The following is a 55,339-nucleotide window of genomic DNA, read 5'->3' as shown; positions in this document are numbered from 1 at the left end:
CCGTCCCGGCCGACGTCGCCCAGGAACTGTGCGACCGGCTGGTGGCGTCCGGCATCACCAGCATCCTCAGCTTCGCGCCGGTGGTGCTGCAGGCACCGCCGAACGTCCAGATCCGCAAGGTGGATATGGCTACGGAACTGCAGATCCTGGCCTACCACGCCCAGCGGGCCCAGGTATCGGAGATCGCATCCGACGCGCGGGCCCGTCTGGCACGCTAAACAGCGTCCGGGCGGGCCGGCTCTGTCCGGCCCGGAGATACGACGCCGGGCTCCGGGTTATCCATTCCGTGACCTGCGGTGTAGTCCTGCTGCGCGTCGACCTGTGCGGCGCTGCGGCGCGGGGAACGGAACCATGGAGCCGCGCCCTTGGTGAAGGTCAAGCCAGCCCCCAGGGCGGCGGCTGCTGCGGCGGCCGTCTGAACGCCTGTGCCCGCCGGGATGGCGTACGCCAGAGCTGCGACTGCCAGTACGGCCGCCGTCACCTGGGCCCAGCGGCGTTTTTCCCAAATGCAGACGGCAAGCAGGAGCGCGACGCCGAAGAACACCAGGGCGTAGGCCACTTCCACGATCGCCACGGCCCTGACGTACTGCGAACCGTTGACGCCGAACCGTTCGAGGATGGACAGCACCCCCGGCAGGGACTCCGGCACGGGAAGGCGGGAAACCGCTGAGAAGGTGTCACCGAGGTTGAGCGCGCCGGCACCGGCAACACAAGTACAGGAAATTGCGATGAAGGGCGCCGGGTTGCCCGTGGCAGAGGGGAGCTTTTTTCGCATCCACCGGGCCGCGGCCCGCGTCTGAGCAGCAGCGGTCCGGGCACCGGTCTGGACCTGGTGGGCGCCGGCGCGGGCTGTGTTGGTGGTGGCGTGGGCGCCGGCTTGGATGCGCAGGGATGCTGCGTGTGCGCCGGCGTGGATGTGGCGCGAGGTGGTTTGGGCGCTGACCTGGACTCGGTGTGCTCCGGCGCGGGCTGTGCGGGTGGTGGCGTGGGCGCCGGCTTGGATGCGCAGGGATGCTGCGTGTGCGCCGGCGTGGATGTGGCGTGAGGTAGTTTGGGCGCCGGATTGGACTCGGTGTGCTCCGGCGCGGGCGGTGCGGGTGGTGGCGTGGGCGCCGGCTTGGATGCGCAGGGATGCTGCGTGTGCGCCGGCGTGGATGTGGCGTGAGGTGGTTTGGGCACCGGATTGGACTCGGTGTGCTCCGGCGCGGGCTGTGTTGGTGGTGGCGTGGGCGCCGGCTTGGATGCGCAGGGATGCTGCGTGTGCCCCGGCGTGAATGTGGCGTGAGGTAGTTTGGGCGCCTGTCTGTACTCGGTGTGCTCCGGTGCGGGCGCCTGCTTGGGCCCGCTCGGCACCTGCGCGCAGCCGAAGCGCCGCTATGTGCAACCCGATGCGGAGCCACGCCTGGAGTCCCCGTGCTCCGGCGAGGAGCCACCGGCCCACCCCCCTGGCCCCGGCGGCCAGCCAAGCAGTAAGTCCCAGGACTCCTTTCCGGAACCACAAGGCCAATACTTCTTCCTCGTTCCGTGAGGGGCCTCCGGCTGCGGCAGCGCTGTCCAGAGCGTTGCTGTCCAGGGCATTGCTGTTATCCATACCCTTCGGCAGATTCTGCGACGGCGGATGCGGCGGGGGAGCCGGGAAGGTGAAATCATTCACCGGTTCTGTCAGTTGCCCCTGATGGTTTTGGCGTCGGCGGTTAGGAAGAAGTGAGGCCATGGTGATCCCCTTCGCGGCGGAAACGGCGTCTCCGGAGGCGACTGCGGGCAGCGCCGCGCTTCCGGGAGAATACCTAACGCTACGCGGGCACTGAAGCCGTGTGACCACCCCTGCACTGAACCCGCTGCGGGAAGGGAAAAGTCCCGCCGCAAACCGGCGGGACTATCCATATTGCAGTCCGGGGACTTCCGGGGGCCCTTCCTGGACTCGCCGGGTCAATACGGCGGGTACAGGGGTGTGGTGCGGAAATAAGGGTTGGAAGGGGCGAGATAGAGCATCACAATGCCCGCAATGCCCAGCAGGCTGGAGAGCAGTGAGAGCAGCCCCAGCGGTGAGGTGAAGTACGTGGCGGCCATGGTGATAATGCCGATCAGGGCGAAGGCAGCGAACACGGTCCCCAGGATCCGGGCCCAGTTTTTCCCCCTCCGGACAAAGACGGCTATCAGGATGTAGAAGCCGAAACCGATCAGGGCGACCACAATGCCAAAACTCACCAGGAAGGAATTCACGCTGGTGGGAGTCATGCCCGAGTCTGTGAGTGTCTGCTGCTCTTCGGGCGTGAGCAGCGAGGGCAGGCTGAAGGAAGTAATGATGTTGTTGATCAGGCTCAGGACGCCGGCAGCGAGGATGAGCCAGGATCCGATCACCACTTCCCGCGGAGCCGGTCCCTTGGGAGCACGTTTACCCATACCGCCGCCGGGATAGGCGTACCCGGAGGGCTGTGCCGCCTGGTATCCGTACGGCCCGGAGGCGTACTGGCCGTACTGGGGCTCGGGGCGCGTGCCGCCTCCCGGCTGCGGGGATCCGTAAGGGTTCGGAGTGCCGGGGGCACCGGCGGGTGGAGGGTTGTTTTCGCGACCTGGCTCGGGAGCGTTCTCAGGTGTAGTCATGTCCGCCTGCTAACTGGTTGGAGTCTTAGGCGGCTGGGCGGTTTGTTGCTCCGGCAGGGGCGGCCGGGGCGCCCCCCAGCCGAGCCTCCAGCCTATCGCGGCAGCGGCTGCGGGGTCAGGGGTCGCTGAAAGCCCGATGGTCGCCGGCAGGTAAACGGCACCGGGTACTAAACGGCACCGGGCGCTAAACAGCAGTCAGGCGCTAAACAGCAACCAGACAGCAAAAAGGCAGCCCCGGACCGACGTGGTCCGGGGCTGCCTGGCGGTATTGCCCTGCGCCGTATGGCTAACGCGGTGGTGCCGGGCGGTTACGCTGCGATGAAGGCAGCGTCCACGTTGATGGTGACCTTGTCTCCCACCAGCACGCCGCCGGTTTCCAGGGCGGCGTTCCAGGTCAGGCCGAAGTCCTTGCGGCTGATCACGGTGCTGGCGGAGAAGCCGGAGCGGGTGGCGCCGAAGGGATCCACTGCAACGCCGTTGAATTCGGTGTCCAGGACCACGGTGCGGGTGATGCCCTTGATGGTGAGGTCGCCGGTGACCTTGTAATCGGACCCGGAACCCTCGATGCCGGTGGCGGCGAAGGTCAGTTCCGGGAACTGCTCGGCATCGAAGAAGTCGGCGCTCTTGACGTGGCCGTCGCGGTTGGCGTCATTGGAGTTGAAGGAATCCGCTGCGATGACGGCGGTTACGGCGGTGTCCGCCAGGGTCTCGCCGATGGTCAGGGTAGCGTCCACCTTGTCGAAGTTTCCGCGGACCTTGCTGATGCCCGCGTGGCGGACGGTGAAGCCGACTTCGCTGTGTGAAGCATCAAAGTTCCAGGTTCCGGTGGTGAGGCCGCTGGGGATCATGGGAGAACTCCTTCTGTGACAGTGCCGCGGGAGGGCTCCCGGAGCATCTTCATGCATTTGCATTTAGTGTTGCACGGTTTGGTTAAACGTTCAAGTTAATTGGGTTCCTGATCTCCGATAATTTAGCGGCTGGCTCCAACTCTGCGAAACTGGGACACATGTCCCGCTCATCCATACATCTCGTACGCCACGGTGAAGTCTTTAATCCGGACAAGGTTCTCTACGGGCGCTTGCCGGAGTTCCACTTGTCCGATCTGGGCCGCCGGATGGCGGACCGTGTGGCGGAACACTTCAGCGACCAGCGCAGCCAAGGGGCCAACCTGGTCCACCTGGTTGCTTCCCCGCTGACCCGTGCCCAGGAAACCGCTGCCCCGATTGCGGCCGCCCTTGGACTGGAGATCGTCACGGAAGAGCGGATCCTTGAAGCCGAAAACCGCTTCGAGGGAATGTCGCGCATCCAGAGCAAGCTGCGCAACCCCCGCTATTGGCCGCTGCTGCGCAATCCCATGCGTCCGTCCTGGGGCGAACCGTATGCCAAGCAGGTGGCGCGCGTGATGGCCGCCGTCGACGACGCGCGGATGCGTGCGGTGGAAGTGGGCGGGGACAACGCGGAGGCGATCCTGGTCAGCCACCAGCTGCCCATCTGGGTGACCCGCCTCGCTGCGGAAGGCAAGAAGCTCTGGCATGACCCGCGCCAGCGTGAATGTACTCTCACTTCCGTCACCACCCTGGACTTCGACGGCGCGGTCCTGACGGGTGTGCGGTACGCCGAGCCCAGTGCCGACCTGCTGCCCGGTGCTGCAAACGTGCCCGGCGCATAATAGAATTACTACGCGTTGTAGAAGTGGCTTCTCCGTGCCGCGATGAAAGCTGGAAATCCTTGAAGAACCGTCAGAGCCCTGCGGGGGACCTAGGCCGCCGCTCGTTCCTGCGCCTCGGCGCCGGACTAGCCCTCAGCGTCCCCTTTGCCGCTGCCGTCGCCGGCTGCTCCACGGATGACCCCCTGGCCGAGCAGGCCAACGCCGGAGACAACAAGAACTACATTGCCGGAGACGGCTCAGTCACCGAGTACGCCCCCGGCGACCGCGGTGATGCCGTGGAGTTCAGTGCCACACTTTTTGACGGCACCGAAGTGAATTCCGCTGACTGGGCCGGCGACGTCGTGGTCCTCAACTTCTGGTACGCGGCCTGCGCCCCGTGCCGGAAGGAAGCCCCGGACCTGGTTGAGCTGCACAATACCTTTGAGCCCGAGGGTGCGCGTTTCTACGGCGTGAACATCCGGGACGAGGCGGCCACGGCCGAGGCCTTCGAACGGAACTTCAACATTCCCTACCCGAGCTTCATGGACAAGGACGGCGGCGTGCTGCTGGCCATGACCAGCTATGTCCCGCCGCAGGCCGTGCCCACCACCCTGGTGCTGGACCGGCAGGGCCGCGTGGCAGCCCGCATCCTCGGACTCGCTGAAAAGGGCACCCTGAAGGCCCTGATCAGCGACGCGCTGGCTGCGTAAGGGCCGTGTCCTTCCTTCCCGCCGCACTGGCTCCTGCCGCTGAGTCCACCGCCAACGCCTTTGCCGACACGGTGCTGAACGGGTCCGTGCTGCTGGCTATCCCCGTGGCTGCCCTGGCCGGCCTCGTCTCCTTCCTGTCCCCGTGTGTGCTTCCCCTCGTTCCGGGGTATCTCGGCTACGTCACCGGACTCACCGGTGTGGACCTGCAAAAGCAGCGCCGCGGCCGCATGTTCGCGGGTATCGGCCTGTTCGTGCTTGGTTTCTCCGCGGTCTTCGTTGCCCTGGGTGCCGGGATCGGCCAGCTCGGCGCCTGGTTGAAGGGCTCCGAACAGGGCTGGATCCCGCAGGTCCTGGGCGTGGTGGTAGTGCTGCTGGGCGTTGTCTTTATGGGCGGCATGAGCTGGTTCCAGCGTGACCGCAAGATCGAGGCAAAGCCCCCGGCCGGCCTGTGGGGTGCGCCCGTCCTGGGCATCACCTTCGGTCTGGGCTGGGCACCGTGCATCGGCCCGACCCTTTCAGCCGTGCAGTTGCTGTCCTTTTCCGGCAGCGACGCCAGCGCCGCCAAAGGTGCGCTGCTGACCTTCGTCTACTGCCTGGGCCTGGGGCTGCCGTTCCTGCTGATAGCCGTCGGATTCCGGCGGGGCATGGGCGCCCTGGGAATCTTCCGGCGGCACCGGCTCGCGCTGCAGCGTTTCGGCGGAGGCATGCTGATCATCCTGGGCGTGCTGATGATCAGCGGCGTCTGGAACATGTGGATCAACCAGCTCCAAGGTTGGTTGGGTAACGTGACCCTGCCGATCTGATGCACTCCAAGACAGACAGTGAGACCAGAGGAACCATGAGAACACCTAGACCCCGGAATCGGTTGACGTGAAAGCACTGAAGGACCGCCCGTCCAAGTCCCGCCCGCAGAAGGGCCGCAGGGACGACGTCGCGCTGCCCGCCCTGGGCGTGTGGGGGACGCTGCGGTGGGCCTGGGGCCAGCTGACCAGCATGAAGACGGCACTGTTCCTGCTGCTGCTGCTGGCAGTGGCCGCCGTTCCGGGATCCCTGTTCCCGCAGCGCCCGGCAAATCCGTCAGTGGTGACGCAGTACATCAAGGACAACCCCGGCACCGGGCCCTGGCTGGACCGCTTCCAGCTTTTCGACGTGTACTCCTCCGTCTGGTTCTCGGCAATCTACCTGCTGCTGTTCATCTCCCTGATCGGCTGCGTTATTCCGCGGGCCAAAGCGCACTACAAGGCACTGCGTTCCAAGCCGCCGCGCACCCCGAGCAGGCTTTCCCGGATGCCCGAATACGGCACCATGGCGATTCCCGCCGGTTCGCTCACCCCTGCCGAAGCGGTGCGGGACGCCGCGAAGATCCTGCGCCGGCGCGGCTACCGGGTGGATATCCGGGATGAAGACGGGGAACGGCCCTCGGTCAGTGCCGAGCGCGGCTTCGCGAAGGAACTGGGCAACCTGATGTTCCACACCTGCCTGATCGGGGTCCTCGCCTCGGTGGCCGTGGGCGGCTTGTTCGGTTACAGCGGCCAGAAAATCGTGGTGGAGGGTGAGTCCTTCGTGAACACCCTGGTCAGCTACGACACCTTCACCCCGGGCTCCAATTTCAGCGAAAACCAGCTGAGCCCTTACTCGCTGACCCTGGACAAGTTCGACGTCGAGTTCGACCGCGAATCCGAGACGCACTTCGGCCAGCCGCTGGACTTCACCGCCAGCATGACCGTGAAGGACGGCCCCGACGCCGAGGAGCAGAAGCAGGTCCTGAAGGTCAACTCACCCCTGACCCTGGGCGGCACCCGCGTGTACCTGGTGGGCAACGGCTATGCGCCCATGGTCACGGTGCGCGACGGCGAGGGCAACGTGGCGCTGGAGGGCCCGGTTGTCGCCGTGCCCACCGACGGCGTGTACACCTCGCTGGCCGTTATCAAGGCACCCGACGCCAAGCCGGACCAGTTGGGCTTTGTGGGCTTCTTCCTGCCCAGTGCAGCCATGGACGAGACCGGCGTGAGCTATTCCTATGATCCGGATCCGCTGGAACCGCAGCTGAACCTGAACTCCTACTACGGTGACCTGGGCCTGGACGAAGGTGTCCCGTCCAACGTCTACGTGCTGGAGACCGAGGACCTGACCCCGCTGAACAACCGCGACCTGCCTGCCGGCGGCATTGTGCTCGACGCCAACGAGACGTACGAGCTGCCGGACGGCAAGGGCTCCATCACCTTCGACGGGCTCAAGCGCTACGCCGCCCTGGATATCCACTACGATCCGGGAAAGACCGGGGCACTGGTGTTCTCGGTGCTGTCCCTTTCCGGCCTGGCCGCTTCGCTGTTCCTGGCGCGGCGACGGGTATGGGTTCGCGCGGGAGCACACCCGGACGGCCGTACCATGGTCGAGTACGGGTTGCTTGCCCGCGGCGAGGATCCCCGGCTGACCGGTGAAGCAGCTGCTATCCGTGGCCTGTTGGCCGAAAAGTGGCTGGTGCCGCAGGGCACTGAAGGACAAAATGTTGAGCGGGCCGACGTATCCGCAAACACGGCGGCGGAGTCCGGCCACGAGGCCGGGAACCCCGCACCCCCCGCATCGAATGATGAACCAGGTAAGGACCGGTAATGGACCCCATCGATTACGACCTCGCGCGCTACAGCGAGTTGTTTATGCTGCTTGCGGCCTTCACCTACACGGTCGCCTTCCTGGCCTTTGCGTGGGACCTGGCCAAGAGCAGCAAGATCATCCAGACGGTGGAGAACCGGGTGGAGCAGAAGAACGCAGTGCGTGAAACAGTTCCCGCCGGCAACGGCAACGCCCGGGACTGGGATGCCGAGGCAAGCCGGGGTTCGCAGACCGCAGACGCAGGCATGGGCTACGGCGGTCCGCGGCGCAACGCCGCACGGGTGGGCGTTGCCCTGACCGTGCTGGCTGCCGCCATCCACGCAGCCGCTGTCCTGTGCCGCGGCATGGCGGCCCACCGCGTGCCGTGGGGCAACATGTACGAGTTCTGCACCACCGGCGCCCTGGTGGTGGCCGTGGTCTTCCTGCTGGTGATCACCCGCCGAGACCTGCGCTTCCTGGGCACCTTCGTGCTGGGGCTGGTCCTGGTCATGATGATGGCCGCCACCATCGGTTTCCCCACCCCGGTGGCGCACCTGGTACCCGCCCTGCAGAGCTACTGGCTGATCATCCACGTGTCGGTGGCCGTGCTGGCTTCGTCGCTCTTCACCCTGACGTTCGCCATGTCCGTACTGCAGCTGCTGCAGGCGGACCGTGAATCCCGTATCCGCTCCGGCCGGCCCGCACGGATGGCGTTCATGCGCATTGTTCCGTCCGCGCAGAGCCTGGAGAACCTGTCCTACCGCATCAACGCCGTGGCCTTTGTGCTGTGGACCTTCACGCTGATGGCCGGGGCCATCTGGGCCGAGCAGGCCTGGGGCCGGTACTGGGGCTGGGACACCAAGGAAGTGTGGACCTTCGTGATCTGGGTGGTCTACGCCGGCTACCTGCACGCACGCGCCACCCGCGGCTGGACCGGAACCCGCGCTGCCTGGCTGTCGATCGTCGGCTACCTGTGCGTGATCTTCAACTTCGGAATCGTCAACGTGTTCTTCTCCGGCCTGCACAGCTACTCCGGCCTGTAAGGCACTGAAGCCCTAACGCACCAACGGTCAATAACGCACCAACGCGGAAGGCCCCGTCCCGGATCTCCGGGGCGGGGCCTTCTGCGTTACAGGGTTCCGGCATTGCCGGGGCGCTGCGGCTGAAAAGGGGCGTGCAGCCTAGGCGCCCGGCAGGCCGTCGTCGTTCTGCTTGCCGCTGTCATTCTGCTTGCCGCTGCCTTCCTCGCGTGCTTTCAGCTCCGCTTCGCGGCGCGCGGCCTCTTTCTGTGCCTGACGGCGGCGGCTCTCCAAGTTGCGCAGGAAGTCCGGGTCGTCGTCGGGGGCGGTAGGACGGCGCGGCTCCCTGGGCCCGGAACCCCCGCCGGTGGGACGGCCGAACAGGAACCACAGCAGGGCGCCGAGGACCGGGACCAGAACGATGGCGAACAGCCAGGAAACCTTGGAGATGCTGCGCACTTCGTTCGAGCGGGACATGATGCACTCGATGACGGCGTAGATGATCACGGCAGCGACAATAATGACGCCGAACAACACAAGACGGGGCATACCAACAGTGTAGAGGAGGGGCGCCTGCCCGGTCCTTTGGCGGCGAAAGGAACAGCAGGGGTACCCAGCGCCTAGAATGAAGGCGTGGCTTTCTGGAAATTTACTGCACTCCGCCTTGGTTTGGTGGCCGTTTTCTTTGCGATCAGCATGTGGCTGGGGCTGGGCATTGTGCCCTCGGCGCTGGCGGCCGCGGTTATCGCCTGGTGCGTGACCTATCTGTTTGCACGCAACATGCGCGACGAAGCCGCACGCACGGTACAGCGCCGGTTCACCCAGGAACGCGCACCCAAGCGCAACCGCGGCGAACTTGACGACGCCGCGGCGGAGGACGGCATGGTGGCGGACCGTCCCGGCGTCGAAACCGACGCGGACCGCCGCCGCGACGCCTAGCCCCGCAACGGCTTAGGCTGCACCGTCCTGACCCGGCCTAGGCCAGGATGCGGGTGATCACCAGTCCCGCGGCGTAAAGCACGCTGAAGCCCAGGTTGATCAAGCCCGTGTGTTTCAGCACAGGAACCAGGCTGCGGCCGGTCTTGCCGGTGAGCATCAGCCCGGCAGGCAGGATGCAGGCCGGCACCAGCAGCAGCACCAGCAGGAGCCAGGGGTAACTGCCGACAATAAACAGCGGCAGCAGCAGGGCCACCGCCAGCATCATGACGTAGCTGATCCGGGCCGGACCGTCGCCCAGCCGGACTGCCAGGGTGCGCTTGCCGGCCACCCGGTCCGTGGGAATGTCCCGGACGTTGTTGGCCATCAGCAGTGCCACGGCAATCAGTCCGGTGCCTACGGCGCCCAGCACGGCGGCAGCGTTGATTTCCAGTGCCTGGGTGTAGGTGGTGCCCAGCGTGGCCACCAGGCCGAAGAACACAAAGACGAACACGTCGCCCAGGCCCATGTAGCCGTAAGGGTTTTTGCCGCCGGTGTAGCCCCAGGCTGCCGCCACGCAGCCGATCCCGACCAGGATCAGGAACCACGTGGAGGAGAGCACCACCAGGCCCAGACCGGCGACCATTGCTGCGCCGAAGCACCCGAAGGCCGCGTACTTGACCTGCTTGGGGGTCGCCAGCCGGGAGCCGGTCAGGCGAAGCGGTCCCACCCGGTTGTCGTCGGTGCCGCGGATGCCGTCGGAATAGTCATTGGCGTAGTTGACGCCTATCTGCAGCAGGACGGCAACCAGTGCAGCCAGTACGGCACGCAGGGGCGAGAAGGCTCCGAGGTCATAGGCGGCGGCGGAGCCGATAATCACCGGCGCGACTGCCATCGGCAGCGTCCGGGGCCGGGCGCCTTCTATCCATTGGGCGGCTGTAGCCACAGTTGTAATCCTTAATTTTCTTCGGTTGTGGAGAGTTATACCCGGCGGTTCAGTGCCGTGCGGCGGCGAGCAACCGCAGCAGGGTCATCCGGTCCGCCTTGCCGTTGGGCAGCAGGGGCAGGGATTCCAGCAGCAGGACCACCTTCGGCACTGCCGCAGCGCCCAGCCGGGCGCGGACGGCCTCACGGACCAGTTCAGGGTCAACACTGCCAACGACGGCGGCGCCCACCCGGGCGCCCCACTCGGCGTCCTCGAGGCCCAGGACAAAGGCCTGTTCCACCCCGGCCACGGTTTCGACCGCTTCGGCCACCACCTGCGCGGAAACCTTGACGCCGCCGCTGACAATTACGTCATCCAGCCGGCCGGATACGCTGACCCGTCCCTCGCCGTCGACCGTCCCGGTGTCATCCGTGCGGAACCAGCGCCGGCCGGAGTTGAACCGGAAACGGTCCCGGGTAAGCTCCGGACGGCCCATGTACCCGTCGGCGAGCACGTCACCGGCTATCCACAGCCGGCCGTCTTCGCGGATCACGTCGACGCCGGGCAGCGGAAGCCCGTTGTAGACGCAGCCGCCGCAGGTTTCGCTCATGCCGTAGGTGGTGACCACGTTCAGCCCAAGGCTGCCGGCCTTTTCCAGCAGCGCAGCACCGGCCGGAGCTCCGCCGAGCAGGATCGCATTGAAACGCCGCAGCACGCGCAGCGTCTCCGGGGCAGGATCCTGCAGCAACCGGTGCAGCTGGGTGGGCACCAGCGAGGTGAAGCGGTTGCGGTCCGTCATGTCTTCGGCGGCGCGGGTGAAGACCTCCGCGGTGAACGGGACGGACAGGTCCATAAAGACCGGCTGAGTCCCGGCGTAGAGGGACCGCACCAGGACTTGGATGCCGGCAATGTAGTTCACCGGCAGGGCCGCCAGCCACTGGCCGTCCGCTTCCAGCGCCACCGCAGTGGCCATGGAGGAGGCGGCCAGGGCATCGCTGGTGAGCATGGTCTGCTTGGGGGTGCCGGTGGACCCGGAGGTGCTGATCACCAGGGCAATGTCATCATTGGGCAGCTCGCCCTCGAACGCCTGGCCCGGGTCGGTGTGCGGCGCGACGGCGGGGCCTTCCCCGGCCAGCGCGTCGGCCAGCGGGGCAAGCAGCATGCCGGCGTCGAAGCCGGGCCTGATGAGGACTGGGAGCAGTTCCAATGCGGTCCTAGAAGTAGTAGGGGAATGAGGACCAGTCCGGGTCGCGTTTGGCCAGGAATGCTTCCTTGCCCTCCACCGCCTCGTCCGTCATATAGGCCAACCGGGTGGCTTCGCCGGCGAAGACCTGCTGCCCGGCCAAGCCGTCGTCGGCCAGGTTAAAGGCGAACTTCAGCATCCGGATGGCCTGCGGGGACTGCCGGGCTATATCGGCAGCGTACTCCAACGCCGTTTTTTCGAGGTCCTCGTGGTCCACGGCTTCATTGACCGCACCCATGGCCACCATGTCCTCGGCGGAGTATTCACGGGCGAGGAAGAAGATTTCGCGGGCTTTTTTCTGGCCGATCTGCCGGGCGAGCAGGGCCGAGCCGTATCCGGCGTCGAAGCTGCCCACTGTGGCGTCGGTCTGCTTGAATTTTCCGTGCTGGCGGGAAGCGATGGTCAAATCGGCAACCACGTGGAGGCTGTGCCCGCCGCCGGCGGCCCAGCCGTTCACCACGGCAATAACCACCTTGGGCATGGTGCGGATGAGCCGCTGGACTTCCAGGATGTGCAGCCGCCCCGCGCGTGCCGGGTCAATGGTCTCCTTGGTTTCCCCTTCTGCATAGCGGTAGCCGTCACGGCCGCGGATCCGCTGGTCGCCGCCGGAGCAGAACGAGTGGCCGCCGTCCTTGGGGGAGGGGCCGTTGCCGGTGAGCAGGACGGTGGCGACGTCGGGGGTCATCCGGGCGTGGTCCATGGCCCGGTACAGTTCGTCCACGGTGCCGGGGCGGAAGGCATTGCGTACCTCGGGCCGGTTGAAGGCAATCCGCACGGCCGGCAGGTCGCGCAGGACGGCGCCGTCGGCGTCGCGCTCCACCTGCCGGTGGTAGGTCATGTCCTGCAGGTCTTCGAAGCCGGATACAAGACGCCACTGCTGCGGGTCGAAAATATCGGACACCTGTGCTGGAAGTTCTGTGCTCACAAACCGAGTTTATCGCCCGGCGCGGTTCGTTCCCGACAACCCGGGCAGTCCGGAACGCACCGCAACCCTCCCGTGCCCCGGGCTGTGTTGCCGGCCGCAGCCGCTTAATCCGCCGCACCCCTGTTCTCTGCAGGGCATCCTGCTCCAAGGTAGTAGCTATGGCTGGCTCCGTTCCGGGGATAGATGGCCCCGCATCAGATGCAATGCTCAAGTTTGGCCGGTTCTTCACCCGATGGGATGAAACCGATGACGGCCGGGCGGTTTTCCGCGAGGGCGGCCGGGAGGGGGACGCCTTCTACCGCAACCGTTGGAGCCACGACAAGGTGGTGCGGTCCACCCACGGGGTGAACTGCACGGGCTCCTGCTCCTGGAAGGTCTACGTCAAGGACGGGATCATCACCTGGGAAGCGCAGGAGACCGACTACCCCTCGGTGGGCCCGGACCGCCCCGAATACGAACCCCGCGGCTGTCCGCGCGGTGCGGCCTTCTCCTGGTACACGTATTCCCCCACCCGGGTCCGGTTCCCGTACATCCGCGGAGTGCTGCTGGAAATGTACCGGGACGCCAAGGCCCGCACAAAGGATCCGGTGCTGGCGTGGGAAGAGATCATCAACGACCCCGAGCGCCGCCGAACCTACCAGCAGGCCCGCGGCAAGGGCGGGCTGGTGCGCTCCAGTTGGGCCGAGGCCCTGGAGATGACTGCCGCCGCGCACGTCTCCACCATCAAGAATTACGGGCCGGACCGCTGCACCGGGTTCTCACCCATCCCTGCCATGTCCATGGTCTCGCACGCCGCCGGGGCCCGGTTCATCAACCTGATCGGCGGGGTGATGAACAGCTTCTACGACTGGTACGCGGACCTGCCGGTGGCCAGCCCGCAGGTTTTCGGCGACCAGACGGACGTCCCGGAATCCGGCGACTGGTGGGATGCCACCTACCTGATGATGTGGGGCTCGAACATCCCGGTGACCCGTACCCCGGACGCGCACTGGATGGTGGAGGGCCGGTACCGGGGCACCAAGGTGGTTTCCGTCAGCCCGGATTACGCGGACAACACCAAGTTCGCCGATGAATGGCTGCCGGCCGCCGCCGGTTCCGACGCGGCGCTCGCCATGGCGATGGGGCATGTGATCCTCAAGGAAAACTTCGTGGACCGGAGGGTTCCGTTCTTCGAGGACTACGTGGTGCAGTACACGGACCTGCCGTTCCTGGTTCACCTGGAGGAACGGGATGACGGGACGGTGGTGCCGGGAAAGTTCCTGACCGCGGCGGATCTGGGCCGCAGCCAGAAGAAGGTCTCGGACGCCGCTTTCAAGACCGTGCTGCTGGACCGTGATGCCGGCACCCCGGTGGTGCCCAACGGCTCCGTGGGTTTCCGCTACAACGAGGCCGACGCCGGCAAGTGGAACCTCGACCTGCAGGGCGTGGTGCCGGCCCTGTCGGTGGTGGATGCCTCCTCCTACGGCCAGCAGGTTAGCCGCGTGGACCTGCCCGCCTTCACCGATCCGTCCGGCGTCGGATCGGTGGTGCAGCGCGGAGTGCCCGTGCTGGAAGTGGCCGGCCGGACCGTCACCACCGTTTTCGATCTGATGCTGGCGCAGTACGGGGTAGGCAGGGACGGGCTGCCCGGCCAGTGGGCCGCCGGCTACCAGGACGCCGCCACTGCGTACACCCCGGCCTGGCAGCAGGAAATCACCAATGTGGGTGCCGAAGCCGTCATCCGCACTGCCCGGGACTTCGCGGCCAACGCGGAGAAATCCAATGGCCGGTCCATGATCATCCTCGGCGCGGGCATCTGCCAGTGGTACCACGGCGACGTCACCTACCGTGCCATCCTGGCCATGCTGATGCTGTGCGGATGCCAGGGCCGGAACGGCGGCGGCTGGGCCCACTATGTGGGACAGGAGAAGTGCCGGCCCATCACGGGGTGGGCGGCCATGGCCTCTGCGGGGGACTGGAACCGGCCGCCACGGTTCATGGTCGGCACCGCGTTCTGGTACATGCATACGGACCAGTTCCGTTCCGACGGGTATTCGTCGGACGCCATGCAGTCCCCGCTGGCCTCCGGGCACCTGCGCGGAATGCACACCGCCGACGTCATTGCGAAGTCCACCCGGATGGGCTGGATGCCGTTCTTCCCGCAGTTCGATGCCCGGAACTCCCTGGACGTTGCCGACGACGCCGCCGCCGCCGTTGCGCGCGGTGAAGCGGATACCGAAGCGGGGTGGGTTGCGCGGCAGCTGAAGGAGGAAAAACTGCGGTTTGCTGTGGAGGATGTGGACGCCCCGGGGAACTGGCCGCGCACCCTGATCCTGTGGCGTTCGAACCTCCTGGGCTCCTCGGCCAAGGGCGAGGAATACTTCCAGAAGCACCTGCTGGGCACGCTGAACAACGTCATGGGCAAGGACCACGCCGACGCCCGGCCCAAAGACGTGGTGTGGCGCCAGGACGCCCCGCAGGGGAAGTTGGACCTGCTGGTGTCCGCGGACTTCCGGATGACCAGCTCCACGCTGCTTTCCGACGTCGTGTTCCCCGCCGCCACCTGGTACGAAAAGTACGATCTGTCCTCCACCGACATGCACCCGTACGTCCACGCCTTCACCCCGGCCATCGCCCCGCCCTGGGAAGCGAAAACGGACTACGACCTGTTCCGGTTGCTCGCCGAGGAATTCTCCCGCCAGGCGGCCACGCACCTGGGGGTGCGCAAGGACATGGTAGCCACGGCACTCACCCATGACACCCCCGGGGAAATCGCCCAGCCCGGCGGGCACGCGCCGGATTGGAAAGGCACGGACATCCCGGCGGTCCCGGGGCAGAATCTGCCCTCGCTCGCGGTGGTTGAACGGGACTACACCGCCATCGGGGAGAAGTTCACCGCTGTCGGCCCGCTGGCTGAGAAGCTGGGCTTCACCACCAAGTACGTCAAATACGATGTCTCCCGGCCGCTGGTCCAGCTGGCCCGTAAGCACGGCGTCTTTGACCGGGGAGCGGCAGCGGGCAGGCCGGCCGTGGATACCGATGCCCGGATGGCCGAAGCGATCCTGCTGCTTTCCGGCACCACCAACGGGGAACTGGCGGTGCAGGGCTTCCGGACCCTCGAAAAACGGACCGGGATTCCCCTGGCGGACCTGGCCGAAGGCGCGGAGGACCGGCAGATCACCTTCCGGGACACGCAGGACCGGCCCACACCGGTCATTACCTCCCCGGAGTGGTCCGGTTCGGAGACCGGCGGCCGGAGATACGCCCCGTTCACCATCAACATCGAACGGCTCAAGCCTTTCCACACACTGACCGGACGGATGCACTTCTTCCTGGACCACGACTGGATCCAAGACATGGGTGAGGCGCTGCCTGTGTACCGGCCGCCGCTGGACATGCACCGGCTGTTCGGCGAGCCCGCCCTGGGTACCCGCGGCGAGTTATCCGTGGCCGTACGGTACCTGACGCCGCACAACAAGTGGTCAATTCACTCCGAGTACCAGGACAACCTGCTGATGCTCTCCCTTTCCCGCGGCGGCACCTCGGTGTGGATGAGCGAGGAGGACGCCGCCCTTATCGAGGTCTCCGACAACGACTGGGTGGAATGTGTAAACACCAACGGTGTCCTGGTGGGCCGGGCCATCGTGAGCAGCCGAATGCCCGCGGGGGTCTTGTACGTCTACCACGCACAGGAACGGATCATTGACGTGCCCAAGTCCGAAGCCACCGGCAGGCGCGGCGGCATCCACAATTCGGTGACCAGGATCCTGGTTAAACCCACACACATGATCGGCGGCTACGCGCAGCTGTCCTGGGCCTTCAACTATCTCGGCCCCACGGGCAACCAGCGCGACATCGTCTCCGTTGTCCGCAAGCGTTCCCAGGAGGTGGCCTACTGATGCGCATCATGGCCCAGACCGCAATGGTGATGGCACTGGATAAGTGCATTGGCTGCCATACGTGTTCGGTGACCTGCAAGCAGGCGTGGACCAACCGCGCCGGCACCGAATACGTGTGGTTCAACAACGTGGAAACCCGTCCCGGGCAGGGGTATCCCCGCCGGTACGAGGACCAGGAACGGTGGAAAGGCGGCTGGGAACTGAACAGCCGCGGGAAGCTGAAGCTGAAGGCCGGCGGACGGCTGGCCAAACTCTTCGGCATCTTCGCCAGCCCGGTCCAGCCGGAGCTGAATGACTACTACGAGCCCTGGACCTACGACTACGAGAACCTGATCAACGCCCCGGCCGGCAAGGACTTCCCGGTGGCCCGGCCCAAGTCCCTGATCACCGGCGAGAACATGAATATCCGCTGGTCCGCCAACTGGGATGACGACCTGGGCGGTTCGGAGCGCACCAACCGGCAGGACCCGGTGCTGCAGAAGCTGCGCAGCGAGGCCGAGGAGAAGGTCAAGGCGGACTTCGACAACACGTTTATGTTCTACCTGCCGCGGATCTGCGAGCACTGCCTGAACCCCTCCTGCATGGCCTCCTGCCCGTCCGGAGCCATTTACAAGCGCGAAGAGGACGGCATTGTGCTGGTGGACCAGGACCGCTGCCGCGGCTGGCGGCAGTGCGTCACCGGCTGCCCGTACAAAAAGATGTATTTCAACCACCGCTCCGGCAAGGCCGAGAAGTGCACCTTCTGCTATCCGCGCATCGAGGTTGGTATCCCCACGGTCTGCGCGGAAACCTGTGTGGGCCGGCTGCGGTACATCGGGATTTTCCTGTATGACGCCGACAAGGTTACTGAGGCCGCCTCCACCCCCAACGTTCAAGACCTGTACGAGGCACAGTTGGACCTGATGATGGACCCCAATGATCCGGAAGTGGTTGCCGGCGCCCGGGCAGAGGGGATCCCGGAGGACTGGATTGATGTGGCCCGGCGCTCGCCGGTCTACGCCATGGCCAAGACGTTCCGGGTGGCGCTGCCGCTGCATCCGGAATACCGGACCATGCCCATGGTCTGGTACGTGCCGCCGCTGTCCCCGATCGTGGATGTGCTCAACGAGCAGGGGCACGACGGCGAGAGCGCGGACAATCTTTTCGGCGCCATCGAGGCGCTGCGGATCCCGGTGGAATACCTGGCCGAACTGTTCACCGCCGGGGACACCGACCTGGTGACCGGGGTGCTGCGCAAGCTCGCTGCCATGCGCGCCTACATGCGCGACATCACCCTCGGTGACGCTCCCGACGAGCGGATTGCGGCCGACGTCGGGATGACAGGTGAGCAGATTGTGGCTATGTACCGGCTGATGGCCGTGGCCAAGTACGAGGAGCGGTACGTCATCCCCACTGCGCACCTGGAGGACGCCCACAACCTCGAGGAAATCGGCTGCTCCCTGGATGTGGAGGGCGGGCCGGGCATGGGACAGACCGGGGTGTTCGGTGAAGCCTCAGGCCGGCCGACGCCGGTGGCGGTGGAAAACTTCGACGCGCTGCAGGCGCGGCAGCGCGGGGAGGACCCCACCGGAAACGGCAACCTGGGCGGCCGGGTGAACCTGCTCAACTGGGACGGGCGGGGAACACCGCGCGGACTGTTCCCCGCCAACAACAACCGCGGGGCAGCGGATGCAGACGCCGCCGAGGGCAAAGGCGCGGGGTACGACCAAGCCGAAGGCGACGGACCGGCGTCGGACTCCGGCGGGCGGAACGGTCCCGAGCCACCCTCCTCCGGACCGGGGGTCCGCCCGTGAGCCTGCTGGAGAAGCTGCTGGGCAAACCGGGCAAGGGCACGCTGGCCCCCGAGCCGTACGCCGACCAGCACCCCGCGCGCAGCCGGGCCATTCGGCAGGCAGCTGCCCTGCTGCTGGAGTATCCGGACCGGCAGCTGCTGGACCTGGTGCCGGCCATCCGCTCGGCCCTGGCCGAAGCCGGCGCCGGCAGCAGCGAGCTGGACCCGCTGTTTGGCTGGTTCGCCGACACGCCCCTGCGGGACGTGCAGTCGGCCTACGTGCAGGAATTCGACCTCTCCAAGCGGCACAGCCTGCACCTGACCTACTGGACCGACGGCGACACCCGGCGCCGCGGCGAAGCGCTCGCAGCCTTCAAGGAGATCTACCGCTCGCACGGAGTCCTGCCCGAGGGCACCGAGCTCCCGGACTACCTGCCGCTGGTGCTCGAGTTCGCCGCCAAAGTCTCACCGCAGGACGGCTACGAGCTGCTGCAGCGCTACCGGCCGTCCGTGGAACTGCTGCGCCTGGCCCTCCGCGATGACGGGCTGCCCCATGAGGGTGTGCTGACCCTGCTGTGCACCACGCTGCCCGGTGTCTCTCCCGAGGATGCCGCTGCGGTGATGCGTACCGCGGGCTACGGGCCGCCCACCGAAACCGTGGGCCTGGAACCCTACAGTTCGCGGCTGCTGCCGGTGAGTGAAAGGAACAGCCCATGATCGCAGTGGATCTACGGGCGGAAATGCCGGAAGCAACCGTGCCGGAAGCAATTGTGCCGGAAGCAACCGTGCCGCTGGACGTGCCGCCGCCGGGGAATGTGCAGGTGGGCCTGGACGACGTGATGCTCTGGGGAGTGCTGCCCTATCTGGTGCTCGCCGTCCTGATCCTGGGCTCCATCTGGCGCTACCGGTATGACAAGTTCGGCTGGACCACCCGGTCCTCCCAGCTGTATGAATCCCGGCTGCTGCGCATTGCCTCGCCGCTGTTCCACTTCGGCATCCTCGCGGTGATTGTGGGTCACTTTGTGGGACTGGTGATTCCCAAGACCTGGATGGACGCCATCGGGTTGAACGAGGACACCTACCATTTCTTCGCCCTCAGCGTCGGGACCCTGGCCGGCATCGCCACCCTGGTGGGAATCGTGCTGCTGATCTACCGGCGCCGCACCACCGGTCCGGTGTTTATGGCCACCACCCGCAACGACAAGCTGATGTACATCTTCCTGCTCGCCGCAATCCTCACCGGGCTGGCCACCACCGTCTTCTCCGTCTTCGACACGAACATCGTGAATTACCGGGACACTGTGTCGCCCTGGTTCCGGTCGATCTTCATCCTTCAGCCGGACATCCTGGGCATGACCGCGGCCTCGGTGTCCTTCAAGATCCACACCCTGTTCGGCCTGGTGCTGTTTTCCCTCTGGCCGTTCACCCGGCTGGTGCACGCGTTCACCGCGCCGCTGCAGTACCTGTTCCGGCCCTACATTGTCTACCGCTCCCGGGGGAAGCGGCCTCTTCCCGGGGCTGCGCCTCCGCCCCGCGGCTGGGCGCCGGTGGGCACCCCGGACCGCGACCGCCGCGGCGTTCCGCGGAACTGAGTTCTCCCTCCTGAAGGCAGGCACCCATGTCTACAGCATCTACCTCGCCGGCCGCAGGGGCGGACCTGAAATCCGGCCAGCTGCGGAACCTGATAGTCGCGACCATTGCCTCCACAGTCGGCTTCTGGGCCTGGACCATCATCGGGCCGCTCTCCAGCCGTTACGCCGCCGACATGGACCTGGGCGCAGGCCAGACCTCCGTCCTGGTGGCCATGCCCATCCTCGTCGGTTCGGTGGCCCGCATCCCGGTGGGTGCCCTGACGGACCGGTACGGCGGGCGGATCATGTTCACCGTCATCCTGGGTGTCACCGCGCCCCTGGTGCTGCTGACCGGAATAGTGGGACGGCTGGGCAACTTCCCGTTCCTGGTGGTCATCGCCTTCTTCCTGGGCATTGCCGGGACGGTGTTCGCCATCGGTATCCCGTTCTGCTCGGCCTGGTATGACCGCAGCCGGAAGGGTTTCGCCACCGGTGTTTTCGGCGCCGGGATGGTGGGCACCGCCGTGTCCGCCTTCTTCACCCCAAGGCTGGTCGACGCCGTCGGCTACATGGGCGCGCACATCACCATCGCCGTCGTGGTGGCCGTCATGGCCGTGATCAGCTGGCTGGTCCTGCGCGAGTCCCCGGCCTGGTCCGCCCCCACGGAACCGGTGCTGCCCAAGATCACCCACGCCTTCACGCTGCGGGTCACCTGGCAGCTGTGCTTCCTGTACGGGGTGGTGTTCGGGGCTTTCGTGGCGTTCTCGAACTATCTGCCCACGTATCTGGGCAACGTGTACGACTATGACGCAACCGCGGCCGGGACCCGGACCGCCGGGTTTGCGGTGGCCGCCGTCATTGCCCGGCCCATTGGCGGGACTATTGCGGACAAGGTGGGGCCGAAGCTGGTCACCCTGGCCTCCCTCGCCGGAACGGTGGTGCTGGCCGTGATCGTGGCACTGCGGCCGGAGGAGGAACGGGTGTACGGTACCGCGTTCATCCTGATGGCGCTTTTCCTGGGGCTGGGCACCGGCGGCGTATTTGCGTGGGTAGGGCGTGCCGCCCCGGCGCAGGACGTCGGCACCATTGGCGGGATCATTGCCGCCGCCGGCGGGCTTGGCGGATACTTCCCGCCACTGGTTATGGGGGCCACCTATGATCCGGAAAGCCGCAGTTACTTTGTGGGGCTGCTGCTGCTGGCCGCTTTTGCCGCCGTCGCGTTCCTGCTGACCTTTACGGTGCGCAACGGCGGGCGGGTGGATGAGCGGACGCGTACCTGAAAACCGGCGTCCGGCCGGCGGCGGGCGTACAGTCGGGTGCATGGGTGCAACCGAACTGATCCTGATCCGCCACGGCGAGAGCGCGGGCAACGTAGCCGCCACCCGCGCCGGACGTGTTGGTGCCGAACGTATTGACATTGCCTGGCGGGACCCGGACGTCCCGCTCAGTCCCGACGGCGAGGAGCAGGCCGCGGCGCTGGGCCGCTGGTTCGCTGAGCTGCCCGCCGGGGACCTGCCGGATTCGGTGTGGTGCTCGCCGTACCTGCGCGCACAGCAGACCGCAGAACTGGCCGGACTGCCTGGACTCGCCGGGCCGATGCGCCTCGATGAACGCCTCCGCGACCGTGAACTGGGCGTGTTGGACCTGCTGACCAGCGCCGGCGTCGCCGCCCGCTACCCGGAGGAAGCAGAGCGGCGGGCCTGGCTGGGGAAATTCGTGTACCGGCCGCCGGGCGGGGAGTCCTGGGCCGACGTCGCCCTGCGGTTGCGTTCCGTCTTCCGCGACCTCGACGACGAGGAGGACGGCAAGCGGGTGGCAGTGGTCTGCCACGACGCAGTGATTATGCTGATCCGCTACATCTGCGAACGGCTGAGCGAGCAGGAACTGCTGGATCTCGCTGCGGCCAACAGCGTTCGCAACGGCTCGGTCACCCGCCTGGTGCGGCCGTCCGGAACCGGACCGTGGAAAGCGCACACCTTCAACAGTGTGCTCCACCTGCAGGACAGCGGAGCACCCGTTACCGAACATTCTGGAGATGAGCATGACGTCCACCCCCGCTAAACTCGTTACCCCCGCACTGCTGCGCGACTGGCAGCTCTCCACCGACACTGCCGGGAAGGAGGAGCGCGGCACCGTAGTGGTGATCGGCGGGGAACGCCGCACCCCCGGAGCCGTGATGCTGACCGGCCTTGCGGGCCTGCGCGTGGGCGCCGGCCGGCTGACCATGGGCGTGGCGGACTCCGTTGCCGTGGCCGTAGCCGTTGCCATTCCCGAATCCGGTGTGGTGGGACTCGCGGAAGCCGACGGCGGCATAGACGGCGGTGCCGCAGGCGGGCTTCTCGCGGCGGACCTGGAGTCTGCAGCTGCGGTGGTGATTGGCCCGGGAATGGCCGACGCCGAACAGACTGCGGCCCTGCTGCAGTCCGTGGTGCCGCTGTTGGGGGAGAAGACCCGGGTGGTGCTGGATGCCTACGCGCTGGGTGTGCTGCCCGGCCAGCCGAAGCTCGCAGAGGCACTGGCCGGACGGCTGGTCCTGACCCCTAACCGCACAGAGATCCTGCACCTGCTGGGGGATGAAGACGCGGACGAGGAGTCCCTTGACCTGGCCGAAGCCTCGGCCGAGGTGGCCCGCAAGTATTCGGCCGTAGTCACCGCGCAGAACCTCATCACGGCGCCGGACGGTTCCAGCTGGGAAGTGCCCGCCGGGAATCCAGGCCTGGGTACGTCCGGTTCGGGTGATGTCCTGGCCGGTGCGGTGGGCGGTTTCCTGGCCCGCGGTGCCACGCCGGAGCAGGCCGCATGCTGGGGCACCTACCTGCATGCCGTGTCGGGGGACCGGCTCTCGGCGTCGCGCGGCCCGCTCAGTTTCCTGGCGCGCGAGCTGCTGGAAGCCATGCCCCCGGTGATCGCGGAGCTGAACTAGGGGAGCAGGCTGCCCGGGGCCGCTTCGGGCTCCTATCCTTAACTGATGACAGCTAACGAATACCGGGCCCCGTCCGGCCGCCCGCCGGCGCAAATCCCCTGGCTGGCGTACCGCTTCACCCGCAGTGATGCCGTGGCGGCGGGCTACTACGTCCTGTTCCTGCTGTTGCTCAGCTTTGTGCCGATCGACATTCCGGGCCTGTCCGCGCTGATCCCGGATCCGCTGGTGGCCGCATATGTGATCAACCTGGCCTTCTACGCGGTGGGCGGCGTCCTGGCCCTCATCGCAGCCCGGGCCTATGCGGCACGGGAAGCAAGGATCCTCGCTACCCGGCCGGTCCTTTCAGCGGCGCTGATTCCGATCGGCGTGATCCTGACCATCATCGCCTCCATGGTGGGCCTGATCATCACCGGCGAGGCGGAGACCGCCGTGAACCAGGAGGCCGTGCAGGGCCTGGTTACGCAGATGTCGCCCTGGCTTGTGGTGCCCCTGGTGGTGGTGCTGGCGCCCTTCGTCGAGGAGTACATTTTCCGCCACCTGCTGATCGGCAAGCTCAGCCGCTATTGGAACACCTGGGCCTGCTGCATCCTGTCGGTCCTGTTGTTCGCCTCCATCCACATTGTGGGCAAGGAGTCGCTGTCCCTGCCGGTACTGATGCCCTATCTGGCCACCGGCGCCGTGCTGGTGGGCATGTACGTCTGGGCCGGGAACAACTTCATGCTGTCCTACGGGGTGCATGCCGCGAAGAACCTGCTTAGCGTCCTGATCATCTACGCCGTGCCGCCGGAGCTGCTGCAGCAGTAGGGTCTCACGGCCGTTTTGGGGGTTCCGCGGACGCCTTCTGTACAGCTGATGCGGGTATTGGCCCTTCCACGCCGCATCAGCTGTACAGAAGCTGGAAGAGCAGGTGCGCGTCAGCTGATGCAGAATTCGTTGCCCTCGGGATCGGCCATCGTGTACCAGGAGTGCGGGCCCTGACTGGCCTCGTACAGGAAGGATGCACCTCGACCTTCCAATGCGGCCCGGGCTTCGTCCTTGTCCCTGCCCTCCAGCCGCACATCCAGGTGGATTCGATCCTTGACGGTCTTGGGCTCGGGGACGGGCTGGAACAGGATGCGCAGCCGGTCCTCCTGTCCCACCTGATCGGCAGGGCAGATAGCTGCGCCGTCACGCCAGACCCGGACACCGTTGTGCTCAATCACGTCCTCGGGTTTTGCGAAGCCCTGGTCCAGCAAGGACGAGATGAAGCCCTGGTCCGTGGGCTCCAACGTCCAGCCCAAGGTTTCCGCCCACCAATCGGCCTGAGCGTGGGCATCGGTGCAGTCTACGCAGATCTGTATGTTCGTCATGGCCCAGAGCCTAGGACCGCCGAATCACCCGCAGCTCCGAATTGCGGCCAGCTACCGTCCGCAAGCTAGGAGCCGGGCTTCTCGAGCCGCTCATTTTCGGGTGCCCGGACCGGAGCGCCGTTGCATGGCAGTACCCGCTCCGGCCGGGCCAAGTAGAAAAAAGAGCTCCGGGCTTCGGAGCCAAACCCGCCGGGCACCATCAGCGTGGAATACCGCTGGCACCACTGAGGCGTGTCGACGGCGGCTTCCAATGCGGTTGCGACCGCACCGACATTGTGGAACCACATCAACTGCTGCTGCCCGTCGATAACCAGGTAGATGAGGTCCAGCTGCGGATCCGCGGTGACGGCGACGTCGGCCCAGTGCTCCCAGCCCTGAAGCCGGCGGCCGTGAATCCAATGGATGTTGTGGCCCGGAGCGAAACCGGTGCAGTTGCTCGGGGAGGAACTGCTGAAGTCGGGGTTGTTGAAGCCGGAGTTACTGACACTGGAAATGCTCACAGTGGGTTCCTTTTCAGGTTGTCCTTGCCTGCAGCGGATGAAGCAGGCCGCTTCGTCATCCGAACCACCCGCCGAACAGTGGGGTTGGTGTGGGGCCAGTCGGAGCTTTTATGCCCGGCGAACCGGGCGAAGGCCACATCTCGTGAAGCTGAAAACTACTGTAGCGGAGGGCGCCGACATTTCGACAGGGGCTCTTGTTCTCGGGTCCCGGGCCGGGTCCCGGCGGGGCGCCGGGCGGGCCGGAACGGCGGCAACGAAAACTTCCGCTCGCAGAGCTCGCGAAAGTTAATAAAGCCGCCTAACCCGGCCCGTCCGGTGCCCTGGTGCCGCACCGCGCCTAACCCGGCCCGTCCGGTGCCCTGGTGCCGCACCGCCCAACCCGGCCCGTCCGGCCCTGGTGCCGCACCGCCTGTCCGGTGCCCCAGTCCCCGGCCCGTCCGGTGCCCCGCCCCGAAAGGCGTCGGAGAGAGCTTTACGGGGCGGAATCCACCACGGAGGTTCTAACCGAAGTCCATGCCTGAACGGTGCCGGCAGGAGCGTTGGGGAAGTCCTGCAGCAGTACGTCCTGTTCGCCGATGACCAGGCCTGAGTCAGGATCGATGATGATGTCGGTCCGCGACGTTCCTCCTGGGTGGGGGATTCCGATGGCGATGCCTGTCCTACCGTCCACTGTTGCCTGCTTGTCGCTCATGACCACGCCGGGGATCAGTGCAGCGGCCCGATACATGGTTGCGCGCAGGTCGGCGGGGACGGCCCCGGTGCGCAAACCGTCAGCGATGGTTACAAAGGCCTCGGTTTCCGGCGTTTTGCCGGCTCCCTCGGTGCGCTCGTAAATGAGGTCCAGCAGTTCCCGGGGATCCCGGGGCAGGCTTCCGGCTTCGTCGAGGGAGGTGCCGATGATGACCATCGGCGCCTGCCCGTAGAAAGCTCCGCCCGGGCCGCGCTGGATTCCGACCGTCGGGTTCGGCACCCCACCCTTCGGCGGCAGCTGGGCGATCTCGGCGGCCGCCTTCTTGGCGGCGTCGGACGAGGACTCGAGGGGAATCCGCTCTCCGCGGTCCCAGACCCATTCACCGTTCCTGTCTGCCGGTATGTAGAGCTGATCGCTGACGGTTTCCTGCCAGGAAAGGTCGCTGCCGTCAGCCATCTGCTTGCCGCCCCAGGTCAGCTCGGTTGTGTCGATTTTCAGGTACTGGCCGGGGCCCACCACGGGATCGGAGGTGCGGATAGTAGCGTCGGCTGCGGCGTTCAGGACTTCTGCCGCCTCAGCGGTGGCGCCGGGACTGCCGGGCCGGACGACGTCGGCCACCACTATGCCTCCCACCAGCAGAGCTGCAGCGGCGGATGCAAGCAAGAGACGGCGTCGGGCGCGGGGCGGCGTGGTCCTCGGGCCTCCGGCGCGGCGGGCGTTCAGCGGAGGAACGGGGTGCAGGCGGGAGGGTGAAGTGCTTTGTGCCGCCTGCGGAGCGTCCATCACGGCGAGCGACCTGGCGCGGCTGCCGGCCAGTTCGTTTTCGTGAACGGAGCGTGCGGGGTCAGCGGAAGCAAGTGCGCGGTCCAGGCCGACGGGCAGATTGGCATTGTTCATCATTTCGCTCCTTCTGAAAGTGATTCCGTGTCCAGCAGGCGGCCGAGCGCCTTGCGTGCCCGGTGCAAACGCATCCTGACGGCGGTGGCGCTGGTGTTGAGCAGGTCCGAGACCTCGCTGGAACTGAAACCGTCCCAGTACGTCAGGAGGAGGACCTCCCGCTCATCGGGCCCGAGCCGGGCGAGCGCCTCATGGATGCGGGAGTCGTCGTCGTTCCGCTCGTGGTCCCGTTCCAGCTGGAGGGCTCCGAGGAGGCTCGCGGACCGGGAAGCGGACCGGTCATGGTTGCGGAGGACGTTTTTCGCGATCCCGAACAGCACCATGACCGAAAGGCTTTCCTCCTGCCCGGTCTTTTCCCAGGCGATCCGAAAGACCTCGGCGCACAGGTCCTCGGCGGTGGCGGCGTTTTCGGTTCGACGCCGGAAGTAGCGGTAGATGCGGTCATGTCCGGCGGCGTGGGCGGCCAGGAAACACTTCTCCCTGTCCACGTCCCGTTGTTCCTTCCGGAAGCTTTGTACACTCATGCCCTGTTAATGTCCGGCAGCCTCAAAAGTGTAACCAGGCGGTGCACGCAACTTTCCCCGACACGTGCGCTGCCCCGCTCTGCGCATAGGCAACGGACATGCGAAGGGGCCTGGCGGAGGCGGCTTTAATACTTCCCGCGAGTTCTGCGAGCGGGGAGTTTCGTTGCCGCCGGAGCCAGGCCCCGTAGGTGCCCACGTTCCCAGCGAGGCCGGTCAAAGCCAGCGAAAGAGTTACCGCCAGCCGGCCCCCGGCGCCACCAGCTTCACGACGCTTTCCAGCAGCTGCGCGTTGTAGTCCACGCCCAGCTGGTTCGGCACGGTAATCAGCACGGTATCGGCTTCCTGCACGGCGGCGTCGGCGGCCAGTTCAGCAGCGATGACATCCGGTTCGCCGATGTAGCTCTTGCCGAACCGCGCCAAACCGCCGTCGAGATGGCCCACCTGGTCCCGTCCCTCGGCCTGCGCACGGAGCCCGAAATAATGCCGGTCCTCCCCGGTGACCAACGGGATGATGCTGCGGCTGACGGAGACCCGCGGGGTGCCCTGGTGGCCGGCGTCGGCCCAGGCCTGCCGGTACACGGCAATCTGCTCGGCCTGCAGCTGGTCGAACGGGACACCGGTGTCCTCGGTCAGCAGGGTGGAGCTCATCAGGTTCATGCCCTGCTCGCCCGTCCACTTGGCTGTGGCCCGGGTGCCGGATCCCCACCAGATGCGCTCGGGCAGGCCGGGGGACAGCGGATCGATGGGCATGGCTCCGGTGCTGCCGGTCATGGCCGGATCCGCCTGGGCGACGCCGGCACCGGCAATCGCGGCCCGGAACACTTCGGTGTGCTGCCGGGCCATGTCGGCGTCGGTGGATTCCGGCCCCGGCACGTAACCGAAGGACTCATATCCGCGCAGGGCCGGCTCGGGGGATCCCCGGCTGATGCCCAGCTGCAGCCTGCCTCCGCTGATCAGGTCCGTGGCCGCGGCATCCTCGGCCATTGAAAGAGGATTCATATAGCGCATGTCGATCACGCCGGTGCCCAGCTCAATCCTGCTGGTCCGCGCGGCCATGGCTGCGAGCAGCGGGAAGGGGGCGGAGAACTGCGGGGCGAAGTGGTGCACCCGCAGGTACGCGCCGTCGACGCCGATTTCCTCGGCTGCGACGGCCAGCTCCACCTGCTGCAGCAATGCGTCACGTGCGCTGGGGGTCCGTGAGCCGAGCGCATTCCGGTAATGTCCGAAGGACAGGAACCCTATTCGTTTCATATCAGCCTCAGCGCCGTAAGGTTCGGCCGTATTCCCGTCCTCCCCGGACTTCCGGGCCGGGCACGTGGAAACGCAGCGGAAGGAAGCAGGAACAGTGCACATCACCTTGGTCCCGGGCTATCAGGGCTCACCGCCGGAGCAGTGGCAGAGCCGGTGGGAAGCCGACCTGCCGGACGTCACCCGCATCGCGCCGTCGTCGTGGGACGAGCCGGAGCTGGAGGACTGGATGTCCGCGCTGGACAAAGCCGCCGGGGCACAGCACGGGAACACCGTGCTCGTGGCCCACAGCCTGGGCTGCCTGGCCGCGGCGGAATGGCTGCTGCGCAACCCCGACGGCGCCCGCGGGGTCTTCCTGGTCAGCCCGCCGGATCCCGTAGCCGCCTCCTTCCCGCAGCCGGCCGGGACGTTCCGGAACCCGCGCTTGCAGGAACTGCCTGTTCCGGGCCTGCTGATCGCCAGTGAGAGCGACCCGTACTGCGCGCTGCCGGCGGCAGAGGTCATTGCAGCGGCCTGGAAACTGCCGTTCATCAATGCCGGCGAGCTGGCGCACATCAACGAAAAGAGCGGCGTGGGCTACTGGGAACAGGGCCGCGACCTGCTCACCGCGTTCACCGCGGGGCTGGGGGAACGGGCCGCAATCGGATAAGAATGGGCACATGCAACTTCCGGTGATGCCTCCCATTGCGCCCATGCTGGCCAAAGCCGCCAGCTCCCTGCCTGAAGGCGAGTACCTCTACGAGCCCAAATGGGACGGGTTCCGGTCCATCATTTTCCGGGACGGCGACGACGTCGAGATCGGCTCCCGCAACGAGAAGCCGATGACGCGCTACTTCCCCGAACTGGTGGCGGCACTCAAGGCCAACCTGCCCGAGCGGTGCGTGGTGGACGGGGAAATTGTGATGGTGGCGCCCGACGGTAAACGGTTGGACTTCGAGCTGCTGCAGCAGCGTATCCACCCGGCCGCCAGCCGCGTGAAACTGCTTGCGGAGCAGACCCCGGTCCGGTTCGTGGCCTTCGACCTGCTGGCCCTGGGAGACACGGATTACACGGACAAACCGTTCGCCGAACGCCGCGAGGCCCTGGTCCAGGCGCTGAAAACGGCGCAGGCACCGGTGTCCGTCACCGCCGCCACGGATGATCCGGAGCAGGCGCGGGACTGGTTTGACCGGTTCGAAGGTGCCGGGCTGGACGGAGTGGTTGCCAAGCCGCTGGATGCTGCGTATGCCCCGAACAAGCGCACCATGGCCAAGCTCAAGCATGAGCGCACCGCTGACTGCGTGCTGGCCGGCTACCGGGTGCACAAGTCCGGCCCGGACCTCATCGGTTCGCTGCTGCTGGGCATTTACAACGACGACGGCGAGCTCACCAACGTGGGCGTTGCCGGAGCCTTCTCCATGGACCGGCGCCGGGAGCTGTTCCAGGAGCTCCAGCCGCTGGTGGCGGGCGAAGAAGGGCACCCCTGGGCGTCGGAGGAGCAGGAGGCCGGCACCCGCACGCCCCGCAACTCGGAAGGCAGCCGCTGGAGCGGCAAGAAGGATCTCTCCTTTGTGCCGCTGCGTCCGGAGCGGGTGGTGGAGGTGAAGTACGACCACATGGAAGGGAATCGGTTCCGGCATGTGGCGAGCTTCGTGCGCTGGCGGCCTGACCGCTCGCCGGAGTCCTGCACCTACGCCCAGCTGGAGGAACCCGTGAAGTTCGACCTGGCGGACGTGCTGGGCAGCTAGCTGCGAAGACTAGCCGCGGCCCCGGCACCCGGTCCGGAATTCGCTGCCGGCATCCGCCAGGATGGCCGCGGTGTAGCCGTCCCGGTAACCGGTCTCGGTGGGATGCAGGTCGAACGGGCCGCCTTCGAAGCGAATCCAGGAATCGGCGGATCCCACTCCGTGTCCGGCGAATTCGTCCACCACGTCCACAAAAACGCCGTCCTCGGGAACCTGTCCGGCGATGACCGCATTCAGGGCGTCGGTTCCGGCGTTGAACAGGGCCTGCGCCTCCGCGCTGAGCGGGCCCGGCGCACCGGTTTCGAACAGGTGCGGGTATCCGGTGACCACCAGGGTGGCGCGCGGGGCTGCCTCGGCTATCCGGGCGAATTCCGCCGCCAGCTGGGGAGCCAGGACCGTCGAGGCGTAGGTGCTGGCCTGCTCGATGGCCGGTGCGCAGGTGGCCGGAAGCTGGGTCCCGGCGCAGGCGGCCACCACGGTGCCGAACCGGACGTCGTTGCCGCCGATGGTCACGGTCACGACGTCGGTCCGGTCGTTGAGCGTGCCGCTGGCCGCCGCGTTGCTGATCTGTTCGGGCAGGTCCACCGGTGCGTCAGCCGGGGTGGTCAGGGCGGTGGCGCCGGCGCAGGTGGCATCGGCTTCCAGATCCACGCGCCGCCGGGCGTCCAGCAGCGCGGGATAGCCCTGTTCCGTGCGGCCGCAGGCATCCAGCACGGGACCGCCGCCGTAGCCGGCGGCATAGGAGTCTCCGAAGGCCACATAGTCGACGTCGCGGCCCCAGCCGTGCCCGCCGCCGTGCCCGCCGCCGTGGCCCCGGCCGTGCCCGTGGCCGTCTCCGCCCCGGTGCTGCACGGAGTCCCCGCCGAAGTTGCCCGGGGAGCCGCCTGCCGGACCGTCTGCCGCGGCGGACGACGCACCGCCGGCCAGGAGCGCCGCCGCAGCCAGGGCCAGGACACCGAGCCTCCCGCCGCGGAATGAACGGCGGAACGGGAGGCGGAACGGACTGCGGAAAGGGACACCGGGTGAACGGCGGTAAAGACCTGGGCGAGGGCTCATCTTTGCACTCCTTCGGGCAGCGGAATCAACGGCTCCAAGGCGGACAGTCTTTCCCAGCGCAGGGCATGCGGCAATCGCCAATCCCGTATCCGGTTCCCTGGCGGCAGGTTTTCCATCGATAACCCGGGCAGCATGAGCGGCCGGAATGCTGCCCGGAGGGGTGTGGCGCAATGCACCTCTGCGCTACGCTGGCGATATACCGACCGTATGGTCAGTAATCGCTGGCTTCTTGCAGGCCCGTCGGTACATTCCAGCAGTCCCGGGCAACGGTGCCCGGCAGGACGCGTCCCGTGCGAAAGGTTTTCCCATGACGGCAACAGCCCTCGACGTTGACTACGTACCCAGCTACGTCCGGGACGCCTGGTGGTCTCCCCGTGACGGCGGGCCCGGAACCGAGGTGCGGGACGCCAGCACCGGGGAGCTGCTGGCCCGGGTCAGTACGGACGGGCTGGACACGGCCGCCGCCGTCGAACATGCCCGCAGCACCGGCCAGACCGAACTGGGGAAGTACACCTTCCACCAGCGGGCCCTGCTGCTCAAGGAACTGGCCGGTTTCCTCAACGCCCGCCGGGAGGAACTGTACGAGGTGTCCGCCCGCTCCGGGGCCACCCGCAAGGACTCCCTGGTGGACATTGACGGCGGCATCGGAGTGCTCTTCGCCTACGGGTCCAAGGGGCGCCGCGAGCTGCCCAACGCCACGGTCATCACCGACGGCGCGGTGGAACGGCTGTCCCGGGACGGGTCTTTCCTTGGCGAACACATCTACACCCGCCTGCCCGGCACCGCCGTGCAGATCAACGCCTTCAACTTCCCGGTATGGGGCCTGCTGGAAAAACTGGCGCCGGCCTTCCTCGCGGGGGTGCCGAGCATCGTCAAACCCGCCACGCCCACCGGCTACCTGGCCGCCGCAGCCGTGCGGCTGATCGTGGCGTCCGGGATCCTGCCTCCCGGGTCGCTGCAGCTGATCTCCGGCCCGGCGCGGGACCTGCTGGACCACCTGGACTACCGGGACCTGGTCTCCTTCACCGGCTCGGCGTCCACCGCCGAAAAGCTGCGTGCGCATCCCAATGTGGCGGTGGGAGGCGTTCGTTTCACGGCCGAAACGGATTCACTCAACGCCGCCATCCTGGGACCCGACGCCGTGCCCGGCACCCCTGAGTTCGAGGCCTACATCGAATCGCTGGTCACCGAGGTGACGGTCAAGGCCGGCCAGAAATGCACCAGCATCCGCCGGGCCCTGGTGCCGCGGGAACTGGTGGACGACGTCGTAGCCGCCGCCGCGGACCGCATCCGGGAGCGGGTGGTGCTGGGCGATCCACGGGCCGCGCAGGTGACCATGGGGCCGCTGGCGTCCACCGAGCAGCTCGACGGTGTCCGCGGTGCCGTCCGTGAACTGCTCGCCGCCGGCGGGACGCTGGCGCTCGGCTCGCTGGAGGCACCCGACGTCGTACTTGCCGACGGCAGTACCGGCCCGGCGCCGTCGGGCGCCTTTATGGAACCGGTGCTGCTGACCTGGGACAACAAGGACGCGGACGCACTGCACAGTGTGGAGGCCTTCGGACCCGTTGCGTCGGTGGTCGGCTATGACAGTGTGGCCGACGCCGTCCGGCTGGCTGCCCGCGGGGGCGGGTCGCTCGTGGCCACCGTCTGCACCAATGATCCGCAGGTGGCCGCCGAAGTGCTCGCCGGCATTGCCGGGCACCATGGGCGGGTGCTGATCCTGAACCGGGAGGATGCGGCGAGTTCCACCGGCCACGGCTCCCCGGTGCCGCACCTGGTCCACGGCGGTCCCGGGCGGGCGGGCGGGGGAGAGGAGCTGGGCGGCATCCGCGCGGTGCTGCATTACATGCAGCGCACCGCCGTGCAGGGCTCGCCGAACATGCTCACCGCCCTCACCGGCATTTGGCACACGGGTGCGGACCAGCGGTTCGACGCCGGCCATCCCTTCCGCAAGCCGCTGAGCGAGCTGCGGGTGGGCGACGCCGTGCGCTCCGGGCTGCGCACGGTGACCCGGGCGGACATCAGTGCCTTCGCCGAGACCACCGGCGACACGTTCTACGCCCACACCGACCAGGCCGCGGCCGAGGCCAATCCGTTTTTCCCGGGCATTGTGGCGCACGGCTACCTGCTGCTGTCCTGGGGTGCGGGCCTGTTCGTGGACCCGGCGCCCGGTCCGGTACTGGCGAACTACGGGCTGGAGAACCTGCGCTTCATCACTCCTGTGGCTGCGGGCGACGCCATCCGGGTCACGCTGACCGCCAAGAAAATCACGCCGCGGGAGACCGACGACTACGGCGAAGTGGCGTGGGACGCGGTGCTCACCAACCAGGACGATGAGCTGGTAGCCACCTACGACGTGCTGACCCTGGTGGCCAAATAGCTGCCGGGGGACGCTGGGTTACGGGCAGCTGCTGCGGCGTACTGCCCAGTCGCAGACGGTGTCCTGGCTGAGGACGTCGCTGACCACCACCACGCCGTAAGCGGCCAGGACGAGCCCTGCAACTGCCAGGGCCGCCCACAGCAGCCGGCGCTTCCCCATCAGGCCGAGCCTGGATCCAGGCGGGTATGCAGCCCGTCGAAAACCATGGTGATGATGTTGTCCGCGAGCTTCTGCGCGGGCAGTGGACCGCCCGGCCGATACCACTCAACAATCGAGTTGATGGTGCCGAAAAGCAGCCGGGTGGTGGTCCGCGGATCAATGTCGCTGCGCACCGAGCCTTCACGCCGCGCCGCGTCCACCAGGTCCGCCACCCGGTGGTCGAACTCGCGGCGGCGGGCCAGCGCGGTGCGCTCAATCTCGGTGTTGCCGCGCAGGCGCAGCAGCAGGGTCACAAACGGCAGCCGCTCGGTCAGCACCTCAATGGTGCCGCGCAGCACGAATTCGAGCCGGACGTCGGCCGCACCGTCGGAGGCCCGCGGGTCATCCAGCACCGCCTCCAGCCCGTCCAGGGCATGGTCGAGGGCCAGGCGGAGCAGCTCGCCCTTGGAGGGGACGTGGTGGTAAATGGCTGACTTGGTGATGCCCAGGTTCTCGGCGAGGATGCCCATGGACGTGGCTTCGTACCCGTGCCGGTTGAACACGTCCACGGCCACGTTCAGCACACTCTGCTGGTCATAGCCGGGGCGGCCGCGGCGGCCGGGAACAGCAGCAGCAGGTGCATCGGGGGCAGCAGCGGGATCGGGGGCAGCAGCGGGATCGGGGGCGGCATCAGGCATGGCGCCATTTTCCCACGCCGGGGCGCACCGGCGTCGGGCCGTTCATCACGACGGCGCGGCGCCGGGCTGCCGGCGCAGATCGTAGATCCGGCGCAGCTTGCCGCTGGAGCGTGCCAGCGTGCCCGGTTCCACCACCTCCACAGTGCAGGAGGAGCCGACATGGACCTTGATCTGCGCCGCCAACTCGACGGCGGCGGTGGCGGCCTCCGGTGCGGAGGTCTCTTCCCGCCGCTCGATCCGCACGGTGAGTTCATCCATCCGCTCCGGCCGCGTGATTTCCAGTTGGAAGTGCGGGCTGAGGGCCGGCAGGCGCAGCGCGATTTCCTCGACCTGGGTGGGGAAGAGATTCACGCCGCGCAAGATGACCATGTCGTCGCTCCGGCCGGTGATCCTGCCCATCCGGCGCATGGACGGCCGCGCCGTGCCGGGCAGCAGGCGGGTCAGGTCATGGGTCCGGTAGCGGATGATCGGCAGCGCTTCCTTGGTCAGGGAGGTGAAGACCAGTTCCCCGGGCTCGCCGTCGTTGAGCACCCGGGTGTCATCAAAGGGATCGATGATCTCGGGGCGGAAGTGGTCCTCCCAGATGTGTGCACCGTCCTTGCTCTCCACGCACTCGCCGGCCACGCCCGGGCCCATCACCTCGGAGAGGCCGTAAATGTCGCAGGCATCCAGGTCCATCAGGGTTTCGAGTTCATGCCGCATTTCCTCTGTCCATGGTTCGGCACCCAGCACCGCGGTTCGAAGCGACGTGGACCGGGGATCAATGCCGGCGGCCGCCATCGCGTCGGCGATCGCCAGCAGATAGGTGGGGGTGCAGAGGATGGTGTCCGGCTCGAAGTCCAGAATCAGCTGGATCTGGCGTTCGGTCTGCCCGCCGGAGATCGGTATGACGGTGCAGCCCAGTTTCTCCGCTCCGAAGTGTGCGCCCAGCCCGCCGGTAAACAGCCCGTAGCCGTACGCATTGTGCACCTTGTCGCCCGGCCGCACCCCGGACGCACGCAGCGAACGTGCCACCAGGGCGGCCCAGCGGTCCAGGTCTCCGGAGGTGTAGCCGACCACCGTGGGCCGCCCCGTGGTTCCCGAGGACGCGTGGATGCGCGAGACCTGGTGCTGCGGTACCGCGAACATGCCGAAGGGGTACGTTGAACGCAGGTCCTCCTTGGTGGTGTACGGGAAAAGCCGCAGGTCGCCCAGCTCGCGCAAATCCGAGGGGTGCACGCCGGCGTCGTCGAACTTGGTCCGGTAGAGCGGAACCCGCTCGTAGGCGTAGGCCAGCGTCTGCTGCAGGCGCCGCAGCTGCAGGTCCTCCAGTTCGTCCCGGCTCATCCGCTCCTCGGGATCCAGGGAAGCAGGATCCAGGGCGGCGGGATTCGCGGCGGCGGATTTGGCGGGGGAAGTCTTCATGCGCTGTTTCCTGTCGGGAACGGGGCCGGCTCCCGGCCGGCGTCGGGACGGGAGGGCGGGTCCGGGAGCGGGCCGCGGATGGTGCGTGAGCGTCCGCGGAAAAGGGCGACGACGTCGGATGTGCCGTCGGGGCGGTCGGCCCGCACCTCAATGTCATAAACACCGCTGCGGCCGCTGCCCGCCCGGTGCTCGGCGTGGGCGGTGAGGATGTCACCCGCGTGCGCCGACGCCAGGAAGGTGATGTCTGCCCCCGCAGCCACGGTAACCTCGGTCCGCTGCGGGGCCGGTCCGCCGGCTTCCGGGTTGCAGGCCAGCGCAAAGGCGGTGTCGGCGAAGGCAAAAACCATGCCGCCGTGCGCAATGCCGAAACCGTTGAGCATTTCCGGGCGCAGCAACATGGAAATGCGCGCTGCGCCGTCCCGGAGCTCCAGGACTTCGATGCCCAGCCACTGCGAGGCGGCATCGAAAACCAGAAGGGGATGGGCGGGGGATTTGCCCGGGGTGACGCCGGTGTCAGCCATGGGACCCTCCTTTTTATCTACCGAATGTTCATTAGGTAATCCCGGCAGGAGGATGGCTGTCAAGGACCCGGGCACCCGCGGGCCTGCCGGTGTCCCCAGAGGGTGCAGCAGGTCATGGCGTACCCTAGGGAGGTGACTCTTACCGCGGCCGCTGCCGTTTCCGGGCCCGTAAGGCCTCCCACATCTGCCCTTTTGCCCGAGTGGCTGGACCCTCAGGTATTCCTGGCCAATCCTGCCCTGGGACCTTGGGTTGTCCTGCTCGTCTGCGGCATTGTTTTTGCCGAGACCGGGCTGCTCATCGGGTTCTTCCTGCCCGGTGACTCCCTGCTTTTCACCGCGGGCCTGCTGGTGGCCACGGGCACCATCCACATCAATGTGTGGCTGCTGGGCCTGCTGGTCTTTGTCAGCGCGTTCGTAGGCGACCAGACCGGTTATTACATCGGCAAAAAGACCGGCCCGGCTATCTTCAAACGGGAGAACAGCCGGCTGTTTAAACAGGAAAACGTGCACCGGGCCGAAGTGTTCTTCGAGCGCCACGGCGGCAAGGCCGTGATCCTGGCACGGTTTGTTCCGGTGGTGCGGACCTTCACGCCCGTGGTGGCTGGCGTCGCAAAGATGAACTACAAAACCTTCGTCACTTTCAACGTCATCGGCGCCTTCTTCTGGGGCGTGGGCGTTACCCTGCTGGGTTATGTGCTCGGCGACCGCGTGCCGTTTGTCCGGGAAAACCTGGACCTGATCTTCGTGGGCGTAGTAGTGCTTTCGGTGATTCCGATCGTTATCGAGGTATTGCGCCAGTCCCGTAAGGTCAGCACCAAGCACGACGACGGCGGCCCTGCCGGAGACGCCGAGGAATCCGGCCCAGGTGCATTCGACCCAGCTGCATCAGGCCAAGCCGCTGCTGCCTCCGCACAAGCCCCCGCTGCCCGTCCGGCCGCCGGCGATGCTGCCCGGGCCCGGCAGGCGGAAGAGTCCGCTGCCCGTCCGGCCGCCGGCGATGCTCCCCTGGCCCGGCAGGCGCAAGAGTCGGCTGGCCGTCCGGCCCGGCATGCCGCAGCCGACGGCGGACGCTTCTCCGCACCGAAAGCGGATGCCGAAGGCAGCGGCTCCTAACCGCGCTGCCCGCAGGCTGGGATAGCAGTCCCGCCCGCAGAGTTTCGCAGAAGGCCCGGACCCCAGGTCCGGGCCTTCTGTGCGTCCGGGGCAGCTGAGCTAAACGGCCGCCATGGTGCCGGCGTTGTGCCCGTGCGTCCCGGCAGTTCCGGGCCGCCACGGCGTCAGGGCCGGGGAAATGGGCGCGCTGGTAGGGACCCCGCGGTCGGGAGGGATGTGCGGCCAAACGGGCCCACCGGCCCCCGGCCGCGCAGAACTTCCCACGCACCGGGACTGGAGGGCGCCTGATACCCCAACAGGGAACATCCGTACCACTACGTGGGATCTTCGCGGGAAGCTCGATCAAGACGGGGGTGCGGGCGGAGGGCCAACTTCCGGGCATGGCAGGAGCGGGGATCCAGATAACAATCCGGTAACCTGAGCCTGTCTTACCTGCCCCTGACCTCTGGTTATACCCGGTTGCCGCGAGTTTTCGTGAAACGTGGGAGCGCTCCCACTTGACATGTGATGCACCACACATCAGCATTTAGGCATCGCTTGTGGGAGCGCTCCCACACCGCCGGCACAACCGCCGGAGCAGGCACCCGGGCGCATCCGTTAGGCAACCGCACGGCAGGCGCGTAAACACCCGCCACGCACTCGTGCACTCGTAATCCGACAAAGGAGTCAGCAATGAGTACCAAACCCACATCGGCAGGCCGCGCACGCCGCCGGGGTCCCGCGGTTGCCGCATCGGTCGCAGCCGCAGCCCTTCTGCTCACCGCCTGCGGAGGCGGCGACGACGGAGCATCAGGAGATGACGGAAAGGTGACGCTCAGCGTCAGCACGTTCAACGAGTTCGGCTACGAGGATCTCTTCAAGGAGTACGAGGCCGCCAACCCGAACGTGAAGATCGTGCACGACAAGAAGGCTACCTCCGACAACGCGCATGACAACCTGAACACCAAGCTGGCAGCCGGGTCGGGCCTGTCGGACATTGAAGGCATCGAAGTTGACTGGCTGCCGGAGCTGAAGCAGTATTCGGACCAGTTCGCGGATCTTGCCAGCCCGGAAGTCGAAGGGCGCTGGCTGGACTGGAAAGAAGAAGACGCCACAGTTGACGGCAAGCTGATCGGCTACGGCACCGACGTCGGTCCGGAAGGCGTCTGCTACCGGGCGGACCTCTTCGCCGCTGCCGGCCTGCCGACCGACCGCGAGGAAGTTGCCAAGCTGCTCGAGGGCGACTGGGACCACTACTTCGAGGTTGGCGAGCAGTTCACCGCCAAGTCCGACGCCGCGTGGTACGACTCGGCCATGGCCGTCTACCAGGGCCAGATCAACCAGGTGAAGAACGCCTACGAGGAAAATGACGGCAAAGTCATTGCCACCGAGAACCCGGAAGTGAAGGAGATCTACACCAAGGTCCTCGAGAACTCCGTGGATAAGGACCTCTCCGCCCACCTGGAACAGTGGTCCGATGACTATGAGGCGGGCTTCCAGAGCGGCGCCTTTGCCACCACCCTCTGCCCGGGCTGGATGCTGGGCAGCATCGAAGGCAACGCGGCCGGCGTTGAAGGCTGGGACATTGCCAACGTATTCCCGGGCGGCGGCGGAAACTGGGGCGGTTCCTACCTGACCGTTCCCACCCAGGGCAAGAACCAGGAAGAGGCCATCAAGCTGGCCCAGTGGCTCACCGCCCCTGAACAGCAGATCAAGGCCTTCGAAGCCAAGGGCACCTTCCCCAGCCAGACTGAGGCCTACGAGTCCGACACCCTGCTGAATTCCACAAACGAATTCTTCAATGACGCACCGGTCGGCAAGATCCTGGTGGACCGGGCCAACGCGGTCACCATGACTCCGTTCAAGGGTCCGAACTACTTCACCATCAACACCAACATGGCCCAGGCACTGAACCGGGTGGATGTCCTCAAGACCGATGACGCCAACTCCTCCTGGGAGAAGTTCGTCGCCAGCGTCGACGCCCTGCAGTAGCCCCTAACCTCCGGTGCCTGCGGCTGCCACTGTGTGTAGTCCGCAGGAGGGCGCTGCAGGCACCGGACCCAACTTCTTCCCCCCTTGAACGTTAGGAAGTCAGCCATGGCTGTCACCGTCAAGCCGCCGGCAGCGCGGACGCCGGTACGGCGGTTAGGGTTCAGCAGCCGGCTGGCCCGCTGGGACGTCAAAGTCTCCCCGTACCTTTACGTTTCGCCGTTTTTCATCATCTTCGCCATCGTCGGGCTGTTCCCGCTGATCTACACCGGATGGGTTTCCCTGCACAACTGGAACCTGATCGGCGGCAACCAGGGCTTCACCGGCGTCGAGAACTTCACCTTTGTGCTCTCCCAGCCGTATTTCTGGAATGCGGTGGGCAACACCTTCAGCATCTTCCTGATCTCCGCAGTGCCCCAGATCATTCTGGCCATTGCCATTGCTGCTGTCCTGGATGCCAACCTCCGCGCCAAGACCTTCTGGCGCATGGGTGTGCTCGTGCCCTACATCGTTGCCCCCGTAGCTGTGGGCCTGATTTTCGGCAACCTCTTCGCTGACCAGTCGGGTGCCATCAACGGTGCGCTGACCTCCATCGGACTCCCGGCCATTCCCTGGCATGCCAACTCCCTGGCCAGCCACGTCGCGATTGCGACCATGGTGGACTTCCGCTGGACCGGCTACAACGCGCTGATCTTCCTGGCCGCCATGCAGGCGATCCCGCGGGACATGTACGAGGCCGCGATTATCGACGGCGCCAGCCGCTGGCGGCAGTTCATCTCCATTACCGTGCCCATGCTGCGCCCGACCGTCATTTTCGTTGTCATCACCGCCACCATCGGCGGACTGCAGATCTTCGACGAGGCCCGCGTCTTCGACACGTACGGGCTCGGCGGTGCAGACCGCCAATGGCAGACCCTGACGATCTACATCTGGGAACTGGGTTGGGGTCAGCGCAACCTGGGACGTGCTTCTGCAGTGGCCTGGCTGCTGTTCGTCATCATCGTGGTCATCGCCGCACTGAACTTCTTCATCACCCGACGCATCGCCACCCAGGGAGGACGGAAATGACTTCCGTACCCATGGTCGAACAGACCGCCGGCCGCAAGGCCGCCGAAGCAGCCAAGCGACGCCGTGACCGCGGCGGGCAGGACCAGCGTCCGGGACGGGTCAATGTCCGGGCGGCGAAGACGGGCGGGTACAACAAGCGGCCCGGCTTCCTCACCTACGGGCTGCTCGGAGCAGTGATCCTGGGCTCAGCCCTGCCGATCCTCTGGTCCGTCCTGGCCGCCAGCCACGACAGCACCGCAATTGCCAAGGGGGTGCCGCTGATCCCCGGCGGTAACTTCTTTGCCAATGCCGCAACAGTGCTCGACACCATCCCGTTCTGGCGGGCCCTGGGCAACAGCGTCCTTGTCTCCACAGTGACGGCGGCCTCCGTGGTGATCTTCTCCTCCCTGGCCGGCTTCGCCTTCGCCAAGCTGCGCTTCAAGGGTTCGAAGGTGCTGCTGGTCTTCGTGGTGGCCACCATGGCCGTTCCCACGCAGCTCGGCGTCATTCCGCTGTTCATCGTGATGTCCAAACTCGGCTGGACCGGCACCATGGGCGCCGTCATCATTCCCGGGCTCGTCACCGCGTTCGGCGTGTTCTGGATGACCCAGTACCTCCAGGACGCCCTGCCGGACGAATTGATTGAAGCCGTCCGGATGGACGGCGCGAACATGTGGCAGTCGTTCTGGCACGTGGCCCTGCCGGCCGCCCGACCGGCTGCCGCCATGCTGGCACTGTTCACCTTCGTTGCCACATGGACCAACTTCTTCTGGCCCCTGATTGTGCTCAACGCGCAGAATCCGACGCTGCCGGTGGCCTTGGCGCAACTGCAGTCGGCTCGTTTCGTGGACTACTCGGTGGTCCTTGCCGGAGTGGTGCTCTCCACCATTCCGCTGTTTATTGTTTTCGCCGTCGCAGGACGGCACCTGGTTGCAGGAATTATGCAGGGAGCGGTTAAGGGATGACGCAGCACACCAACGGAAACTTCCCCACGGGATTCCTGTGGGGGGCGGCCACCGCCGCCTACCAGATCGAGGGTGGCGCGTGGGAAGACGGCCGCAAGGCCTCCATCTGGGACACCTTCAGCCGGGTCCCGGGCGCAGTGGTCAACGCCGAGAACGGAGACGTCGCCTGCGACCACTACCATCGCTTTGATGAAGACGTGGCCCTGATGAAGTCGCTGAACCTGGCTTCCTACCGCTTCTCCACCTCCTGGGCGCGGATCCGGCCCGACGGCGGCGCAGTGAACCCGGCCGGCCTGGACTTCTACAGCCGGCTCACTGACAAACTGCTCGACGCCGGAATAAAGCCCTGGCTGACCCTTTACCACTGGGACCTGCCGCAGGCGCTGCAGGACGCCGGGGGCTGGGCCAACCGCGACACTGCCTACCGCTTTGCCGAGTACGCCCTGAGCGTCCATGACGCCCTGGGGGACCGGGTGAAGGCATGGACCACATTGAACGAGCCCTGGTGCTCCGCCTATCTCGGCTACGCAAGCGGCGAGCACGCACCCGGACTGCAGGACCGGTCCCTGGCCGTGGCCGCGAACCACCACCTGCTGCTCGGCCACGGACTTGCCGCGCAGGAGCTGAAGGCCCGCGATGCGTCCCTGGACGTGGGCCTGACCCTGAACTTCACCGTCGCGGATCCGCTGGATCCTGAGAACCCCGACGACGTGGACGCCGCCCGCCGGATCGACGGGCAGTTCAACCGGGTGTTCGCAGACCCGGTTTTCCGCGGCAGTTATCCCGAGGACGTCCTCGCTGATCTGGCCCCATACGGTTTGGTACAGCACATCGGCGAAGGGGATATGGCGGTCATCAGCACACCGGTCGATTTCCTGGGCGTGAACTATTACCACGGCGAGGCCGTCACCAAGACGCGTCCGGCCACACTGCGGAGCACCGAGGCACCCGTTTCGCGGCCGTCGGCCAGCCCGTATCCCGCCGCGGACGGGGTCTACTCCGTGCCCCGCGGACTGCCGGTGACGAACATGGGGTGGGAAATCCAGCCCGAGGGCCTGCACCGCCTCCTGCTCCGGCTGCAGCGCGACTACACCGGGCCCGCCGGGGTGCCGCTGTACATCACGGAAAACGGCGCCGCGTTCGACGACGACGTTGTGGTTGACGGCGTGGTCCAGGACGAGGACCGGCTGGGGTTCATCGAAGCGCACCTGCAGGCTGTCCGCGATGCGGCAGCCGACGGTGTCGACGTCCGCGGTTACTTTGCCTGGTCGCTCATGGACAACTTTGAGTGGGCCTGGGGCTACGCGAAGCGGTTCGGCATTGTCCATGTGGACTACCAGACCCAGGTCCGCACCCCGAAGGCCAGCGCCCGGTGGTTCGCCGAAACCGCACGTACCAATGCCTTGCCGGAAAGGTCCTCCGCGGCCGCACCGGATGTCGTATCGTCGATTCAGTGAGCTCCCTCAACCAGGGCACCCGCGGAACGCAGGTCAAGCCCCGCCGCAGCAGTCCCACACTGGAAGATGTGGCGGCGCTTTCCGGCGTCTCCCGCTCCACCGTGTCGCGGGCGATCAACGGCGGGGCCCGGGTCAGTGCCCGGACGCAGGCGGCCATTGACGCCGCTATCGGAGAGCTGGGCTTCACCCCCAACCGGGCAGCCCGGTCGCTGGCCACCAGCCGTGCCGACTCGATTGCCCTGGTGATTCCCGAACCGGACGGCCGGGTCCTGGTGGATCCCTTCTTCGCCATGACCCTCAATGGGATCACCGAGTCGCTGGCTGATACCGAAGTGCAGCTGGTGCTGCTGATTGCCCGGCAGGGGGAGAAAGCGGGCCAGATCATCCGGTACCTGCGCAGCGGCCACGTGGACGGGGCCATTGTTGTTTCGCACCACAAGGCGGACGCCCTGGAAATCGAACTGGCGGACGCGCCGCTGCCGGCCGTGTTCATCGGCCGGCCGTGGCATGGCCGCCAGGGACTGGTGTTCGTGGATACGGACAACTACACCGGCGGACTGCTCGCGGCGCGGCACCTTGCCGGCCGCGGTTACCGCCGGATCGCCACGGTGACCGGACCGGCGGACATGACCGCTGCGCAGGACCGCACGGAGGGCTGGCGTGCCGGACTCGCTGAGGCAGGGCTGGTCTCTGCCGGCGCGGAGTCCGGGCACTTCACCACCGAAGGCGGCGCAGCGGCAGCGGCCCGGCTGCTGGACGCCGATCCGGGGATTGACGCCATCTTCGCGGCGTCGGACCTCATGGCCCTGGGTGTGCTGACCGTCCTGCGCGAGCGGGGCTTGTCGGTTCCCGGGGACGTGGCGCTGGTGGGGTATGACAACCACCAGCTGGCCGCCTCGAGCAAGCCCGGGCTGACCACGGTGGTGAACCCGATGGTCGAGATGGCACGGCGCGCCTCCGAAATGCTGCTGCGCGAAATCGAGGAGCCCGGTTCGCGCCTGGAACCGGCTATCTACCCGCCGGAACTGGTCATCCGGCAGTCCGCCTAGGCGGCGTTCTCCCGTTTGGCCGCCGGCAGCAGGTCCCGGGCGCCCAGGGCGGCCAGGATGAATGCGTAGTCCCAGGCGCGGTCCTTCCAGGCCTCGTACCGCCCGGAAGCCCCGCCGTGGCCGCCGTCCATTTCGATCTTGAGCACAATAGGCTCGCTGCCGGTGGTGGTTTCGCGCAGCTGGGCCACCCACTTGGCCGGTTCCACGTACAGCACACGGGTGTCATTGAAGCTGGTGACGGCGGCGATTTTGGGATAGTCCACGGCCCGGATGTTCTCGTAGGGCGTGTATTCCTTCATGTACCGGTAAACCTCGGGGTCGGTGATGGGATTGCCCCATTCCTCCCATTCCAGGGCCGAGAGCGGCAGATCAGGGTCAAGGATGCTGGTCAGCGCGTCCACAAACGGCACCTGCGCCACGATGGCGCGGTACTTCTGCGGCGCCAGGTTCGCGACGGCGCCCATCAGCAGGCCGCCGGCCGAGCCGCCCATGGCCGCGATCCGGTCCGGATCCGCCCACCCGGACGCCGCCACCGCGTCCGTGGCATCCACGAAGTCGGTGAAGGTGTTCTTCTTGTGCAGCTTCTTGCCGTTGTCATACCAGGAGCGGCCCATTTCTCCGCCACCGCGCACATGCGCCACCACGTACAGCACTCCGCGGTCCAGGAGCGAGAGCCGGGCTACGTTGAACCCCGGGTCCATGCTCATTTCGTAGCTGCCGTAGGCGTAGACCAGGGCCGGGTTGCTGCCGTCCCGCTGCAGGTCCGCCCGCCGGATGACGGAGAGCGGAATGCGGGTGCCGTCCGCCGCCGTCGCCCAATCACGTTCGGCTACGTAGTCCTCGGACCGGTAGCCGCCCTTCACCGGGGTTTCCTTACGCAGCTCCAATTCGCCGGTGGCCAGCACGTAGTCGTAGACCCGCGGCGGGGTAAGGAAGGAGGTGTAGCTGAGCCGCATGATCGGGGAGTCGAACTCTGCGTTGGCCAGGTTGGCGGTGTAGAGCTCCTCGTCGAAGGCCGGTTCCACCGGGGAACCCTGCGCGCCGGTGCCCAGGCCGTCAACCGGGAGGATCTGCACCCGCTCGGTGGTGTCCTTCCGCACCGAGACGAGCACATGCGTGGCGGTGACGGCTGCGCCGTTGACCCGCACGGTGTCGTCGTGGGCGATCACGGTGCGCCACTGCTGCTCGTCCAGGGGCTTGTCGAATTCGGCCTCGTCCACCAGCGAAAGCATGGAGTTCAGCGCCCCGCGGTTGTGCGTGAGGAGGTACTGGCGGCGGCCGTCAAGGGTCAGCGGCTCGGCCTCGTAAAGGATGTGTGCGCTGCGGGGAATCAGGGTGCGGACCGTGTCCGTGGGATCGGCGAAGTCCAGCACGCGGTATTCGCTGTATTCGGAGCTGCTAATGCCGATCAGCAGCTGCCTGCGGTCTGCGGAGAGGTCGAAGCCGGTCCACATGGCAATGTCGTCTTCCTGGTAGATCACGACGTCGTCCTCCACCGGGGTGCCCAGGGTATGCGCCTTGATCTGGTACGGCCGCCAGGAATCATCCACCACGGTGTAGAAGACGCGGGTGCCGTCCGGGGCGAAGGCCAGCGAATAGAAAACGTTGGCAATGGTGTCCGGGAGCAGCTCCCCGGTGCGCAGGTCCTTGATCCGCAGGGTGAAACGCTCGTCGCCGGCGTTGTCCTCGGAGTAGGCGAGCAGGTTGCCGTCCTCGGTCACGGCCAGTCCGCCCAGGGAGAAGAACGGCTTGCCTTCGGCTTCCACGTTCCCGTCCACGAGGATCTGTTCGCCTTCCACCGGGACGCCCGGCAGGACGGCGGGCGGCGTCCAGTCGGCGTCGAGGTCCCCGGTGTCTTGGGCGGCGGTGCGGCAGTGAATGGCGTACTGCTTGCCCTCTTCGGTGCGGGTGTAATACCACCAGCCCTTCTTGCGGGCCGGAACGGAGAGGTCCGTCTCCTCAGTGCGGTTCTTGATCTCGTTGAAGATCTCCTCGCGCAGCGGCTCCTGATCGGCCGTGATCTCGGTGGCGTACGCATTCTCCGCGGTCAGGTGGGCAACCACCTCGGGGTTTTCCTTCTCCCGCAGCCACTCATAGTTGTCGATGAAGGTGTCACCGTGGTGGGTGCGTTCAGTCGGGACTTTCTTGGCAACCGGGGGCTGGGGAGTAGTCATGCTTCGAATATATCCATCCGGGCCGCGGCGTCGAAGGACCGCGCTGGCGTTATGCTCGCGGCTTAGCCCGCGGACCCCCGGCGTCAGCGGGCGGGGATGTAAAGCACGCTTTACATCTCCGGAGTCGGCATGGCATGCTCCAGGCCATGACTTCCGAGACGAAGGGCGGCCGCACCCGCCTCCTGACGATTGGTGCGGCTGCAGCAAGTGGTGCGGCCGCCGGTGCGCTCCTTGGCTGGGCCGCGGCGCTGCGGACCGGTGGGGACCCGGCGCTGTATGTGCCGGTCTTCGCCGCGGCGGTGGGCCCGGTGGCGGCGGCGGCGTTCTGGATGCTGGTGCTGAACGCCGGGGAAACCCGCCGGCTGGACACGGACTCAGCCGCCGACGTCGAACGCTCCTGGACGCGGGATGCCGCAGCTGCGGCATTCACGGACCTGATAGTGCTGCTGGCCGCCGGAGTGGTGGTGCAGGCAGTGGCAGGTTGGGCCGCGCCGCTGCCGCTGTACTGTGCGGCCGGGCTGGGGGCCTGGACACTGCGTTATGCCGTTGCCCGGCACCGGAATTCTTAGGCATGGAGAACCGCGTGGCCCAGGAGCGGCTGCGCCTGGGACTATCACAGGTGCAGTTGGCCGAACGCCTGGGGGTCTCCCGGCAGACGGTGATTTCCATCGAGAAGGGCAAATTTGATCCGTCCCTGCCGCTGGCCTTTAGCCTGGCCCGCGTGTTGGGCCGGCATATTGAAGACCTGTTCCTGCCCGGGGGCTAGTCGCCCAGCAGCAACCAAGCGCACAGCGCTCCCACGCTGAGGAAAAGCAGCCAGTTCACCGCCACGACCAGGAGGGTCGAGGTGAAGGGCCGCGGCGGCATCTCGCGGCGGGGGAGCAGTGCCGGTTCCGGCGCCGGGCCCTTGCGGAACTGCCCCCAGAGGCTGGTGCCCAGCAGGACGGTGCCCCCTGCCAGGGCCAGCGGAAGTGCCGGCAGCGAGAACAGGACCAAGTGCGGTGCAGCCAGCAGGAGGACGGCTTCCACCACCAGGCAGGCTGCCAGGAGAAGGGCCGGACGCCGCAGGGAACGCCAGGTGGGATTGCGTGCGTAGAGCGGGCTGACCCCGGCAACAACCAGGGCGGTGAAGGCCAGCAGCAGGCCCGGCGCAGTGACGTTGACGGTAGCGGCATCGGAGGTCACCGCGGCCGCCACGGCGAAAAAGCCCAGCAGTCCCAGGAGCGTTGGCACAATGACCACCGCTGCCGAACGAACGGCCGGCCGTTCCTCCCGGTCCTCGGGCCGCGGTCCGGGAAGGGCAGCACCGGACGGACCAACACCGGCCGGGTCAGCCCCGGCAAGGTCAGCACCGGCCGGACCAACACCGCCCGGAGCAGCACCTGCAGGGGCGCCCGGTATCCGGCGCCCGGCATCGGGTTCGGGGGTACCCATGTCAATCCTCTCCGCGTTGAACTCTCTGTGTTCAGTTTTCCATAGGGTCTTGACCCTCGTATCCACTCTCCATATTCTGAACGAACGGTCGGTAAATAATACGGTCGGTAGCAATACTGCCGTCCACTGAGGCGGGGATTCAATGCCTGCGGCGCGTTGCACCGGGTGCGGTTGGGACGAACGCGGTTGGGACGAGTGCGGTTGGGATGAGCGGGGTCGGGATGATGAGCGGGGAAAATATGGGCCGGACAGCTCTCAGTGCGGAGACCGGAAGCGGTTCCGGCGGGCAAGAACACTTTGACAGGCTGATCGCCGCCGACACACGGGTGGAACCGCGGGACTGGATGCCGGATGCATACCGGAAAACCCTCGTGCGGCAAATCTCCCAGCACGCACACTCGGAAATCATTGGGATGCAGCCGGAAGGGAACTGGATTTCCCGGGCGCCCTCGCTCAAGCGCAAGGCCATCCTGATGGCCAAGGTCCAGGACGAAGCCGGACACGGACTGTACCTGTATTCCGCAGCTGAAACCCTGGGCACGCCGAGGGAACAGATGACCGAAGGCCTCATTGCCGGCAAGGCCCGCTACTCGTCGATCTTCAACTATCCCGCTCTGACCTGGGCGGACATGGGGGCAATCGGCTGGCTGGTGGACGGCGCGGCCATCTGCAACCAGGTCCCGCTATGCCGCGCCTCCTACGGACCGTACGGCCGGGCCATGGTTCGGATCTGCAAGGAAGAATCCTTCCATCAGCGGCAGGGTTTCGAGATCCTGCTGGAACTTGCCCGCGGCACCGAGCCCCAGCGGGAAATGGCCCAGGATGCGATCAACCGGTGGTATGCCCCATCGCTGATGATGTTCGGCCCGCCCGACGACGATTCCCCCAACTCGCGCCAGTCCATGGCCTGGAACATCAAGCGCTTCTCCAACGACGAACTGCGCTCCAGGTTCGTGGGCATGATCGTGGAACAGGTCAAGGTGCTGGGCCTGACGCTGCCGGACCCGGACATCCGCCTCAATGACGAAAGCGGCAAATGGGAGCACGGACCGTTGGACTGGGACGAGTTCCGTGAGGTCCTCGCCGGCCGCGGCCCCTGCAACTCCCAGCGGCTGGCACGCCGCCGCGAAGCGCACGAAGACGGCGCCTGGGTCCGTGAGGCCGCTGCGGCCTACGCCGCCCGGCAGTCGGCCCGGCAGTCCCGGGAAGGAGCGGCATAGCCATGACTGGTGGATCAACAACCGGCGACGACGGCTCCCGTCCCGCCGCTCAGGCTGCCACGGAGACTCAGGCGGCCCCCGCGACTGAGACTGCAGCCGCCGCGGCCCCAGTTGCCCCGCAGCCTGCCGCCGCGGCTCCAGTTGCCCCGCAGCCTGCCGTCCCGGCCGGTGCGTGGTCGCTCTGGGAAGTCTTTGTCCGTTCCTCCCGCGGCCTGTCGCACGTCCATGCCGGGTCCCTGCACGCCCCCGATGCCCAGATGGCCCTGCGGAACGCCCGCGATCTTTACACCCGGCGGAACGAGGGCGTCTCGCTTTGGGTGGTCCCGGCGTCGGCCATCATTGCCAGCGACCCGGACGCGAAGGGGCAGTTCTTCGAGTCCCCGCAGGGCAAGGACTACCGGCACGCCACCTATTACACGGAATCCGAAGGGGTGAAGCACCTGTGAGCTCGGACAGCGCCACCCGGATTACCCCGGGCAACGCCCTGCGCCCGGAAGACATTGCCGCCGCCGGAACCCGTGCACCCGCCGATGTGGCCGAATATGCGCTGCGGCTGGGCGACGACGCGCTGGTGCTGGCCCAGCGGCTCGGCTGGTGGATTTCCCGTGCCCCGGAACTTGAGGAGGACGTGGCGCTGGGCAACATAGCCCTGGACCTGATGGGCCATGCCCGATCCTTCCTGACCTACGCCGGCAGCGCCGACGGGCGGACCGAGGATGACCTGGCCTATTGGCGCGGGGAATCCGGGTTCCGCTCTGCGCACTTGATGGAGCAGCCCAACGGTGACTTCGCCCGGACCATTGCCCGGCAGTTCGCCGTCTCCGTCTACCAGTTTGAGCTGTACAGCGCCCTGCAGCACTGTGCTGACGCAACCCTGGCCGCCATCGCAGCGAAGGCGGTCAAGGAAGTGGACTACCACCGCGACCACAGTGCCCAGTGGGTGCTGCGGCTGGGGCTGGGCACCGACGAGTCCCGTCGCCGGATGATCCGGGCGCTGGAACTGACCTGGCCCTACGTGGGTGAACTGTTCGACGACGACGCCCTGGTTACCGCCCTGGGGGACCGGGCCGTGCTGCCGTCCACCCTCAAACCGGCCTTCGAACGCAACATTTCCGCCGTGCTCCGGGAGGCCGAGCTGGAGGTGCCCATGGTCCAGCCCGCGCCCGGCGGCGGACGGCAGGGCCGGCACAGCGAGCATCTCGGCTATATGCTCGCGGAAATGCAGGTCCTGGCCCGTGAACACCCGGGTGCCACGTGGTGAGCGTGATGGAATCCGCCCTGCGCCCGGCAGACCCCGCCGCAGCGGCGGCCTGGGATGTGGCCGCCACGGTGTGTGATCCGGAGATTCCCGTGCTGACCATCGAGGACCTGGGGGTCCTGCGCCGGGTGGAGGTTTCCGGGGCCGGGGTCCAGGTGGCCATCACCCCCACCTATTCCGGCTGCCCGGCCATGGACGCCATCACAGAGGACGTCACCGCAGCCCTGCACCGGGCCGGATACACCGGAGTGCAGGTCCGGTTGGAGCTGGCCCCGGCGTGGACCACCGACTGGATGAGCAGTGCCGGCAAGGCGAAGCTGGACGCCTACGGCATCGCCCCGCCGTCCGGACGCGCCGCGGCCGGCCCCGTCCGGGTGGGCTTGAGCGTGAAGTGTCCGCAGTGCGCCTCGCTGAATACCCGCGAACTGACCCGCTTCGGGTCCACCTCGTGCAAGGCGCTGTGGGTCTGCGGCGACTGCCGTGAACCGTTCGACTACTTCAAGGTGCTCTGAAGATGTCCGTCCTTCCCGCCGCCCCCGCCCGGCGTGCCGTTTTCCATCCGCTGACCGTCGCGGCCGTCCACCGGCTGACTGAAGACGCCGTCGAGGTCACTTTCGCGGTGCCGCCGGACCTGGTGGATTCGTACCACTACCTGCCCGGGCAGTATGTTGCCTTGCGCAAGGTTTTGGACGGCACCGAACTGCGGCGCAGCTACTCCATCTGCGCCGAGCCACGCCCGGGGGAGTTGCGGGTGGCAATCAAACGGGACCTGGGCGGACTGTTCTCCTCCTGGGCCAACGAGCACCTGTTGGCCGGGGATGTGCTGGACGTGATGAGTCCGGCCGGCAGCTTCACTTCGCGCTCCCTGCCCGCCGCCCTTTCCGCGGCATACAGCGGCGGCCGGGCGGACATGCCGGCACACCAGCAGGTTGAGGGGCAGGTGTTTGCCGCCGTGGCCGCCGGCTCCGGCATCACCCCGGTCATTGCCATTGCCCGGACCATCCTGGCCTCTTCGGCCACCACCCGCTTTGACCTGGTCTATGCGAACAAGGCCGCCATGGACGTGATGTTCCTCGAAGAGCTGGCGGACCTGAAGGACCGCTACCCGTCCCGGTTCGCGCTGCACCACGTGCTGTCGCGTGAACAGCGCATTTCTCCGCTGCTCTCCGGCCGGATCGACGCCGCGAAACTCACGGCACTCATCGGTACGGTCCTGCCGGCCGATGCTGTGGACGAATGGTTCCTCTGCGGGCCGTTCGAGCTGGTTCAGCAGTGCCGCGATGCCCTGTCCGCACGCGGAGTCGATCCGGCCAAAGTCCGGTTCGAGCTGTTCACCACCGGCCGTCCGGACCGGCCGGAAGGCTCATCCGGCCGTCCCGTTGTGCCGGACAGCTCGGGCGAAAACTACGGCATCACCTTCCGGCTGGACGGGCTGCAGGGGTCGGTCTCCAGTCCGGTCCATGCCCGGGAATCGATCCTGAATGCAGCCCTTCGGGTGCGCCCGGACGTGCCGTTCGCCTGTGCCGGCGGCGTCTGCGGGACCTGCCGCGCCAAGCTTGTGGCCGGCACCGTGGAGATGGAAGAGAACTACGCGCTGGAACCGGAAGAGCTTGCAGCCGGTTACGTGCTCACCTGCCAGAGCCGGCCCACCAGCACCGAAGTCAACGTGGACTACGACGCCTAGGAGGCACCGATGATCGAGCTGAGCATCAGGGACGGGGTGGCCGAGGTCCTGCTGAACGCCCCGCAGAAACTCAACGCCTTGGATTTCGAGGCACTGGGTGAGCTGGGACGGGCCTACGACGACGCCGCGGCGGCCGGTGTGCGCGCACTGCTGCTGCTCGGGGAGGGTCGCAGTTTCTGTGCCGGCCGGGACATCTCCGGGGTAAACCCTGCGGATGATGATGCGCGGGGTTACCTGGTGGAGGGCGTAAAACCGCTGCTGCGGAAAATGTCCGCTTTCCCGGCGCCAACCTTCGCTGCCGCGCAGGGCGCCTGCCTCGGGGTTGGCCTGGGTTTGCTCGCGGCCACCGACGTCGTCTACGTAGCCGCCGACGCGAAGATCGGCTCGCCGTTCGCGAACCTGGGGGCGGCCCTGGATTCGGGCGGGCACTGGCTCTTCACCGAACGGCTCGGCCCGCACCGCACCCTGGACCTGATCTACACCGCCGAGTTGATGAGCGGCGCCGAAGCAGTGGCGGGCGGCCTGTTCAGCCGCGCCCTGGAACCTGCCGGCCTGCTCGCACAAACCCGGGAAGCCGCAGCGCGGGCAGCGGCCGGTCCCGCCCGGGCGCTGCTGGCCTCCAAGGCGCTGGTGGCGGAGATCCGGGACCGGCGGCTGGGCTTCTGGGAGGCGCTCGATGCCGAAAACGAGGTGCAGGAGCGGTTGAGCAGGACACCGGATTACGCTGAGGGATTCGCAGCATTCAAGGAGAAGCGCAAGCCGGTGTTCCGGCGCTGAGCGGCGTCCCGGATCCCGTCCGGAAGCGCACGGAAGCACCGGGGATTGCGTCCCGGCTTGTGATGCGGCACGCACCGGGCTAGGTTGGAAGAGAACTCGTAAGCATGCTTACAACCGTGCTTGCCGGGACCAGGAAACAGACCAGGAGGCGGAACATGGCCGACAGCTACAACCCGAACAACGATCCGGCTAATCCGGACAAGCCCAAGGACGCGCAAAAGGGCGCCGGGACCCAGGAGGGCACCGGCAACCATGAGCACAGCGAGGCGAAAGCCGGTAGCACCAACCCGGATCCCCTGGATGGCAACATCACCGGGTTGGAGCCCGGCGGCGGTGTTCCCCCGGGAGAAACCCCTCCCGCAGAAGACCAGATGAGCACCGATCAGGGCCACGACGAGAACTGACCCCGCCCCCGCGGCACCACGGCGCCTGCAGCAGTTGCTGCCGGCGCCGTCGTATGCCGCGGCCATGTTTGCCTCCACCCTCTGGTAGACCGGGCCGTTTCAGACCGGCTTGAACTGGTGGAACGGCACCCGGAGGCGCCCGTGCCGCCGTTCCGCCCCGGTGCCGGATGGCTCATTCTGCGGCTTTGTGTAGGTGCATTGAGCCGTATGGGTCCGCGTATGTCCTCAGCTATTTGCTGGAGCACCCTGCACTCCGGCAGGAACTGGGATCTGTCCGCTCCGAAACGGTCGTTAACTCAGTCCTGGCCACGGCGGTTGCCTCTGCCGGGCGCCAGCCCGTCTAGGTTTGAGCGCAACATTTACCAGCGGCGGAAGCCGCCTTCGGTGTTCAGTACCTGGCCGACCATCCACCGGCCTTCGTCGCTCACCAGCCAGGCGACGAGCCGCGCCGGATCGTCGGGTTCCCCGAACCGGCCGCCCGGGAAGTGGGCCAGCACGGCCTCCAGTTCCTCCGAGGGCCGGTCCCTGGTGGCGTCGTCGAGGTAGCCGGTGTTGACCGGTCCCGGATTCACGGTGTTGAGGACTATGCCGCGGCCAATCAAGTCGTCAGCCACCGAGGCCGTGATCCCGGCCAGTGCCCCCTTCGACGTCGCGTAGGCGATTTCCGCAGGCATGGGCCCCTGGGACTGTCCCGAGGTCAGCCAGATCACCCGCCCGCCGGGGCGTCCGTCATGCTGTTCGGCGAAGTACCGCGTGGCCAGCAGGGTGGAGCGCGTGTTCACCTGCCAGTGCGCGTCCAGCTTCTCCGGCGTCATCTCCAGCAGGCGCCCGTCGCTGCCGCTCATTGCATGGTTGCAGACCAGGATGTCCACGTGTCCGAATGCGTCCCGGGCAGCGTCGACGAGCTGCCGGGCGCCGTCGGCCGGGGCCAGGTCCATCCCCGCATGGTCGAGCCGGGCATCACCGACCAGTTTTCCGCGCAGCTCCCGCAGCAGGTCGTCGATCGAATCGGCACCCCACGGCTGGGCCTCGTCGTTGGGGGCATAGTGCTGCACGAACAGGTTGGCACCCATGGCGGCCAGCCGGGACGAAATGGCGTAGCCGATGCCCCTGCGCCTGCTGACACCTGTGACGACGGCGGTCCGTCCGGACAACGGGAAAGCGGAGGACGGGACAGCGGAGGACGGGACAGCGGACGGTACGGCAGCGGAAGTCATCCGCCCAGCGTAAGGCGTCCCGGCGGCGGGCCGTTTGTCCTAGCGGGTGTCGCGTTCCTCGAAGACCAGGAACGTCTGGGTATCCAGGACCCCGGGCATGGACTGCAGCTGGTCGAAGATGACCCGCCGCAGGTGGACGTTGTCCTCGGCCCGGACCAGCACAATGACGTCGAAGGAACCGCCCACCAGCGCGATGTGGTGGATTTCCGGGATATCCACGAGCCGGTCCTTCAATTCCCGCCAGGCATGCTGGCGGACCTTCAGGGTGACATAGGCGGAGGAGCCCAGTCCGGCCTTTTCCGGATCCACCAGGGCGGTAAATCGGCTGAGGACACCGGTGTCGGTGAGCCGTGCGATCCGCGAATAGGCGTGCGCCCGGGAAATGTGCACGGCCTGGGCCACGGCGGTAAAAGACGCCCGGCCGTCGGACCTCAGGACGGCCAGGATCTTCCGGTCGATATCGTCCAGCACCTGTGTTGGCTTCGGTGTTGCTGTGGTTGCCGGTGTAGCTGCCATAATGTCCACGCTCTCCCCAAGTAATCTGCGTCACATTTGCAAGGTGTCCATCAGATTACTCCCGGCCGTCCAATGCGTCCAAGATTTCCGCGGATGCTGGCTATGCCTGCGCGCCGGTCAGCATACTGGCAAGACAGAAGTTCCCGCGTGCAATGACGCTGCGGGCACTGAAGGACGGAGGCTCGTAATGACCATCTCTCCCGGACGTCCGCCCCAGGCGGCCCCCTCCTCCAACGGCGTGCCCGACGCCGCATCCGGCGCCGCTGTGCAGAACCTGCTCCCGTCGGACACCCCGGTGCAGCTGATCGACGCCAACGGCACTGCCTCTGTGCACCCGAGCTACCTTCTGCCCGCCGGAGACGCCCTGCTGGACGCGTACGCGCAGCTGGTGACCGGACGGCGGATCAATGACCAGGCCAACGCGCTGGTGCGCCAGGGGCGGATGGCCGTCTACCCCTCATCGCACGGGCAGGAAGCATGCCAGGTTGCCGCCGCCGCGGTGCTTCGGGACCAGGACTGGCTCTTTCCCACGTACCGTGACAGCGTCGCCGTCATGTCCCGAGGCGTTGACCCGCTGCAGGTGCTGACCCTGCTGCGCGGGGACTGGCACAGCGGTTACGACCCGTATGAACACCGGGTGGCACCGCAGGCCACCCCGCTCGCCACGCAGCTGCTGCACGCCGTCGGTGTTGCCCACGCAGCCAAGCTGAAGGGCGAGGACACTGTGGTCCTGGCACTGTGCGGAGACGGCGCCACCAGCGAGGGGGACTTCCACGAGGCCCTGAACTTCGCCGCCGTATTCCACCTCCCCGTGGTCTTCTTTATCCAGAACAACCAGTACGCCATCTCGGTGCCGCTGCGGAACCAGTCCGTGGCACCTTCCCTGGCGCACAAAGCCGTGGGGTACGGGATGCCGGGGGAGCGGGTGGACGGCAACGACGTCGCGGCCCTCCTTGCCGTCCTGGGCGCAGCGGTGGAGCGGGCGCGGGAAGGCGGCGGCCCGGCCCTGGTGGAAGCGCATACCTACCGGATGCAGCCGCACACCAATGCTGACGACGCCACCCGGTACCGAACCGCGGAAGAAGTGCAGGACTGGGTGCCCCGGGACCCGCTGGCCCGGACCCGGACCTACCTGCGCGGACTGGGGCTGTTGGACGATGCACGGGAAACCGAGCTCGCGGCCGACGCCGAAGCGGTTGCCG

54 protein-coding genes, 1 pseudogene and 1 riboswitch (2 of these 56 only partly in view) are annotated in these 55,339 nt (G+C 66.9%); of the genes and pseudogenes, 34 read left to right on the top strand and 21 right to left on the bottom strand.

Annotation, left to right across the window (positions count from 1 at the left end):
* Positions 1-218 carry the 3' end of a redox-sensing transcriptional repressor Rex gene (locus QNO06_RS14180; RefSeq protein WP_227912634.1) on the top strand. The gene continues 505 nt to the left of window position 1, outside the view, so only the last 218 of its 723 coding nucleotides appear in the window; its start codon lies off the left edge, out of view; its stop codon occupies positions 216-218.
* On the opposite strand, the gene QNO06_RS14175 is transcribed toward QNO06_RS14180, so the two are convergent.
* The 3 genes from QNO06_RS14175 to QNO06_RS14165 form a co-directional block, all read right to left on the bottom strand.
* Positions 215-1,591 carry a hypothetical protein gene (locus QNO06_RS14175; RefSeq protein ID WP_227912635.1) on the bottom strand — a complete coding sequence of 459 codons (1,377 nt, stop codon included), beginning with the start codon at positions 1,589-1,591 and terminating at the stop codon, positions 215-217. The two genes, QNO06_RS14180 and QNO06_RS14175, sit on opposite strands and share 4 nt — an antisense overlap.
* Positions 1,592-1,929: 338 nt before the next feature.
* Positions 1,930-2,604, bottom strand: a complete 675-nt coding sequence (locus QNO06_RS14170) for an MFS transporter (protein WP_227912636.1) — start codon at positions 2,602-2,604, stop codon at positions 1,930-1,932.
* Positions 2,605-2,912: 308 nt separating this feature from the next.
* A complete protein-coding gene (locus QNO06_RS14165; RefSeq protein WP_227912637.1) occupies positions 2,913-3,452 on the bottom strand; it encodes a YceI family protein in 540 nt (179 codons plus the stop codon).
* 158 nt (positions 3,453-3,610) lie between these two features.
* On the opposite strand from QNO06_RS14165, the gene QNO06_RS14160 reads away from it, so the two are divergent.
* The 5 genes from QNO06_RS14160 (at position 3,611) to ccsB (ending at position 8,597) form a co-directional block, all read left to right on the top strand.
* On the top strand, positions 3,611-4,273 hold the full coding sequence (locus QNO06_RS14160) for a histidine phosphatase family protein (protein WP_227912638.1): 663 nt from the start codon (positions 3,611-3,613) through the stop codon (positions 4,271-4,273).
* Positions 4,274-4,332: 59 nt separating this feature from the next.
* On the top strand, positions 4,333-4,962 hold the full coding sequence (locus QNO06_RS14155) for a TlpA family protein disulfide reductase (RefSeq protein ID WP_442860158.1): 630 nt from the start codon (positions 4,333-4,335) through the stop codon (positions 4,960-4,962).
* 5 nt (positions 4,963-4,967) lie between these two features.
* The gene (locus QNO06_RS14150; protein ID WP_227912639.1) at positions 4,968-5,765 is read left to right on the top strand and encodes a cytochrome c biogenesis CcdA family protein; all 798 of its coding nucleotides are present in this window, start codon (positions 4,968-4,970) and stop codon (positions 5,763-5,765) included.
* A 67-nt stretch (positions 5,766-5,832) separates the two neighbouring features.
* Positions 5,833-7,575 (top strand): cytochrome c biogenesis protein ResB, encoded by a 1,743-nt coding sequence (gene resB, locus QNO06_RS14145; protein WP_442860159.1) that lies wholly within the window; start codon positions 5,833-5,835, stop codon positions 7,573-7,575.
* Positions 7,575-8,597, top strand: coding sequence for a c-type cytochrome biogenesis protein CcsB (gene ccsB / locus QNO06_RS14140; RefSeq protein WP_227912640.1), 1,023 nt, complete (start codon positions 7,575-7,577; stop codon positions 8,595-8,597). Before resB ends, ccsB begins: the two co-directional genes overlap by 1 nt.
* Before the next feature lie 138 nt (positions 8,598-8,735).
* Here ccsB and QNO06_RS14135 read toward each other — a convergent pair whose 3' ends face one another.
* Positions 8,736-9,122, bottom strand: a complete 387-nt coding sequence (locus tag QNO06_RS14135) for a PLD nuclease N-terminal domain-containing protein (protein WP_227912641.1) — start codon at positions 9,120-9,122, stop codon at positions 8,736-8,738.
* A gap of 84 nt (positions 9,123-9,206) precedes the next feature.
* On the opposite strand from QNO06_RS14135, the gene QNO06_RS14130 reads away from it, so the two are divergent.
* On the top strand, positions 9,207-9,512 hold the full coding sequence (locus QNO06_RS14130) for a DUF4229 domain-containing protein (protein ID WP_227912642.1): 306 nt from the start codon (positions 9,207-9,209) through the stop codon (positions 9,510-9,512).
* Between the two features lie 37 nt (positions 9,513-9,549).
* Here the strand turns inward: QNO06_RS14130 and QNO06_RS14125 are convergent, their stop codons facing one another.
* Genes QNO06_RS14125 through QNO06_RS14115 form a run of 3 tightly spaced genes read right to left on the bottom strand, consistent with a single transcriptional unit; the run spans position 9,550 to position 12,581 of the window.
* Positions 9,550-10,434, bottom strand: a complete 885-nt coding sequence (locus QNO06_RS14125; RefSeq protein ID WP_227912643.1) for a 1,4-dihydroxy-2-naphthoate polyprenyltransferase — start codon at positions 10,432-10,434, stop codon at positions 9,550-9,552.
* 49 nt (positions 10,435-10,483) lie between these two features.
* Positions 10,484-11,620 (bottom strand): AMP-binding protein, encoded by a 1,137-nt coding sequence (locus tag QNO06_RS14120; protein WP_227912644.1) that lies wholly within the window; start codon positions 11,618-11,620, stop codon positions 10,484-10,486.
* A 7-nt stretch (positions 11,621-11,627) separates the two neighbouring features.
* Complete coding sequence (locus tag QNO06_RS14115; protein WP_227912645.1) at positions 11,628-12,581, bottom strand: 1,4-dihydroxy-2-naphthoyl-CoA synthase; 954 nt, start codon at positions 12,579-12,581, stop codon at positions 11,628-11,630.
* Between the two features lie 158 nt (positions 12,582-12,739).
* Between QNO06_RS14115 and QNO06_RS14110 the strand changes: the two genes are divergently transcribed.
* The 8 genes from QNO06_RS14110 to QNO06_RS14075 all read left to right on the top strand — a co-directional run bounded on the left by QNO06_RS14110 (position 12,740) and on the right by QNO06_RS14075 (position 23,528).
* Positions 12,740-16,459: a nitrate reductase subunit alpha gene (locus QNO06_RS14110; RefSeq protein ID WP_227912646.1), complete on the top strand. Its 3,720-nt coding sequence runs from the start codon at positions 12,740-12,742 to the stop codon at positions 16,457-16,459.
* On the top strand, positions 16,459-18,252 hold the full coding sequence (narH, locus tag QNO06_RS14105) for a nitrate reductase subunit beta (protein ID WP_227912647.1): 1,794 nt from the start codon (positions 16,459-16,461) through the stop codon (positions 18,250-18,252). The genes QNO06_RS14110 and narH overlap by 1 nt, the downstream gene beginning before the upstream one ends.
* Positions 18,249-18,947, top strand: a complete 699-nt coding sequence (gene narJ, locus QNO06_RS14100; RefSeq protein ID WP_227912648.1) for a nitrate reductase molybdenum cofactor assembly chaperone — start codon at positions 18,249-18,251, stop codon at positions 18,945-18,947. The genes narH and narJ overlap by 4 nt, the downstream gene beginning before the upstream one ends.
* 122 nt (positions 18,948-19,069) lie before the next feature.
* Positions 19,070-19,822: a respiratory nitrate reductase subunit gamma gene (gene narI / locus QNO06_RS14095; protein ID WP_227912945.1), complete on the top strand. Its 753-nt coding sequence runs from the start codon at positions 19,070-19,072 to the stop codon at positions 19,820-19,822.
* Positions 19,823-19,848: 26 nt separating this feature from the next.
* Positions 19,849-21,081, top strand: coding sequence for an MFS transporter (locus tag QNO06_RS14090; RefSeq protein WP_227912649.1), 1,233 nt, complete (start codon positions 19,849-19,851; stop codon positions 21,079-21,081).
* A gap of 40 nt (positions 21,082-21,121) precedes the next feature.
* Positions 21,122-21,862 carry a histidine phosphatase family protein gene (locus QNO06_RS14085; protein ID WP_227912650.1) on the top strand — a complete coding sequence of 247 codons (741 nt, stop codon included), beginning with the start codon at positions 21,122-21,124 and terminating at the stop codon, positions 21,860-21,862.
* A complete protein-coding gene (locus QNO06_RS14080) occupies positions 21,837-22,724 on the top strand; it encodes an NAD(P)H-hydrate dehydratase (protein ID WP_227912651.1) in 888 nt (295 codons plus the stop codon). Before QNO06_RS14085 ends, QNO06_RS14080 begins: the two co-directional genes overlap by 26 nt.
* 45 nt (positions 22,725-22,769) lie before the next feature.
* Positions 22,770-23,528, top strand: a complete 759-nt coding sequence (locus QNO06_RS14075) for a CPBP family intramembrane glutamic endopeptidase (protein WP_227912652.1) — start codon at positions 22,770-22,772, stop codon at positions 23,526-23,528.
* Positions 23,529-23,638: 110 nt separating this feature from the next.
* Here the strand turns inward: QNO06_RS14075 and QNO06_RS14070 are convergent, their stop codons facing one another.
* The 5 genes from QNO06_RS14070 to QNO06_RS14050 all read right to left on the bottom strand — a co-directional run bounded on the left by QNO06_RS14070 (position 23,639) and on the right by QNO06_RS14050 (position 27,936).
* A complete protein-coding gene (locus tag QNO06_RS14070) occupies positions 23,639-24,073 on the bottom strand; it encodes a VOC family protein (protein WP_227912653.1) in 435 nt (144 codons plus the stop codon).
* 65 nt (positions 24,074-24,138) lie between these two features.
* On the bottom strand, positions 24,139-24,573 hold the full coding sequence (locus tag QNO06_RS14065) for a hypothetical protein (protein ID WP_227912654.1): 435 nt from the start codon (positions 24,571-24,573) through the stop codon (positions 24,139-24,141).
* A 15-nt stretch (positions 24,574-24,588) separates the two neighbouring features.
* A riboswitch (SAM riboswitch) is annotated at positions 24,589-24,721 on the bottom strand.
* 324 nt (positions 24,722-25,045) lie between these two features.
* Complete coding sequence (locus tag QNO06_RS14060; RefSeq protein ID WP_227912655.1) at positions 25,046-26,161, bottom strand: CU044_5270 family protein; 1,116 nt, start codon at positions 26,159-26,161, stop codon at positions 25,046-25,048.
* On the bottom strand, positions 26,161-26,685 hold the full coding sequence (locus tag QNO06_RS14055) for an RNA polymerase sigma factor (protein ID WP_227912656.1): 525 nt from the start codon (positions 26,683-26,685) through the stop codon (positions 26,161-26,163). Before QNO06_RS14055 ends, QNO06_RS14060 begins: the two co-directional genes overlap by 1 nt.
* Before the next feature lie 231 nt (positions 26,686-26,916).
* Positions 26,917-27,936: an LLM class flavin-dependent oxidoreductase gene (locus QNO06_RS14050; RefSeq protein ID WP_227912657.1), complete on the bottom strand. Its 1,020-nt coding sequence runs from the start codon at positions 27,934-27,936 to the stop codon at positions 26,917-26,919.
* 94 nt (positions 27,937-28,030) lie between these two features.
* On the opposite strand from QNO06_RS14050, the gene QNO06_RS14045 reads away from it, so the two are divergent.
* Together QNO06_RS14045 and QNO06_RS14040 are read left to right on the top strand one after the other, a co-directional pair.
* Positions 28,031-28,582 carry an RBBP9/YdeN family alpha/beta hydrolase gene (locus QNO06_RS14045; protein ID WP_227912658.1) on the top strand — a complete coding sequence of 184 codons (552 nt, stop codon included), beginning with the start codon at positions 28,031-28,033 and terminating at the stop codon, positions 28,580-28,582.
* 10 nt (positions 28,583-28,592) lie between these two features.
* On the top strand, positions 28,593-29,660 hold the full coding sequence (locus QNO06_RS14040) for an ATP-dependent DNA ligase (protein ID WP_227912659.1): 1,068 nt from the start codon (positions 28,593-28,595) through the stop codon (positions 29,658-29,660).
* 9 nt (positions 29,661-29,669) lie between these two features.
* On the opposite strand, the gene QNO06_RS14035 is transcribed toward QNO06_RS14040, so the two are convergent.
* Positions 29,670-30,713 carry an SGNH/GDSL hydrolase family protein gene (locus QNO06_RS14035; RefSeq protein ID WP_227912660.1) on the bottom strand — a complete coding sequence of 348 codons (1,044 nt, stop codon included), beginning with the start codon at positions 30,711-30,713 and terminating at the stop codon, positions 29,670-29,672.
* A gap of 307 nt (positions 30,714-31,020) precedes the next feature.
* Between QNO06_RS14035 and paaZ the strand changes: the two genes are divergently transcribed.
* A complete protein-coding gene (gene paaZ / locus QNO06_RS14030; RefSeq protein WP_227912661.1) occupies positions 31,021-33,093 on the top strand; it encodes a phenylacetic acid degradation bifunctional protein PaaZ in 2,073 nt (690 codons plus the stop codon).
* 18 nt (positions 33,094-33,111) lie between these two features.
* On the opposite strand, the gene QNO06_RS14025 is transcribed toward paaZ, so the two are convergent.
* Genes QNO06_RS14025 through QNO06_RS14010 form a run of 4 tightly spaced genes read right to left on the bottom strand, consistent with a single transcriptional unit; the run spans position 33,112 to position 35,854 of the window.
* Positions 33,112-33,252, bottom strand: a complete 141-nt coding sequence (locus QNO06_RS14025) for a hypothetical protein (RefSeq protein ID WP_227912662.1) — start codon at positions 33,250-33,252, stop codon at positions 33,112-33,114.
* Positions 33,252-33,929, bottom strand: coding sequence for a TetR/AcrR family transcriptional regulator (locus QNO06_RS14020; RefSeq protein WP_227912663.1), 678 nt, complete (start codon positions 33,927-33,929; stop codon positions 33,252-33,254). The genes QNO06_RS14025 and QNO06_RS14020 overlap by 1 nt, the downstream gene beginning before the upstream one ends.
* Positions 33,930-33,974: 45 nt before the next feature.
* Positions 33,975-35,333: a phenylacetate--CoA ligase PaaK gene (gene paaK / locus QNO06_RS14015; protein ID WP_227912664.1), complete on the bottom strand. Its 1,359-nt coding sequence runs from the start codon at positions 35,331-35,333 to the stop codon at positions 33,975-33,977.
* Positions 35,330-35,854: a hotdog fold thioesterase gene (locus QNO06_RS14010; RefSeq protein ID WP_227912665.1), complete on the bottom strand. Its 525-nt coding sequence runs from the start codon at positions 35,852-35,854 to the stop codon at positions 35,330-35,332. The genes paaK and QNO06_RS14010 overlap by 4 nt, the downstream gene beginning before the upstream one ends.
* Positions 35,855-35,968: 114 nt before the next feature.
* Between QNO06_RS14010 and QNO06_RS14005 the strand changes: the two are divergent.
* The 6 genes and pseudogenes from QNO06_RS14005 to QNO06_RS13980 form a co-directional block, all read left to right on the top strand.
* Positions 35,969-36,649, top strand: a pseudogene (locus QNO06_RS14005) (DedA family protein); the annotation flags it as partial.
* A gap of 990 nt (positions 36,650-37,639) precedes the next feature.
* Positions 37,640-38,938, top strand: a complete 1,299-nt coding sequence (locus QNO06_RS14000; RefSeq protein WP_227912666.1) for an ABC transporter substrate-binding protein — start codon at positions 37,640-37,642, stop codon at positions 38,936-38,938.
* A 105-nt stretch (positions 38,939-39,043) separates the two neighbouring features.
* Entirely contained in the window at positions 39,044-40,003 is a 960-nt protein-coding gene (locus QNO06_RS13995) for a carbohydrate ABC transporter permease (protein WP_227912667.1), read from the top strand.
* Positions 40,000-40,947, top strand: coding sequence for a carbohydrate ABC transporter permease (locus QNO06_RS13990; protein ID WP_227912668.1), 948 nt, complete (start codon positions 40,000-40,002; stop codon positions 40,945-40,947). Before QNO06_RS13995 ends, QNO06_RS13990 begins: the two co-directional genes overlap by 4 nt.
* Positions 40,944-42,404 (top strand): GH1 family beta-glucosidase, encoded by a 1,461-nt coding sequence (locus QNO06_RS13985; protein ID WP_227912669.1) that lies wholly within the window; start codon positions 40,944-40,946, stop codon positions 42,402-42,404. Before QNO06_RS13990 ends, QNO06_RS13985 begins: the two co-directional genes overlap by 4 nt.
* Entirely contained in the window at positions 42,401-43,453 is a 1,053-nt protein-coding gene (locus tag QNO06_RS13980; RefSeq protein WP_227912670.1) for a LacI family DNA-binding transcriptional regulator, read from the top strand. The genes QNO06_RS13985 and QNO06_RS13980 overlap by 4 nt, the downstream gene beginning before the upstream one ends.
* On the opposite strand, the gene QNO06_RS13975 is transcribed toward QNO06_RS13980, so the two are convergent.
* Positions 43,450-45,627 carry a S9 family peptidase gene (locus tag QNO06_RS13975; RefSeq protein WP_227912671.1) on the bottom strand — a complete coding sequence of 726 codons (2,178 nt, stop codon included), beginning with the start codon at positions 45,625-45,627 and terminating at the stop codon, positions 43,450-43,452. The genes QNO06_RS13980 and QNO06_RS13975 overlap by 4 nt on opposite strands.
* 146 nt (positions 45,628-45,773) lie before the next feature.
* Between QNO06_RS13975 and QNO06_RS13970 the strand changes: the two genes are divergently transcribed.
* Together QNO06_RS13970 and QNO06_RS13965 are read left to right on the top strand one after the other, a co-directional pair.
* Positions 45,774-46,196 carry a hypothetical protein gene (locus QNO06_RS13970; RefSeq protein WP_227912672.1) on the top strand — a complete coding sequence of 141 codons (423 nt, stop codon included), beginning with the start codon at positions 45,774-45,776 and terminating at the stop codon, positions 46,194-46,196.
* A 2-nt stretch (positions 46,197-46,198) separates the two neighbouring features.
* Positions 46,199-46,393, top strand: coding sequence for a helix-turn-helix transcriptional regulator (locus QNO06_RS13965; RefSeq protein ID WP_227912673.1), 195 nt, complete (start codon positions 46,199-46,201; stop codon positions 46,391-46,393).
* Here the strand turns inward: QNO06_RS13965 and QNO06_RS13960 are convergent.
* Positions 46,390-47,061 carry a hypothetical protein gene (locus QNO06_RS13960; protein ID WP_227912674.1) on the bottom strand — a complete coding sequence of 224 codons (672 nt, stop codon included), beginning with the start codon at positions 47,059-47,061 and terminating at the stop codon, positions 46,390-46,392. The genes QNO06_RS13965 and QNO06_RS13960 overlap by 4 nt on opposite strands.
* 224 nt (positions 47,062-47,285) lie before the next feature.
* Here QNO06_RS13960 and paaA point away from each other — a divergent pair, with 224 nt between their 5' ends.
* From paaA to QNO06_RS13925, 7 genes are all read left to right on the top strand, one after another.
* Positions 47,286-48,281, top strand: coding sequence for a 1,2-phenylacetyl-CoA epoxidase subunit PaaA (gene paaA / locus QNO06_RS13955; protein ID WP_227912675.1), 996 nt, complete (start codon positions 47,286-47,288; stop codon positions 48,279-48,281).
* 2 nt (positions 48,282-48,283) lie between these two features.
* Entirely contained in the window at positions 48,284-48,727 is a 444-nt protein-coding gene (gene paaB, locus QNO06_RS13950) for a 1,2-phenylacetyl-CoA epoxidase subunit PaaB (RefSeq protein WP_227912676.1), read from the top strand.
* The gene (paaC, locus tag QNO06_RS13945) at positions 48,724-49,542 is read left to right on the top strand and encodes a 1,2-phenylacetyl-CoA epoxidase subunit PaaC (RefSeq protein ID WP_227912677.1); all 819 of its coding nucleotides are present in this window, start codon (positions 48,724-48,726) and stop codon (positions 49,540-49,542) included. The genes paaB and paaC overlap by 4 nt, the downstream gene beginning before the upstream one ends.
* Before the next feature lie 5 nt (positions 49,543-49,547).
* Positions 49,548-50,051: a 1,2-phenylacetyl-CoA epoxidase subunit PaaD gene (paaD, locus tag QNO06_RS13940; protein WP_227912946.1), complete on the top strand. Its 504-nt coding sequence runs from the start codon at positions 49,548-49,550 to the stop codon at positions 50,049-50,051.
* A gap of 2 nt (positions 50,052-50,053) precedes the next feature.
* Complete coding sequence (gene paaE / locus QNO06_RS13935) at positions 50,054-51,223, top strand: 1,2-phenylacetyl-CoA epoxidase subunit PaaE (RefSeq protein WP_227912678.1); 1,170 nt, start codon at positions 50,054-50,056, stop codon at positions 51,221-51,223.
* 9 nt (positions 51,224-51,232) lie between these two features.
* Positions 51,233-52,000 carry an enoyl-CoA hydratase/isomerase family protein gene (locus QNO06_RS13930; protein ID WP_227912679.1) on the top strand — a complete coding sequence of 256 codons (768 nt, stop codon included), beginning with the start codon at positions 51,233-51,235 and terminating at the stop codon, positions 51,998-52,000.
* 155 nt (positions 52,001-52,155) lie between these two features.
* On the top strand, positions 52,156-52,404 hold the full coding sequence (locus QNO06_RS13925) for a DUF6480 family protein (RefSeq protein ID WP_227912680.1): 249 nt from the start codon (positions 52,156-52,158) through the stop codon (positions 52,402-52,404).
* A gap of 359 nt (positions 52,405-52,763) precedes the next feature.
* On the opposite strand, the gene QNO06_RS13920 is transcribed toward QNO06_RS13925, so the two are convergent.
* A complete protein-coding gene (locus QNO06_RS13920; protein WP_227912681.1) occupies positions 52,764-53,621 on the bottom strand; it encodes an SDR family oxidoreductase in 858 nt (285 codons plus the stop codon).
* 39 nt (positions 53,622-53,660) lie between these two features.
* Complete coding sequence (locus tag QNO06_RS13915) at positions 53,661-54,137, bottom strand: Lrp/AsnC family transcriptional regulator (RefSeq protein ID WP_227912682.1); 477 nt, start codon at positions 54,135-54,137, stop codon at positions 53,661-53,663.
* Positions 54,138-54,324: 187 nt separating this feature from the next.
* Here QNO06_RS13915 and pdhA point away from each other — a divergent pair, with 187 nt between their 5' ends.
* Positions 54,325-55,339, top strand: partial view of a pyruvate dehydrogenase (acetyl-transferring) E1 component subunit alpha gene (gene pdhA / locus QNO06_RS13910; RefSeq protein WP_227912683.1) — the 5' portion only. Its footprint extends 134 nt past the window's final position; only the first 1,015 of its 1,149 coding nucleotides appear in the window; the start codon lies at positions 54,325-54,327; the stop codon falls past the right edge of the window.

The organism is Arthrobacter sp. zg-Y20 (assembly GCF_030142075.1).
In the GTDB taxonomy this organism is placed as follows: domain Bacteria; phylum Actinomycetota; class Actinomycetes; order Actinomycetales; family Micrococcaceae; genus Arthrobacter_B.
This window is presented reverse-complemented; position numbering and strand designations above follow the sequence as displayed.

What these genes read in the sequence shown, in the direction of transcription:
- QNO06_RS14175 (WP_227912635.1), bottom strand. Translation starts at nt 1,591, where the DNA reads ATGGATAACAGCAATGCCCTGGACAGCAACGCTCTGGACAGCGCTGCC.
- QNO06_RS14170 (WP_227912636.1), bottom strand. Translation starts at nt 2,604, where the DNA reads ATGACTACACCTGAGAACGCTCCCGAGCCAGGTCGCGAAAACAACCCT.
- QNO06_RS14165 (WP_227912637.1), bottom strand. Translation starts at nt 3,452, where the DNA reads ATGATCCCCAGCGGCCTCACCACCGGAACCTGGAACTTTGATGCTTCA.
- QNO06_RS14160 (WP_227912638.1), top strand. Translation starts at nt 3,611, where the DNA reads ATGTCCCGCTCATCCATACATCTCGTACGCCACGGTGAAGTCTTTAAT.
- ccsB (WP_227912640.1), top strand. Translation starts at nt 7,575, where the DNA reads ATGGACCCCATCGATTACGACCTCGCGCGCTACAGCGAGTTGTTTATG.
- QNO06_RS14135 (WP_227912641.1), bottom strand. Translation starts at nt 9,122, where the DNA reads ATGCCCCGTCTTGTGTTGTTCGGCGTCATTATTGTCGCTGCCGTGATC.
- QNO06_RS14110 (WP_227912646.1), top strand. Translation starts at nt 12,740, where the DNA reads ATGGCTGGCTCCGTTCCGGGGATAGATGGCCCCGCATCAGATGCAATG.
- narH (WP_227912647.1), top strand. Translation starts at nt 16,459, where the DNA reads ATGCGCATCATGGCCCAGACCGCAATGGTGATGGCACTGGATAAGTGC.
- narI (WP_227912945.1), top strand. Translation starts at nt 19,070, where the DNA reads ATGCTCTGGGGAGTGCTGCCCTATCTGGTGCTCGCCGTCCTGATCCTG.
- QNO06_RS14090 (WP_227912649.1), top strand. Translation starts at nt 19,849, where the DNA reads ATGTCTACAGCATCTACCTCGCCGGCCGCAGGGGCGGACCTGAAATCC.
- QNO06_RS14085 (WP_227912650.1), top strand. Translation starts at nt 21,122, where the DNA reads ATGGGTGCAACCGAACTGATCCTGATCCGCCACGGCGAGAGCGCGGGC.
- QNO06_RS14080 (WP_227912651.1), top strand. Translation starts at nt 21,837, where the DNA reads ATGAGCATGACGTCCACCCCCGCTAAACTCGTTACCCCCGCACTGCTG.
- QNO06_RS14075 (WP_227912652.1), top strand. Translation starts at nt 22,770, where the DNA reads ATGACAGCTAACGAATACCGGGCCCCGTCCGGCCGCCCGCCGGCGCAA.
- QNO06_RS14070 (WP_227912653.1), bottom strand. Translation starts at nt 24,073, where the DNA reads ATGACGAACATACAGATCTGCGTAGACTGCACCGATGCCCACGCTCAG.
- QNO06_RS14060 (WP_227912655.1), bottom strand. Translation starts at nt 26,161, where the DNA reads ATGAACAATGCCAATCTGCCCGTCGGCCTGGACCGCGCACTTGCTTCC.
- QNO06_RS14055 (WP_227912656.1), bottom strand. Translation starts at nt 26,685, where the DNA reads ATGAGTGTACAAAGCTTCCGGAAGGAACAACGGGACGTGGACAGGGAG.
- QNO06_RS14050 (WP_227912657.1), bottom strand. Translation starts at nt 27,936, where the DNA reads ATGAAACGAATAGGGTTCCTGTCCTTCGGACATTACCGGAATGCGCTC.
- QNO06_RS14040 (WP_227912659.1), top strand. Translation starts at nt 28,593, where the DNA reads ATGCAACTTCCGGTGATGCCTCCCATTGCGCCCATGCTGGCCAAAGCC.
- QNO06_RS14035 (WP_227912660.1), bottom strand. Translation starts at nt 30,713, where the DNA reads ATGAGCCCTCGCCCAGGTCTTTACCGCCGTTCACCCGGTGTCCCTTTC.
- paaZ (WP_227912661.1), top strand. Translation starts at nt 31,021, where the DNA reads ATGACGGCAACAGCCCTCGACGTTGACTACGTACCCAGCTACGTCCGG.
- QNO06_RS14025 (WP_227912662.1), bottom strand. Translation starts at nt 33,252, where the DNA reads ATGGGGAAGCGCCGGCTGCTGTGGGCGGCCCTGGCAGTTGCAGGGCTC.
- QNO06_RS14020 (WP_227912663.1), bottom strand. Translation starts at nt 33,929, where the DNA reads ATGCCTGATGCCGCCCCCGATCCCGCTGCTGCCCCCGATCCCGCTGCT.
- paaK (WP_227912664.1), bottom strand. Translation starts at nt 35,333, where the DNA reads ATGAAGACTTCCCCCGCCAAATCCGCCGCCGCGAATCCCGCCGCCCTG.
- QNO06_RS14010 (WP_227912665.1), bottom strand. Translation starts at nt 35,854, where the DNA reads ATGGCTGACACCGGCGTCACCCCGGGCAAATCCCCCGCCCATCCCCTT.
- QNO06_RS14000 (WP_227912666.1), top strand. Translation starts at nt 37,640, where the DNA reads ATGAGTACCAAACCCACATCGGCAGGCCGCGCACGCCGCCGGGGTCCC.
- QNO06_RS13995 (WP_227912667.1), top strand. Translation starts at nt 39,044, where the DNA reads ATGGCTGTCACCGTCAAGCCGCCGGCAGCGCGGACGCCGGTACGGCGG.
- QNO06_RS13990 (WP_227912668.1), top strand. Translation starts at nt 40,000, where the DNA reads ATGACTTCCGTACCCATGGTCGAACAGACCGCCGGCCGCAAGGCCGCC.
- QNO06_RS13985 (WP_227912669.1), top strand. Translation starts at nt 40,944, where the DNA reads ATGACGCAGCACACCAACGGAAACTTCCCCACGGGATTCCTGTGGGGG.
- QNO06_RS13975 (WP_227912671.1), bottom strand. Translation starts at nt 45,627, where the DNA reads ATGACTACTCCCCAGCCCCCGGTTGCCAAGAAAGTCCCGACTGAACGC.
- QNO06_RS13970 (WP_227912672.1), top strand. Translation starts at nt 45,774, where the DNA reads ATGACTTCCGAGACGAAGGGCGGCCGCACCCGCCTCCTGACGATTGGT.
- QNO06_RS13965 (WP_227912673.1), top strand. Translation starts at nt 46,199, where the DNA reads ATGGAGAACCGCGTGGCCCAGGAGCGGCTGCGCCTGGGACTATCACAG.
- QNO06_RS13960 (WP_227912674.1), bottom strand. Translation starts at nt 47,061, where the DNA reads ATGGGTACCCCCGAACCCGATGCCGGGCGCCGGATACCGGGCGCCCCT.
- paaA (WP_227912675.1), top strand. Translation starts at nt 47,286, where the DNA reads ATGAGCGGGGAAAATATGGGCCGGACAGCTCTCAGTGCGGAGACCGGA.
- paaB (WP_227912676.1), top strand. Translation starts at nt 48,284, where the DNA reads ATGACTGGTGGATCAACAACCGGCGACGACGGCTCCCGTCCCGCCGCT.
- paaD (WP_227912946.1), top strand. Translation starts at nt 49,548, where the DNA reads ATGGAATCCGCCCTGCGCCCGGCAGACCCCGCCGCAGCGGCGGCCTGG.
- paaE (WP_227912678.1), top strand. Translation starts at nt 50,054, where the DNA reads ATGTCCGTCCTTCCCGCCGCCCCCGCCCGGCGTGCCGTTTTCCATCCG.
- QNO06_RS13930 (WP_227912679.1), top strand. Translation starts at nt 51,233, where the DNA reads ATGATCGAGCTGAGCATCAGGGACGGGGTGGCCGAGGTCCTGCTGAAC.
- QNO06_RS13925 (WP_227912680.1), top strand. Translation starts at nt 52,156, where the DNA reads ATGGCCGACAGCTACAACCCGAACAACGATCCGGCTAATCCGGACAAG.
- QNO06_RS13920 (WP_227912681.1), bottom strand. Translation starts at nt 53,621, where the DNA reads ATGACTTCCGCTGCCGTACCGTCCGCTGTCCCGTCCTCCGCTGTCCCG.
- QNO06_RS13915 (WP_227912682.1), bottom strand. Translation starts at nt 54,137, where the DNA reads ATGGCAGCTACACCGGCAACCACAGCAACACCGAAGCCAACACAGGTG.